This window comes from Pseudomonas sp. VEM90 (genome assembly GCF_054611535.1).
On record NZ_JBTRAR010000017.1, the window covers coordinates 1 to 57671 of the forward strand.

The window sequence follows — 57671 nt, forward strand, 5'->3', positions numbered from 1 at the left end:
CCGAACTCAGTAGTGAAACGATGCATCGCCGATGGTAGTGTGGGGTTTCCCCATGTGAGAGTAGGTCATCGTCAAGATTCATTTCGCAAAACCCCTATCTGCGCATGCAGGTAGGGGTTTTGTCTTTATGGGCCAAAAAATCTGGCCTTGCTCGAATCCCGGGAGCAGGCAGCTTCGTAGGTGGCACCGGCGTTGCCGGTGTTCGCGGGTAAACCCGCTCCTACAAATCATGAAATGTGCGTCATTTATACCTGAAGCAGGACAGCGTAGTGCTACGCTCGCGGAAATACTCAGCACGGATACTTACCATGGAAATGAACTGGCATCAGGCCCTGCAAGAGAGCCTAAGCTGGCTGGCAATTGCCTCGTTCATCACCCTTGTCAGCTTCACTGTAGCGGCGACTCTGGCCGTGCGTTGTACACGCTGGGGCAACCAGTTCTGGCAGCTTGCGGGACCCTATTTCAGTTTCAGGCGCAGTTGGCGGCCGTTGCTGGTGTTCGCCCTGCTGCTGGTCCTGACGCTGTTTTCGGTCCGCCTCAACGTGCTGTTTTCGTTTTGGTACAACGGCTTCTACAGCGCCTTGCAGGGCCTTGACCAGACGGCGTTCTGGTACCTGCTCGGCGTTTTCGCGGTGCTGGCCACCATCCATGTGCTGCGCTCGCTGTTCACCTTCTATGTCAGTCAGGCGTTCAGTATCAAGTGGCGGGTCTGGCTGACCGAGCGCCTGACCCACGACTGGATGCAGGGCGATGCCTATTACCGTGGCCAGTTCCTTGCCGAGCCAGTGGACAACCCTGACCAGCGTATCGAACTGGACGTCAACGCTTTCGTCACCAACTCGGTCACCCTTGCCTTGGGCGCAGTCAGTGCGCTGGTTTCACTGGTGGCGTTCACCGGCATCCTCTGGGGGCTGTCGGCACCGTTGACGATGGCCGGCGTGGAGATCCCTCGGGCGATGGTGTTTGCCGTGTACCTGTATGTCATCGCCGCCACCTGGGTCGCCTTCCGCCTCGGGCGCCCGCTGATCCGGCTTAACTTCCTCAACGAGAAACTCACCGCCAACTTCCGTTACACGTTGATGCGTCTGCGTGAGAACGCCGAGAACATTGCCTTCTACCAAGGTTCGCAAGTCGAGCGGGGCACGTTGCTGGGCCGCTTTGCTTCCTTGATCGTGAATGTCTGGGCATTGGTGTACCGGAACCTGAAGCTCAGTGGCTTCAACCTGGGTGTCAGTCAGGTTGCCGTTGTGTTTCCGTTCATTCTTCAGGCGCCGCGCTTCTTCAGTGGGGCGATCAAGCTGGGCGATGTCATGCAAACTTCCCAGGCCTTTGGGCAGGTGCAGGATTCTCTGTCGTTCTTCCGTGAGTCGTACGATGCGTTTGCGCAGTACCGTGCAACCCTTGACCGTCTCACCGGCTTTCTGGATGCCAACCTGCAGGCAAGTGCGTTGCCGCGCGTCGCTACCGAAGACCAGGCGCATGCGCTGCAGATCGCGGGCTTGCAGGTGCTACGCCCGGATGGGCATGCCCTTATCGCCGACCTGGACCTGAGCCTGCACGCCGGTCAGGCGTTGTTGATCAAAGGGCCGTCAGGCAGTGGTAAAACCACGCTGCTGCGTGCCCTGGCGGGCCTTTGGCCGTATGCCGAAGGCAAGGTCAGGCGGCCTACGGGCCATCAGGCATTGTTCCTGTCGCAACGCCCGTACCTGCCGCTGGGTGACTTGCGTACCGTCATTGCCTACCCGGCAGCCAGCAACCCCAAGGATGAACTGCTCATGCAGCAGGCATTGCGCCAAGTCAACCTGGCCCACCTCGCCGAGCGTCTGGACGTCAGCTGCGACTGGTCACACATCCTCTCGGTGGGCGAGCAGCAGCGCCTGGCGTTCGCCCGGGTGCTGTTCAACCGGCCACAGGTGGTGTTCCTCGACGAGTCCACCTCGGCGATGGATGAAGGGCTCGAGCATGCCTTGTATGCGTTGCTGCGTTCGGAAATGCCGAGTGCATTGCTGGTCAGTGTCGGTCACCGCAGCACGCTGGCGGCGTTCCATACCCACCGGCTTGAGGTGGATGGGCATGGCGGTTGGTCGTTGCTGGAGCAGGAGGCTGCGCTGGCCTAGTTCGGCTTGAGTTCCGGGAGCCCCTCACCAGAGCAGCGCATCTCGTGCCTAGCACTGTCATGTGTGAGGGGGCGGTCGAGCATCACGATGTTTTTCAATAATTCCAGAATCCTGCAACCCAGCGGAACCCTTCACCGTCGACCGCTACCCGCCCTACAGAAGGGAAGGGCAAGTGTGTCGCGACGAACAGCTCGCCACTGGTTGCGGCATCGTGTAGCAGCGCCATCCTCACCCGCACTGATTCCTCAGGATCGTGTTCGAAGCCGTTGTGCCAATCCGGGTGATCAAAGGCTACCGGGAACAATGCGTCGCCGGCGAAGGTCAGCTGCTCTTCGTTCGAGTTGATGTACACCACGCAGTGCCCCGGTGTATGACCGCCGGTAAGGCTGGCGACGACACCGGGGGCCACTTCATGGTGCAGCTCAAAGGTGCGGATCCTGTCGCCGTAGGCTTGCATGAACGCTTTTGCCGTGGACCGCAGTACATCTGGTACCGGTTGAGGCATGTCCGTTTGCGAAAAGTCCGGTGCAGCCCAGAAGTCTACTTCTGTCGCGGTGACATGGATCTTCACGTCCGCACGCAAGCGGTTCTTCACCTCCTCCACCAGCAGGCCGCCGATGTGATCCATGTGCATGTGGGTGATGATGATATCGGTGATCGACTCCAGCGCGATGCCGGCCGCCGCCAGCCGCTTCGGGAACAGTCCGGCCCGCGGGAACCCAGGGAACTGCCCACCCAGCCCGGCATCCACCAGGATGACCTGCTCGCCGCTGCGCACCAGCAATACATTCAGCGCCCAGTCGAAGGTTTCCGGCCCCAGGAACATGCCCTTGAACCAGGCCGCGCGGGCGGCTGGGTCGGCGTTGGTCGACATGGTTTCGGTGGGCAGTGGCAGTACACCGTCACTCACCACCAGCACCTCGATGTCACCGACTTTCACGGCATAGCGCGAGGGCACCAGTTCTTCGGTCTCGGTCGGGACGACATTGTTCATTGGCATTGTCATGGTCGTTCTCCTGCTGGATGGGAAGGTCGTGCGGGGCTCAAGCCACTGGAATCGACGGGTCGGCGGAAGCCAGGGCGGTAGCGCGCTCGGCTGCCGGCGGGTAGATCCACACGGTGTTGATCTGGGTCTTGAGCTCCTTGGCTTCGCCTTTCACCAGTTTCAACTGGCGGTCCCAGCCCTCGCTGTATACGGCGCCCCAGGCGCCTAGGTCCAGGCAGGTCACGTACTTGGGCTGACGGTAAGTCGTGGGTGCCACCCCCAGCAGATCGGCGGCTGCGTTATTGCCGGCATGGCGACCGAGGCTGATGGCATGCTGGCAGGACATCACCGCGAAATTGCCGATCTCGTCAGTGGCTGCATAAGCCACATCGCCTGCAGCAAAGACATGGTCCAGGCCGTGCACCTTGAGGTTGCCGTCCACATGCAGGCGCCCCTGGTGGTCACGGGTACCGGTCAGTTGTTCGGTCAGCGGGCTGGCGCGCATGCCGGCGGTCCAGACCACGGTCTGGCTTTCGATATGTCGGCCATCAGCCAGCGTTACGCCATTGGCATCCACCGCGGTTACGGTGGCCCCGACAATCCATTCGATACCCAGTTCATCCGAGGCTTCAATGATCGAAGGTCTGATACCCTCACCCAGGGCGGCCCCGATGCGCTCGCCACGGTCGACAAGGACCACCCGGATCTCCGCGTCTTCGCCCAGAGCCGCACGCAGGCGTGCAGGCATCTCGGTAGCGGTTTCGATACCGGTGAAGCCGCCGCCGGATACCACCACGGTATTGCGGGCGCTGCTTGCGGGGCGTTTGCCCAGCGCCATCAGGTGCTGCTCCAGGCGCGCTGCTGATTCGATCTGATCCACGTCGAAGCTATATTGGCTCAGGCCAGGCACGGGGGGGCGGGCCAGCAGGCTGCCACTGGCCAGAATCAGGCGGTCGTAGGCCAATTGCGCCAGTTGGCCAGCCTCGTCGCGGTAGCTGACGCGGCGAGCCAGTTCGTCGATGCCTTCGGCGCAGCCCTTGACGAAGCGTACGTCGACAGCATCGAAGAGCGCCTGGAGCGGGGCGAACATGCTATGCACGTCGGCCTCATAGAAACGCGGGCGGATACGCAGTTCAGCCTTTGGCGCCAGCACGGTGATTTGCACGTCTTGCCGACCATGCATATCGAGCAGGCGCGCGGCGCTCAGGGCGCTCCACAATCCGGCGAATCCTGCGCCAATAACCAGAAGTTGCTGTTTCATGATCGTGCTCCTGTCTTGAACGGTTAAGGTTCTTTTCTTCGGCCCTCGCGGGACGCTGTAGGTCGATGTTAAGCAGGGGCAGGGATGCGCACACTTCTCCATGGGTGTGCAGTGGATTACGCATGGGGCGTAAGCAGCTATACGATCGTATCGAAGGGACTGTTCAGTGGTGCAGGGCGGTCTCGATGCAGTCCAGCAGCTGCTGGGCTTCGAATGGTTTTGGCAGACAGCTGACTACGCCTGCCATGCCCGGGGTGATGCGTGAGCGTTGGCCCGGGTGGGCGCTGATGAAGATCACCGGAATGTCGAACCCACGTACCTGTAGTTGCGTCAACAGCTCGACGCCACACATGCCGGGCATCTGGATGTCGGAGATCAGGCAGCCTGCCTGGCTCGGGCCATCAGAGGCAAGGAAATCAATGCCGCTGGCAAAGGTGCGGGTACGGTAGCCGGTGGCGCGCAACAGGCCGTCGAGCGCATCGCGCAGGGACTCGTCGTCGTCGACAACGGCAATCAGAGTTGCGGTGGGCTGCTTCATGCGCGGTCTGCTCCTGGCGGCCTGTGCCATTGTTTCAAGATACCCGGTCGCGCAAGTGGCAGAAGTATACCTAGGTATAGCTGGGCTATACCTGCGTCTGGTATTGCCGGTTTCCGGTGGCCAAATCTGTGAACCTTGCCCAACAATAGGCTAGATTTTTAACCTGCCAACAGCACGCGGCGTCACGGCTGAAGGAGCGCAAATGGCCTTACAGAGCACACACGGCCCGAATGAGCCGGTGGTGTATATCGTTGATGACGACGAGTCCATGCGCCTGGCACTCGACGGGTTGTTCCGTTCGGTGGGCTTGCAGGTGCAAAGCTTTGCTTCCACCCAGGAATTTGTTGCCTTCCCCCGCAAGGCTGTGCCCGGTTGCCTGGTGCTCGATGTGCGTCTGCGTGGCGAAAGTGGCCTGGCGTTCCAGGCACAGATGGAGCAGGGAGGGGTGCACATTCCGGTGGTATTCATCACAGGGCATGGTGATATCGCCATGTCGGTCAAAGCGATGAAGGCTGGCGCGGTAGACTTTCTGACCAAACCGTTCCGTGACCAGGACATGCTCGACGCGGTGGCCAGTGCCCTGGCTCGCGACCGCGAGCGTCTGGCAGGTGAACAGGCCGGCGGGGCATTGCGCAGCGCTTTCCAGACGCTAACGTCCAGGGAGCGGCAGGTGCTGGCCTTCGTTATCGCCGGCCTGATGAACAAGCAGATCGCTGCTGAGTTGAACCTCAGCGAGGTCACCGTGAAAGTGCATCGTGGGCAGATGATGAAGAAACTCGGCGCTCGCTCGGTCGCCGACTTGGTGCGCATGGCCGAGGCGCTGGGTGTCGAGCCGTTGCGTCGCATGGTCTGACACAGCTCGCATTGTTCCAACTTGACGAAGGGGCCCGGACCCATGCCAGGTAGACAGCAAGTCCTTTGGAACGATGGTGATCGCCTGTTTTGCCGGCTACGGCGCCCGGACGGCACCCGCGTGCTGCTGATGCAGCCGGCCAATGAGCAGCCTACGCCCGCCACCGTCGACCGCTTGGCACATGAGTATGGTCTACGCGATGAGCTTGAGGATAGCTGGGCGCTGCAGCCCCAGGCCTTGGAGCGCTTCAATGGCAAGCCGCGCCTGGTGCTGAGCGACCCGGGCGGCCAACCGTTGTCGGCCTTGCTGATGTCACCGCTGGACATCGAAACCTGCCTTGAGCTGGCTGTGGCAATTAGCGTTGCCTTGGGCCGCCTGCACTTGGCCGGGTTGGTGCATAAGGACCTCAAACCCCACCATATTCTGATTGACTGCGACGATGGCAAGGTCCGCCTTACCGGTTTCGGCCTGGCGTCACGTTTGCCCCGCGAGCGGCAAGCCCCCGAACCGCCGGAGACCATCGCCGGTACCTTGGCATACATGGCGCCTGAGCAGACAGGACGGATGAACCGCTCCGTAGACTCACGCAGTGACCTCTACGCGCTGGGGGTGGGCCTGTACCAGATGCTCACTGGTTCGCTGCCCTTCAATGCCACAGAACCTATGGAGTGGGTGCACTGCCACATTGCTCGCAAACCACTGCCACCCAGCGAGCGCGTTGCCACCGTGCCGCCGCTGCTGTCCCGACTGGTGATGAAACTCCTGGCCAAGACCGCTGAAGATCGCTACCAGAGTGCTGCCGGCCTTGAGCAAGACCTGCGCCGGTGCCTTGCCGAGTGGCGACAAAACCGGAGCATCAAGGCCTTCAGCCTGGATGAACAAGGCGCCCCCGACCGCCTGTTGATCCCGGAAAAGCTATACGGTCGCGAACGCGAAGTGCAGATTCTCGAAGATGCCTTCGCTCGCATGGTGCGCAGCAGCGTGCCGGAGCTGGTGCTGGTCTCCGGTTATTCGGGTATCGGCAAATCCTCGGTGGTCAATGAGTTGCACAAGGTACTGGTACCACCGCGAGGACTGTTCGCAAGTGGCAAGTTCGACCAGTACAAGCGCGATATCCCGTATTCCACCCTGGTGCAGGCGTTTCAGGGGCTGGTGCGCACGTTGCTTGGGAAAAGCAGCGAGGTGCTGGCCGGATGGCGTACGGCATTGTTGGCGGCGTGTGGGCCCCACGCACGGCTGATGACCGACCTGATTCCGGAGCTGCGGCTGATCATCGGCGAGCCTGCGCCAGTGCCGGTGCTTGATCCGCAGCAGGCGCAACGGCGGTTTTTGCTGGTATTGCGACGCTTCATCTCGGTGTTTGCCCGCGCCGAGCACCCGCTGGCGCTTTTTCTGGACGACCTGCAGTGGCTGGACGCGGCGACCCTCGACCTGCTCGAAGACCTGCTTACGCACCCGGAACTGCGCTATCTGATGGTGGTGGGCGCCTACCGCGACAACGAGGTGGATGCCCACCACCCATTGACCGCCAGGCTCCAGGCGATTCGCCAGGCAGGCGCCCCTGTGCATGAGGTTCGCCTTGCGCCCCTGGCACGCCCGCATATCGAACAGCTGATCGCCGAGTCACTGCACTGCCCGGCCCCGAGCGTGATGGGCCTGGCCCAGCTGGTGCAGGACAAGACCGCCGGCAACCCGTTTTTTGTCATCCAGTTTCTCCAGGCGCTGGCCGAGGAGTCGCTCCTGGCCTACGACCACGCAGCCCGGCGCTGGCGTTGGGATTCGCAGCGTATCCATGCCAAGGGTTACACGGACAATGTCGTCGACCTGATGGTTGGCAAGCTCGCCCGACTGCCGTTGGCAACCCGTCAGGCACTTCAGCACCTGGCCTGTCTGGGGAACGTGGCGCATACGCAGACGCTTGCCCTGGTGCTCGATCTGCCGATGGAGCGTGTACAGGCGGTTTTATGGGCGGCAATCCGGCTGGAGCTGGTCGCCCACCATGACGGCACCTGCGCGTTCGTTCATGACCGCATCCATGAAGCCGCCTACTCGCTGATCGCCGAACAAGACCGCGCTGCCATGCACCTGCGCATCGGTCGCCTGCTGGCCAACCAAGTGCCGGGCAAGCACCGCGATGAAGCCATTTTCGAGATCGTCGGGCAGCTCAACCGCGGTGCGACGCTGATCAATGCCCCTGGCGAACGCGAGCAGTTGGCCGAACTCAACCTGCTTGCCGGGCGGCGGGCCAAGGCCGCATCGGCCTACGGATCGGCGTTGGCCTACCTGAGCGTGGGCGAGCAATTACTGGAGGGGCCGTGTGCCGCTTATCCGCATGAATTGAGCTTTGCCCTGGCGCTGAACCGGGCTGAATGCGAGTTTCTCACCGGCCAGCTCGGGTGCGCGGACGCGCGCCTGATCGGCCTGGCTCGGCGCGCCAGGACCGCAGCTGAAGGCGTTGCGGTAGCGTGCTTGCATATGGATGTTTGCCTGATGCTCGACCGCAGCGATCGCGCGGTGGCGGTTTGCCTCGCCTGGCTGCGGCAGGTGGGCATCCACTGGGTCGCGCGGCCGAGCGATGACGAGGTACGTGGTGAATATGACCAGATCGCGTTGCGGGTAGGCGCGCGTAGCATCGAGCAGTTGATTGACCTGCCGCTGATGGAGGACGCGACCTCCCTGGCCACCCTGGATGTCTTGTGCAAGCTGTTCGCCCCGGCTGTGCAAACCAATGCCAACCTGGCATGCCTGACCATATGCAAGGCTGTAAGTTTGAGCCTCGAGCATGGCAACTGTGATGCATCGTGCATGCTCTACGCCAATATCGGGCGGGTGTCCCGGCGCTATGGCGACTACCAGACCGGTTACCGATTCGGGCGTCTTGCTTGCGAGCTGGTCGAGCGGCGCGGCCTGCAACGCTTTGAAGCCAGTACTTTCCTGTGTTTCTCGATGTTCGTGGTGCGCTGGACGCGGCCGGTCAGCGAGTGTCGCGAGTTGCTGCGCCGGGCCTTCGTCGCGGCCAACCGGGTTGGTGACCTGCCGTATGCCGCTTATGCAGGCAATGGGCTGATATCCGATCAGTTGTTCACTGGTGAACCGCTGGGCAGCATGCAACCGGAGGCCGAGCAAGGATTGGCCTACGCAGAAAAAGTGCATTTCGGGCTGGTGATCGACTTCATGAACACGCAGCTGGCGCTGATCCGCACGCTGCGCGGGCAAACGCCGGTGTTTGGAAGTCTGAACGACGAGCACTTCAATGAAGCGCGCTTCGAGCAGCACCTGGACGCTGCTCCGGACCTTGCCTTGGCGGCCGGCAAATACTGGGTGCGCAAGCTGCAGGCGCGCTACCTGGCAGGCGACTATGCGGCGGCCGAAGCCTGTGCGGCGCGGGCCAAGGCGCTTAAATGGGTGATCACCTCGTTTTTCGAGGAGGCGGAGTACCACTTCTTTGCCGCACTGACGCTGGCGGCCGGGCAGAGCGTTGATGATGTCACGTTGCAGGCGTTGGCCGAGCACCATCACGAGCTGCAGACCTGGGCCCGGCAGTGCGCAGAAACCTTCGCCAGTCGGCAGGTGCTGCTGGAGGCCGAAATCGCGCGCTTGCAGGGGCACGTGGTCGACGCCGAGCACCTCTATGAGCAGGCCATCCAGCTCGCGCGTGACAGCGGCTTTGTGCATGTCGAGGCGCTTGCAAACGAATTGGCATCGCGCTTCTACGGCAGCCGCGGGCTTGCCCGGATTGCCCGCGTCTACCTTCGAGATGCGCGTTATGGCTACCTGCGCTGGGGTGCCGATGGCAAGGTGCGCCAGTTGGACAGCCGTCATCGCTATCTGCGCAGCATCGAGCCAGAGCCAGGCCCCACGGCTACCATCGCCACCCCGGTCGAGCACCTGGACCTCGCGACGGTGCTCAAGGTGTCCCGCGCCGTGTCGGGCGAAGTCGATCTGCAGAAACTAATCACCCAAGTGCTGCGCACGGCGATCGAGCAAGCCGGTGCCGAGCGGGGCGTGTTGGTCCGCGCCCGAGGGAGCGAGCCGCATATCGTCGCGCAGGCAAGTGTGGGGCAGGGTGAAGTGATGATTTGCAACGAACCGGTGAGCAGTACGCTGCTGGCCGAGTCCGTGCTTTACCAGGTACTGCGCACCGGGGAAAGTCTGTGCCTGGACGACGCCATGGGTGACGCTGCGTTCATGGCTGACGACTACATCCGCCGATGCTCGGCTCGGTCGCTGCTATGCCTGCCGCTTAGCAATCAGGCGCGACTGGTTGGGGCGCTGTACCTGGAGAACAATCTCAGTGCCGGCGTGTTCGACCCCGCGCGTATCGCGGTGTTGCGGCTGGTCGCGTCACAGGCCGCCATCTCGCTTGAGAACGCCAGGCTGTATCACGAGGTAGCGGAACGGGAGGCCAAGAATCGCCAGGTACAGGCCGAACTGGCGCACGCCAACCGTGTCGCTACCATGGGCCAGTTGGCCGCTTCGATCGCCCATGAAGTCAATCAGCCGATCGCTGCCACGGTCACCAATGCCAATGCCGCCATCCGCTGGTTGAGCGCAAAGCCACCGGCGCTGGATGAAGTAGGCCTGGGGCTGGGACGGATCATCAAGGACGCCAACCGCGCGGCGCAGGTGCTGGGCCGTATTCGTGAGTTGATCCGCAAAGCCCCGCCGCAGAAGCAGGCGGTGGGCGTCAACGCAGTGGTGCTGGAGATGGTCGACTTTACCCGTGGCGAGGCCGTGAGGGCGAGGGCACAGGTGCATACCGCCCTTGCCGAGGGCTTGCCGCAGGTGCTGATCGACCGCGTGGAGTTGCAGCAGGTACTGCTGAACCTGATCCTCAACGCGCTGGAGGCGATGCTGGAGGTTGAAGGTGCCCGTGAGCTGCAAATAAGCACGGCCCTCGACCAGGAGGGGGTGCGGGTAACCGTGGCGGACAGCGGGCCCGGATTCGTAGCGGAAAACGTAGAGCAGGTTTTCGAGCCTTTTTACACCACCAAGGCGACCGGCCTGGGCATGGGGCTGTCGATATGCCGCTCGATCATCGACAGCCACGGCGGCCGCTTCTGGGCCAGCCCCAAGCAGAGTCCTGGCGCCCAAGTGCAGTTCTCCCTGCCGGCGCTTCTGGTTGATTCAGGTCAATAGTTATCAAGCTGTCGGTTGCATGTTTCTTATAGTTCGTATCAGCTAGATGGCAAAGAGAGCCTAAGCGTGACGAGCGACTTATCAGCATGCTGATACAGCGACGACCGCTCATGTCCACCTAAGCCCGTTACAGTCGAGCTGTGCGCACAGGGGAGTCTCATTGAAAACGCCAGTGGTCGACGCAGTCGTTGAGCAAACACCAATCCCTGCGCATTCTGTGGCCTGGCACACCCTGCCAGCCGAGCAGGTGACAAACCTGCTTGAGGTCAATGCGCATGTCGGACTGGAGGTTGCCGAGGTTCAAGCCCGTCTTGACCGCGCTGGTTTCAATCGCCTGCCAGAGGCAGCAAGGCGCCCGGCCTGGTTTCGATTCTTGCTGCAATTTCACAACATCCTGATTTACGTGCTTTTAGGATCCGCTGCGATTACCGCGATGCTGCAACATCTGTGGGATACGGTCGTGATCCTGGCGGTGGTGATTGCAAACGCAATCATTGGCTACGTTCAGGAAGGCAAAGCAGAAAAGGCGATGGATGCTATCCGGCAGATGCTGGCACCGCGCGCCGCAGTGATTCGCGCAGGCGAACGCTTGAGTATTGCAGGTGAGGAGCTGGTACCGGGCGATATCGTATTGCTGGAGGCGGGAGACAAAGTCCCTGCTGATTTACGCTTGCTGCACGCGAATAGGCTTCACATTCAGGAGGCCATTCTTACCGGTGAATCCGTACCCGTAGAAAAGCATACCCAATCAGTGCCCCTTGACGCAGCCTTGGGTGATCGTACGTGCATGGCGTTCAGCGGTACGCTCGTGACTTGCGGACAGGCAACAGGCGTTGTAGTGGCTACCGCAGCAGCAGCCGAGATCGGGCGTATCAGCACTCTGCTTGCAGGTGTAGAAACGCTGACCACCCCGCTGGTGCAGCAAATGAACGTGTTTGCCCGCTGGCTGACGATCCTGATTCTGTTAGTCGGCGGCTTATTGCTCGTGTTCGGCCATTATGTCGGGCACTACGCCTTCACCGAAATCTTCATGGTCGTGGTGGGGATGTCGGTAGCGGCGATACCTGAAGGGCTGCCTGCCGTTCTTACCATTACGCTGGCCGTCGGAGTTCGGGCAATGGCCCGACGCAACGCTATCGTGCGCCGTCTGCCTACCATCGAAACACTAGGCTCGGTATCCGTCATCTGCACTGACAAGACCGGCACACTGACCCGCAACGAAATGATGGTGGCAACGGTCGTCACGAACGATCTGGTCTTCACGGTCGATGGCGCGGGTTATCAGCCTGTGGGAAGCATCAGTCTTGCCGATCGGTCAATTGACCTATCGTCTCACCCCGCGCTGTCGGACCTGGGACGAGCAGCAGGTCTTTGCAATGATGCCGTACTGCGTCTGCATGACGATGTATGGACGGTGGAAGGTGATCCGATGGAGGGGGCCTTGCTGGCATTCTCCGGAAAAACCGGAATCGATCGAGATGAAGATCGTCGTGCTTGGCCTCGCACTGATGCCATACCGTTTGACGCTAAACACCGCTTCATGGCGACACTGCATCACAACCATGATGGACAAGCTTTTATCTACGTGAAAGGTGCGCCAGAGCAGCTACTGGCCATGTGCACGCATCAGCTTGCAAGCACTCGCGAGACTGAACCGCTCAATGTGGACTACTGGCACGCAAAGGCGAACGCCATTGCTGCCAAGGGGCAGCGTGTATTGGCGTTTGCAGTAAGGCCGGTTCGGACCGAGCACACCGTGTTGGCGTTCGGGGACGTGCAAGGAAAGTTGACGTTGCTGGGCATGGTCGGTCTGATTGATCCACCTAGACCCGAGACGTTAGAGGCGGTTCAGCAATGCCAAAAAGCGGGCATTGCCGTAAAAATGATCACTGGCGATCATGACGGTACCGCCGCCGCTATCGGTCGCCAGATAGGTCTGCAAAATCCCGACAAGGTGCTGACTGGCGTGGACCTGGACGCCATGAACGATGCCGCCCTCAAGGAGGCGGTAAAGGGCATCAACATTTTTGCTCGCACCAGCCCCGAACATAAGCTCAGGTTGGTAATGCTGCTGCAATCGAATGGCATGACAGTGGCCATGACCGGCGATGGCGTTAACGACGCACCGGCGCTAAAGCGTGCCGACGCCGGTATAGCCATGGGTGGAAAAGGCAGTGAGGCCGCCAAGGAGGCCGCAGACCTGGTGTTGGCCGATGACAACTTCGCCTCCATCGTCGCTGCAGTACGCGAAGGCCGAACAGTCTATGACAACATCAAGAAAGTGTTGAGCTGGACGCTGCCTACCAACGCAGGCGAGACCATGACCATCATTGTCGCGCTGCTCCTCGGCATTACGCTGCCGGTGACGCCGATACAGATTCTGTGGATCAACCTGATAACCGCAGTGACCCTCGGCATCGCGCTCGCGTTCGAGCCCACCGAAGAAAACACCATGCTCAGACTGCCCCGTTCACGTAAGGAACCACTCATAAGCGGAGCCCTGGTCTGGCATATGGTGCTTGTTTCCATTCTTTTCCTCTGTGGTGTTTATGGCATTTTTTCGTATGCACTCGACCGTGGCTACTCTGTTGAGTTGGCCCGCACCCTCGCGGTGAACACGTTAGTCGTGATGGAAATATTCCACCTGTTCTTCATTCGTAACCTCTACAGCACATCGCTTACCTGGAAGGGTATTCGCGGCACCAAGGTCGTGTGGATGACCGTCATGGTGATTACCTTCGCTCAGTTCGCCATCACGTATGCGCCACCGCTGCAAAAGGTATTTGCAACGGAGGCAATCCCCTTCCTTGATGGCCTGCTGATCATCGGGGTTGGCGTTGCGCTATTTGCGGTTATCGAGATAGAAAAACAGATTCGAATTCGCTTGTCCGAGTAGAACGGGTTGAATGCTGACGGCACCCGGAACGACAAGCACCTTCATGACCTGAAAGAGGATTTGGAACATGCACAAAATACTGGTTGCGGTCGATGGTTCCGAGCATTCGGAACGCGCCGTGCGTTACCTTATTGGGCTTATCCAGGAGGGTGGGTTGCTGGGCGGCAATGTTGAGGTACATCTGTTGAATGTACAGCCACTTTTACCCACTCGAATCGCAAATGGCATGAGCGAGGATGAGCGTGATCGCTACTATGGGGATAGAAGTGCCGAGGATTTACGAAAGGCTGAGGTGCTTCTGAAGCAAGAAGGGATTGCATTCGCACTCCATACCCTGCAAGGCGATGCAGCCAGTCAAATTGTGGCGTGTGCGCATTTCCTTGGATGTGACAGCATCATCCTGGGTTCGCATGGCAATGGTTTTTTGGCAGGGATTTTTCTGGGTTCTGTCGCGGCAAAGGTGATTCAGCTCTCGGATTTACCCATCACCTTGGTCAAATAAGAGATCGTGGTGCGCGTTCAGTTGACCGAGCCGGCCATTGCTCACTCCAGGATCCTGGCTTGTCGGCTCGCTGCGCTATTGCTAGTGTCGATCTATGACTGACTATTGCCTCACCTCGACTACCACCACCACGACCGCTGAAAGCGGAGCGTGCGAGGTGTCGTGAGCCAATAGCAAACGAACTTCAAAGGCCCGCCAGCGATGGACAGGGCCTTTTTATGGCTTCCTTGTGTCGCTGGTTCAAACGCAAGGAGATGCACCCATGTACGCCCTGTTGATACTCGATATCCAAGTCGGGCTTGTTCACGGCCCGGAAAAACCATGGCGCTGCGAAGCGTTGTTGGAAACAGTGAATACCCTGATGGACAAGGCACGCAGCGCTGGCGCTCCGATATTTCTCGCGCGCCACATCGGGCCCGCGGGATCTCCAATCGAACCAGACAGCCCGTTGACGATGGTTGCGCAAGAACTGAAGCTTCTGGGTGGAGAGGTGGTATTCGAAAAGCGGCGACCCAACGCCTTCGAAATGACTGGCCTGGCGGACAATTTGCGGTCTCGCGGGGCTACCGGTGTGGTCATCACTGGCATGAAAACTCAATACTGTGTAGACAGCACCTGCCGTGCTGCTCGTGACCTTGGCTTCGATGCGGTACTTGTCGCCGAAGGTCATACCTGTTCAGACACGCCAATGATGAAAGCTAAGGACATCGTTGCCCATCACAATGCAACGCTTGACGGGCCGTTCTGCCGGCTAGTTCGGGCTGAGGAGTGGCACTTCTAGCGGAGCCCGAAACTACAGGAATGCACGTTACTTGCCATCCTGAGCAACTCATCGAACCCAATCGTGGATCTGCCACCTTTACTCGATACGGTGGCAGACCCAAGTCCTAAAGGCCGCTCAATGGGAATGCCGCGGCATCCCACCTTCGCGGGCGATCACACGCATGTGCAGGGTGGCCGGTTCCAGGCAACCACCGGTGGACAACTGCCCGACCAATTGGCGGTAGAGCTCTTGCCACGGTGTCTGAGAGGCTGGAATGTTCGGCTTCCAGGCAGCGCGACGGCGCGCCACTTCGTTATCGTCTACCAGCAGGTCGACGCGACGCTGGTTGAGGTCGACACGCAGCAAGTCATTGGTCTGAAGCAGTGCCAGGCCGCCACCGACCGCCGCTTCCGGCGACATGTTAAGAATCGACGGGCTGGCGGAGGTGCCGCTCTGGCGACCGTCGCCGAGGCACGGCAACGAGTCGATGCCCTTTTTGATCAGCGCCGCCGGTGGCGCCATGTTGACCACCTCAGCACTGCCCGGGTAACCCACGGTGCCGGCGCCACGGATCACCAGGATGCAACGCTCGTCGATGTCCAGTGCTGGGTCGTCGATGCGGGCGTGGTAGTCCTCGGGGCCCTCGAACACGATGGCCCGCGCCTCAAAGCTGTTTTCCTTGCCTGGCTCGGACAGGTAGGTCTTGCGGAAGGCTTCGCCGACTACCGACATCTTCATGATCGCGCTGTCGAAGAAATTGCCGCTGAGAACGATGAAACCAGCGCTGTGCTTGAGCGGCTCGTCGAACGGCAGGATCACGTCGCGGTTGCTGGTGACGGTGTCGCTGACCACCTCGCCGATGGTCTTGCCGCTTACCGTAGCGCAGGCTTCATGCAGGCGACCGGCCTTGCGCAGCTCGTGCATTACCGCCGGTACGCCGCCGGCACGGTGGAAACCTTCACCCAGGTACTTGCCCGCCGGCATGCAGTTGACCAGCAGCGGCACGTCTTCACCGATGCGCTGCCAGTCGTCGAGTGACAACTCGATGCCCATGTGCCGGGCAATGGCGATCAAGTGGGGCGGGCAATTGCTTGAGGCGCCAAGGGCCGAGGCTACTGCGATGGCGTTCTCGAATGCTTCGCGGGTCATGATCGATGAGGGGCGTACGTCTTGCATTACCAGTTCGCAAATGCGTCTGCCGGTGACGTAGGCCATTTGCCCGCGTTCCCGATAGGGCGCGGGGATGCTGGCGCAACCGGGCAGCGACATGCCCAGGGCTTCGGCCAGGGCGTTCATCGACAGCGCCGTGCCCATGGTGTTGCAGTGGCCTACCGACGGTGACGCGGCGGTGGTCATTTCCATGAAACCTTCGTAGTCGATTTCACCGGCAGCCATCAGATTGCGCGCATGCCACAGCACCGTGCCCGAGCCGATCAGTTGGCCCTTGTGATGGCCGTCTAGCATTGGTCCGCCGGACAGCACAATGGCCGGCAGGTCGGTGGTGGCGGCGGCCATCAGGCAGGCTGGAGTGGTCTTGTCGCAGCCGGTGGTCAACACCACACCATCCAGCGGGTAGCCGTGGAGGATCTCCACCAGCCCCAGGTACGCCAGGTTGCGGTCGAGCGCGGCGGTTGGCCGACGACTCTGTTCGGCGATCGGGTGCACCGGGAACTCCATCGGAATGCCGCCCGCATCACGGATACCGGCCTTGACCCGCTGAGCCAGTTCCAGGTGATGGCGGTTGCATGGCGTCAAGTCGCTTCCGGTCTGGGCGATGCCGATGATCGGCCGCCCCGATTGCAGTTCAGCGCGGGTCAGGCCGTAGTTCATGTAACGCTCCACGTACAGCGCGGTCATGTCGGCGTGGCTCGGGTCGTCGAACCATTGCTGACTGCGTAGCGAGCGTTTTGGGGTATCGGTCATATCGATCTCTCTTGTATTTTTTGGCCACTGGTTAGCGTTGCGGCACACCGACGCCTAAATGGCTGTGTTGGGATGAAGCCGCACTTCCCACTGCGTCGTCCAGTGCCGTCAGGTCGCGGCCACGGGTTTCGATGGACAGCCAGGTGCCGATCAAGGTCAGCCCAGTCAGCGCCAGGGTGTATAGCGCCAGCACCCAGTAGGCACCACCGGCCAGACCGACCAGGAATATGCCCAGGAGCGGTGCCACGCCGCCGGACAGCATCGCGCCGATTTCTCGGGACAGAGCCACGCCGGAGTAGCGGTAGCGGTTGCCGAACAGTTCGGTGAAATGCGCACACTGTGCCCCGAGCATGCTATTTGCAGCCAGGGCGAAGCCACCTATCACCGCGATGTACACCAATGTCGAATTGCCGCTGTCGATCATCCACCACGAGGGGAATGCCCATAACGCGCCGAACAAGGCGCCGCCACGGTACACCGCCAGGCGTCCGATACGATCGGACAGAGCGCCGAACAATGGGGTGGTGAATACGCTGAGGATACTGGCGACGAGCACCGCATTGGTACCAATGGTGGCCAGGTTGGCACCTTCCTCGCTGAGATGGCTGCTGGCGAAACCGGTAAGGAAGGCGATGGATACAGTGGCATAGAGGGTCGAGCAGCCCGTTTCGGCCATGCGCATCAACGTAGTCGCTGCCAGTGGCCGACGTGCATTGCGCAACACGGCGCGCATCGGCGATTCGATCACTTGCTGGTTCTGGCTGAGCTGCTGGAACACCGGGCTTTCCTTGAGTTTGAGGCGGATCCAGATGGCCATGAATATCAGCACTACGCTGGCCAGGAAGGGGATCCGCCAGCCCCAGTCGAGCAATTCTTCCTGTGTCAGCGAGCTCTGCATCACGCGGAAAGTGATAGTGGCAAGGGCCAGGCCGCTGAATACCCCAATGAAGGGCAGGGCGGCATAGAACCCTCGTCGCTCCCGCGGAGCCAGTTCGGCCATGAGTGTCGCCGCGCCGGTCTGTTCGGCACCCGCACCGAAACCTTGCAGCAGGCGCAGCAGTACCAGTAGTACAGCACCCGTGGCGCCAGTCGGTAGCAGGCCAATCAGGGTAGTAGCTGTACCCATCAGGGCAATGGTCAGCAACAAGACCAGCTTGCGCCCTTTGCGGTCACCCAGCGAGCCAAAGAAAAGCCCGCCGAACGGTCGCGCCAAGAATCCTGCACCATAGGTGGCGAAACTAGCGAGCAATGCGCCAGTGGTGCCGAGGGTGGGGAAGAATATATGGCCGAAGACAAGCGCCGCGGCTAGCCCATAAATGGCGAAATCGTAGTACTCCAGAGCACTGCCGATTGCGCCGGTATAGATCGCCCGGCGCAGCTGACGGGGGTCGGGCACGACGTCCTTGGCTTGGGTTTGCATGTGTTGCCTCGCTTTTTTGTTGTTATGGACCCGGCGGAAATCCTGAGTGTCGCTACTTCAGGAGTCCTCGAGCGGCTAGGTTGTGCATCATCGCGCCGAGACCGAACGTCCAAGGGCGAGCTTGGTCGCTTGTCGTGACTTGGTTATGCAGTTGGCCCAGGAACGGGCTGGCAATGCGCACGTGGTCGTCGGGTTTGTGCGTGAAGCCGGCACCCGGCTGGTCGCGGTCCTCGGTGGGGGCGAAAAGCGTGCCGAGGAACAGCATGAAGCCGTCTGGGTACTGATGATTTTCGTTGAGGGTCTGCCGCACTAGATCTTCGGGGTCGCGGCTGATCTGGTCCATCGAACTGCTGCCAAGCAGGCGGTAGCCATCGCGACCCTGGACTTCCAGATCGACCACGCAGCGGCGCACAGTGTCCAAGTCGAAGGTCTCATCGAACAGGCGAATGAACGGGCCGACGGCGCAAGAGGCGTTATTGTCCTTGGCCTTGCTCAGCAGCAGTGCGCTGCGGCCCTCGAAGTCGCGCAGGTTGACGTCGTTGCCCAAGGTCGCGCCATGAATCCGGCCGCGGCTGTCGACCGCCAGCACCACCTCCGGTTCGGGGTTGTTCCATGCCGATTTCGGGTGCACGCCGATTGCGCTGCCGCTGCCGACAGCTGCCAACACCGGGGCTTTGGTAAATATTTCCGCATCCGGACCGATCCCGACCTCCAGGTATTGGGACCACATTCCCTTTTCCAGCAGCAGTGCTTTCAACGCCATGGCCTGTTGAGAGCCTGGCCGCACCGCACGCAAGTTGTCACCGATCACCGTGCGCACTGTGGCACGCACCGCTTCGGCTTTGCTGGCGTCGCCGCCGGCTTGCTCCTCGATCACCCGTTCGATCATGCTGGCGGCGAATGTCACGCCTGCGGCCTTGATGACTTGCAGGTCGGCTGGCGCGAGCAGATAGGGCTTGCTGGCATCGAAAGCGGCACCGCTGTTGCTCAGCAGCGCCTCGACGCTACCCAGAAACTGGCCCGGCGTGCTGCGTACTGCCTGTAGCGGATCTTCATGCTCAAGCAACTGACTGAGGGTGGCGAAGCGTTCGGAGAGGTCGAACACACCGTCATTACGCAGCACTATCGGCGAGGGGCCGCCGGGTTCACCGGGCGTCCAGGCACGGCCGACAAGGGTGCCGGCCAGGTTGTCCTCGGGAAGAGTATTAGCGGAAGTGAGCGTTATCGGCATGGCATCTAGGTCTCCTGGATCTGAAAGCTGAACGCTAGGGCAAACCGTGCGATAAACTCCAATGGCATCTTTTCACTATTCGATAACATGTGGTTATTGCCCAAAGGTGGATTCATGTCGGACCTATCTTTTTCTCACGTCTGCAACTGGCTTAAATTCCGCCACCTTCTGCTCATCGACACACTCGGCCGCACACACAACATGCATCTGGCAGCTCAGCAGATGAACCTCAGCCAGCCGGCGATCAGCAAGATGCTCAAGGAGATCGAGAACCTGCTCGGCTTCGCCCTGTTCGAGCGTCTGCCACGCAGCATGCCGCCCACCGCCCTGGGCGAGCAGGTAGTGCGCTATGCCCAGGTCGCACTCAATGATGCACGCACCTTCGTCGACCAGATCGACAGCCTGCGCCAAGGCGGCCACGGGCATCTGAAGGTTGGCGGCATCTTTGCCGCCACCGCCGTGGCGCTGCCAGAAGCCATCGTCGAGATCAAGCAGCGCAAGCCGTTGCTATCGATTGAGGTGGTGGAGCAGACCAGCGACCATCTCATGGCGATGCTGGAGGACAAGAACCTGCACCTGGCGGTAGCACGATTCACCGATGTGGCGCAGCACCAGCGCTTCGACTTTCAGCCGCTGGCGCCGGAGCCGTTCTGCTTCGTGGTCAACGACCAGCATCCTTTGAGCGATGCCGGGCCGGTGACCCTGCCTCAGTTGCTTGAGTGGCCGTGGATCCTCTACCCGAAGGGCACGCCAATTCGTGGTCGTATGGAACGCGCGTTCGCCGAGGCCGGGGTCGCGGTGCCGCGCAACACCATCGACACCATTTCAATGCAGACCTTCCTCAAGGTGCTGTTGGGCGGCCCGATGATCGGCATGCTGCCCCAGGCGATGGTCGAGCCACACATTGACAGCGGGGTACTTATCAACCTCGATACGCCGTTGCACCTGGATCCCCAGGATTACGGCATCTTGACCCGCAAAGGCGAGCCCTTGACCGGAGCGGCGTTGGAGTTTGCCGAGATACTGCTGGCCAACGCACGAAGGGTGCAGTCGGACTGATAACAAGCGGTTATCAAATGATCCCCAAAAGCCATTGGGCAAGAATCGCAGAGCCGCATAGATTAGTGCCCACTGTCTTACGCGACGCGAAGGTACCCTTCATGACTTCATTTGCAGGCCAACAATTCATCGGCGGTAGCCGACGTGCTAACGGGACTGCTTCATTGCATAGCGTGGATGCGCACACCGGGCAGGCGCTACCTGGTGCGTTTTTCCAAGCTACCGAGCAAGAAGTGGATGCGGCTGCTCTAGCCGCTGCCGCTGCCTATCCGATCTACCGGGCGTTTCCCGCTCTGCGCCGGTCCGAATTCCTCGATGCCATTGCCGATGCGCTGGATGCGCTGGGCGATGACTTCATTGATACCGTATGTAGCGAGACCGCCTTGCCAGCAGCAAGAATCTTGGGCGAGCGGGCGCGGACCAGCGGTCAGTTGCGGTTGTTTGCCTCGGTGTTGCGCCGAGGTGATTTCGCCGCTGCGCGTATCGACCGCGCACAGCCCCAGCGCACCCCGCAGCCACGGCTGGACATCCGCCAGTGCCGCATGGGCCTGGGGCCGGTGGCGGTATTTGGCGCCAGTAACTTCCCTCTGGCGTTTTCCACCGCCGGTGGCGATACCGCCGCAGCCCTGGCTGCAGGCTGCCCAGTGGTGTTCAAGGCCCACAGCGGCCACATGGGGACTGCGCAATGGGTGGCCGAGGCGATTGTAGGGGCCGCCGAGCGTTGTGGCATGCCTGCCGGCGTGTTCAACATGATTTTCGGCGGTGGCGTGGGTGAGGCCTTGGTCAAACACCCTGCCATACAGGCGGTTGGTTTCACCGGCTCGCTCAAGGGCGGCCGTGCCCTTTGCGACATGGCCGCGGCGCGGCCACAACCGATCCCGGTTTTCGCCGAAATGAGCAGTATCAACCCGGTGCTGGTGTTGCCCGGCGCGCTGGCGGTTCGCGGCGAGGCCGTGGCCTGCGAGTTGGTCGCCTCGGTGGTACTTGGGTGTGGGCAGTTCTGCACTAATCCCGGTTTGATACTGGGCGTGCGCTCTCCCGAATTCAGCACCTTTGTCGAACACATGCGTGTGCAGGTAGCCGACCAGTCACCGCAACCCATGCTCAACAAAGGCACCTTGGCCAGCTATGCCCACGGTGTGGCCACCCTCAAGGCAATGCCCGGCATTCGCCATCTGGCGGGTGCCGAACAGCAGGGCAACCAGGCCTGGCCGCAACTGTTCGCGGCAGATGCGCGGTTGCTGCTCGAGGGTGAGCCGTTACTGCAAGAAGAAGTCTTTGGCCCGGCCACGGTGGTGGTAGAACTGGCCGACCAGGCCCAGTTGCTTGCTGCACTGCATGCACTGGGTGGGCAACTGACCGCCACGCTGATCGGCGAGCAGAGCGATCTGGCCGCTGCCGCCCCACTGGTAGCGGTACTGGAACAGAAGGCCGGTCGGATCCTCGTCAACGGCTACCCGACCGGTGTCGAGGTCTGCGACGCCATGGTGCACGGCGGCCCGTACCCAGCCACTTCTGACAGCCGTGGCACCTCAGTCGGCACACTGTCGATCGACCGCTTCCTGCGCCCGGTGTGCTACCAGAACTTCCCCGATGCGCTGTTGCCCGAAGCCCTGCGCGACGCCAATCCACTAGGGCTGCTGCGGCTGGTCGATGGTCAGCCCAGCCGCGAACCGATTCGCTGACAGGTACTACCATCGGGCACTCGTGCCCGATGCTCTCTAAATAAGAACAATCAGGCGTGCACGACATGCCAAGAGGTTGGTTATGGCTCATCAAGTTGTCGACCCCATGCGCGATCAGGCTTTCGAAGATCGCACCTATCGCAAGGTAATCATACGAATCCTGCCTGTCCTGTTGCTGTGTTACATGGCGGCCTATCTCGACCGGGTGAACATCGGCTTCGCGAAACTGAGCATGCTGGAGGATCTGCAGTTCAGTAATACGGTCTATGCCTTGGGCGCGAGCGTTTTCTTCTGGGGTTACTTTCTGTTTGAAGTACCGAGCAACTTGCTGCTGCATCGATACGGCGCACGGTTCTGGATCGCCCGCATCATGCTGAGCTGGGCCATCATCTCCATGGCTGTCGCATTTACCCAGCCACTTGCCGCGTTCTTCCATGTCGAGTCCAGTACCATGTTTTACGTGCTGCGCTTCCTGCTCGGGATCTGTGAGGCAGGCTTCTTCCCTGGAGTGATTCTTTACCTCAACTACTGGTTCCCGACCCATCGGCAAAGCCGGGTGATGTCTGGTTTCCTGATGGCAATGCCTGTCAGCCTGACGCTGGGCGGCATTTTGTCTGGTTGGCTCATGACCAGCATGGATGGCTGGCACGGTATGGCGGGTTGGCAGTGGATGCTGCTGGTCGAGGGTGTACCGTCGGTGATCATGGCGGCCATCGTTTATTGCTGCTTGTGCGACAACATCGACAAGGCGGCTTGGTTGTCCCAGCAGGAAAAGGAACTGCTCAAAGCCAACTTGAAGCAAGAGGAGTACGGCAAGGTTTCACGCCTCAAAGATGTCTTCTTCAGCCCACGTGTTTGGCTGCTCGTATTCATCCTGCTCACGTTCAACACAGGTTTTTATGGCCTGGCCTTCTGGATGCCCTCGATCATCAAGAGCGCGGGAGTGACCAGCACCCTGGAAATCGGCTTGCTGACCGCCATCCCCTATGGCGTTGCGGTGATCGCCATGTTCCTCAACGCGCGCCACTCCAACCGCACTGGAGAGCGTCGGCTGCATGCCGCGATCCCGGCGTTCATCGGTGGCTGCGGGTTGATCCTGAGTGCTGTTTTTGCACACAACGTTGTCCTTTCAATCGTGTTCCTGACCGTGGCGGCATCCGGGGTGCTTAGCCTGATGCCTATCTTCTGGACGTTGCCGGGCACGGTGCTCTCAGGTGTCGCAGCGGCGGCAGGCATAGGCATGATCAACGCGTTCGGCAACCTGTCCGGTTTCACCGGTTCGATGATTACAGCAGTGGCGGAGAACCTCACCGGCGACATCAACAACGGCACTTATGTCTTGGGCCTGTGCCTGTTCATCAGTGGAGCATTGATCATGGCGATCCCCGCCGCGATGTTGAAGCGGCCCGACTCGCAGCCCCGCGCGCAGTTGAACCTGGAGGCAGCATGAACATCAATCACGGAGCAAGCCCGCGCCAGGCCCTGCTGATGCTGGCGCCGTTGCTCGACGAGCACGAAAGTCAGCTCGCCAGGCAGTTCGACTTGGTACGCGCTTTTGATTCGCATGCCTTGGCGGCTGTTCTAGCCGACCGGCCGGAACGTTTCCGTGCGCTGGTGACCAACGGAGTAGTGGGGGCGCCAACCCCAGTCATGCGCGCACTGGTCAACCTGTCATTGATCGCTGTCAACGGTGTGGGCGTTGATTGCATTGATCTGGGCCAGGCGAAAGCCCGCGGCATTCAGGTCGAAACGACAGTCGATATCCTCACGGATGCCGTGGCGGACCAAGCAGTAGCTTTGCTCTTGAGCTTGCTGCGCCAGGTTTGCGTGGCTGATCGCTTCGTTCGGGCGGGCCTGTGGCGCGAGGCCGCATTCCCATTGCTAGGCACCACGTTGCGAGGGCTGCGCGTCGGCATCATAGGTCTCGGCCGTATCGGCCAAGCGATTGCCAGTCGCCTATTACCGTTCGGAGCCAAGCTGGCGTATCACAATCGCAATGAACTGCAGGGCTGCAGTTACACCTATTACCCCGACGCTTGCAGCCTGGCCGCGGACAGCGACATTCTTATCCTCGCTGCCGCAGGAGGAAGTGCGACGTCACGCCTGGTCAATGCGCCAGTGCTGGAAGCGCTTGGCGCGAAAGGGATGATTGTAAACGTGGCGCGGGGAAGCGTGATCGACGAAGCGGAGCTGGTTGCTCGATTGCAGGATGGGCGACTTGCAGGGGCGGCCTTGGACGTGTTCGCAAATGAACCGCAGGTGCCTACCAGCTTGTTTGACCTGGATAACGTAGTGCTTCAGCCGCACATGGGCAGCGCTACTCTGCAGGCCAGGAAAGCTATGGGGGACTACGTCGTCAGTGCGATTCGTCGAAGTACACTTTCAAGGAAAGGCAATACGGCAAGCTTGGGCCATTGAGCATGACTGCTTGTTCAAATCGATGTCCAGTTTGGAGCGTATAGCGACGGTCATACCTCGACCGTCGCTATACAATTTCAGACCCCCGTCTGCTCCGCCCTCTCCAATGCGTCATCGACTTCAATCCTCGCTATGGAACCGTCTTAGCGGCTACCAGACTCATTTAAGATTTGAGTGAGCCCTTGACGGTAAGTCGTGACTTTGAAATCGGGAAAACGCTGCTTGTACTTCGAGGAGTCGAACAGGTTGTCGTGCGCGTACCGTGGCAGCAGCTCCCGCAGCTCACGGACTTGCTTGGATATCAGGCCTACTGCTGTCAGGGTCAATTTGCCAAGAATTTTATAAGTAGCGTCCTTGCCAGAGATCTGAGAAGCCAGCGTGACAAGTTGTTTGTAGGTCAGCCGCTCATCGTCACAGGGCAGGTGCCAGGTTTGCCCGAACGCATCTGAAGTGTTCCCCAGCGCTGCCAGTGCCCGGCTTGCATCCGGCGTCCAGATGAGTGTTCGCTGAGTATCGTCTCGCACTGGGACGCGTGGCGTCTTGCCGGCCTTCATGTTGTCGAGGACCAGGGTATTGGTGATGCTCTGAGTCTTGCATGGCCCATAGAACTCGGGCGCTCGCCCTATGACGACAGGAATGTCACCTCGCGCCATCTCCTGCAACACCATCGATGCCATTCGCGCACGGACCTGCCCTTTACGACCGACCGGTTCGAAGGGTGTGTTCTCGGTCAACAGGCGATCATCTTGCGGATACATATAAGTGTTGTCGAAATAGACGAAGCTGGCATCGGATGCGCGAGCCGCATCAAGCGCGTTTCGCAGCATCACTGGGAATTGCGTTTCCCAAAGCTGTGTATCTGGCGGAAGTCCGGCCGTGAAATAAACGATGCTGCTACCCTTTACGGCCTTGGCCGCCTGGCTGGCGTCTAGCAGGTCCGCCGCAATCAGCGTGTCAGAGTCGCTGACTTTGCGCGGATTACGGCTGACCAGCCTGATATCTTCGGTAAATGTCCGGTTCAGTTCCCGTGCCAGCTCTATGGCTATCTGGCCAGTTGCGCCTAAAACGGTTTGCATTTGGTCTCCTGGAAACCTCGGTAGAAGGTTTCTCTCTACTAACTGCGATGATGATGGCCCGTTTACGTATGCCGGGCGCGACGCTGTGGCTGCCGCCCTTGGGCGCGGTACAGCAAAGTCCATGTAGCCCAGGTATTTACCTTAGGCTTAAAGTAAACTTTAAGGTCAAGTCCTTATCGTAAGAGTAGGCGCGGGATGGCGGGTTGGGCCGATTTGATCAGGCCCACGATTGGAGATTCGTAATCGAAGTTGGCTCTCGGGTGCCCGGGGGGTTAAAGTGAGCTTTAAGGTCAGAACTTCTGTGAAGGTGTGGTATGAGGATTGGAGCGCTTGCGAAAATCACGGGTCTTGCCGCTTCGCGCATCCGTTTCTACGAGGCAAGTGGGCTGATTCAATCAGTTGAGCGAAAGGCCAATGGCTACCGCGACTATTCAGATGATGCCGTCTGGATACTGGAGATGATCACCAGCGCACAGGCAGCAGGGTTTACCCTGGAAGAAATCCGGCACCTGTTGCCGATGAGTTCGCAAGGTTGGCGTCATGACGAGCTACTTTCCGGGTTGAAGCGCAAGGTCGAGGAGATCGAGGTGCTGCAGCAACGCTTGGCTCGCAACAAGGAGCAGTTGCTGATGGTGATCGACGGCATTGAAAGCAAGCCAGACGGCATGCCGTGCGTAGACAGCACCCAACGGGTGCTTGGCCGTCTGCGCGAAGACATCGCTTTGAACAAGGTGGGCGCTTCACCTGCCAAGTGAAGCATGCCAGCGTCTGATGCGGAGCAGGGCGCCGGCTCAGGGGCCGGCGCTGATACAGCGTCAGTCACCGCTATTCAGTGCTGCCAGCGGCTTCGGAGCATAGAGGGCGCTCTGGAATTCGGGCACGTATTCGTATTTCACCATCTTGCCCAACTTCAAAGAACGGATGTAGGTCGACAGGCTACCGTCGCCGAGCACCAGGTGAGCCGAGTCAGCGCTCATGCTTGATCCATGACGGGTCTGCCGAGACGTCGCATAGCCATAACTCAGCTGTCCAGCGTGATCGAGGTTGGTGAAGCTGTTAGTCACCAGGCCGGCTTCACTGGATACGTCCTCGAGCTTTCTTGCCTTAAAGACGACGTCAATGTTGCCAGTCTGCGCGTCGACGATGTCATAGGACACGGTCGCGGCGTCCTCTCGGCGGTTGATCTCTGTCAGCCATTTCGGCAGGTTGTAGCCCACTACGCCACGGACACGGGCAAGCTCGGTATTTACCGGCAATTTGAGCACGTAGCCCCAGAAGTCCTTGGACATGGATTGTCCGATCAAGCTGAATGGCCCGAGATTGGACTTGCCTGGTTTGTTGGTGATGATCGACAAGGCAATTTCGTTGTAGCTGTCGTTGTCGCAATAATCGTAGGTGTAAGCCGTGAACGCTACCAGGCCGCGGCCTGGCCATACCTGCAGGGGTTGAACCTGCTTGAGTACTTCGGCAGGCATCAGCTCGCGCAGGCGATCGAGGTCTGCGGTGTAAACGGCTGTAAACCGGCTGTTCTTGTAGTAGAAGTTAGGCGAGTACGACTCGAAGCCCATATCGACCTTGGTCTTTTCCAGGACTTTGAACCAACTGAGGTCCATGCCTGGCGCTTCGGCCTGGATCACCGACAGGGGAGGGTTGGAGCGGTATCGGTCGTACAGACCGCCTTTGACGACGGGTACCTGGTGGCCTGCGATCTCTATCATCGCGGTTTCGGCATGCTTGGGGATGCCGGTCGTGTCCGCCAGGGTGGCATTGCTAATGGGTGTCAGGAGTGCACCTGCCACTGCGGCGACGGTTCCGAGTTTCACTTTTCAGTCTCTCCGGTGAATTGCATCACGCATTGATGAATGCGACCAGGCATCTCGCTTGGCGGCGAACTAGATGGACCTTACACACGCACCTTAACTTTAAACTTAACTTTAATGTCAAGGCGCTGTTGGTGGGCTTTATCCGCCACTGGACCTGCTGTCATGGCCGGGGGCGCAAGGTGTAGGCGAGGGCTAAATCAGCCAGTTTTCCGAAAGGTGGCCGGAGCAGCCTTGGCAAGTTCCAACGACCTTGCACGAACACGCCCTTGGCATGACTCATCGAGCGAAAACCTTCGATACCGTGGTAAGCCCCCATGCCACTGGGACCCACGCCCCCGAACGGCAGGTCGTCCACCGCGACGTGCATCAGGGTGTTGTTGATGCCGACGTTGCCGGAGGTGGTGCACCTGAGCAGCGCTTCGCTGTCGGCCCCCACATTGCCGAAGTAGTAGAGCGCTAGCGGACGTGGCCTGGCATTGATATGGCCGATCGCTTCGTCGAGGGAGCGGTAGGTACGCACCGGTAGCAAAGGCCCGAAGATTTCTTCGCGCATGACCAGTGCATCGTCACCAGCCCCCACGATCAGCACCGGAGCCAGTGTCCGCGGTCGCTCTGCCGCACGCTCCGGGGTCACGCCAGCCTCGATCACCTTGGCACCCCTGGTGCGGGCGTCTTCGACCAGCGACTGCAACCGCGCGTAGTGCCTGTCGCTGACGATGGAGGTGTAGTCCGGGCTGGTCGGGCCTTGCGGATAACTACGGGCGACAGCCGCGCGGTACTGGGAGATGAACTCATCCAGGTCATCCTCATGGACCAGGGCGTAGTCCGGTGCCACGCAGGTCTGGCCGGCATTGGCGAGTTTGCCGAAGACGATGCTGTCGAGGGTGTTGCGTCCGGCATGCCCAGGGGCCACGAACACAGGGCTTTTACCGCCCAGTTCAAGGGTCAGCGGCACCAGGTTGTCACTAGCCGCCCGCATCACCATCCGGCCAACCTGGGTACTGCCGGTGAACAATAGGTGATCGAAGGGGAGAGCGCTGAAGCTTGCGCCTATCTCAGGGCCGCCGAGTATCACCGCCACCTCTTCGACGGTAAAACTGCCCGCCAGAATGCGCTGAATCAGCTCACTGGTGCGTGGCGTCAGTTCGGAGGGTTTGATCATCACCCGATTGCCAGCCGCCAGTGCGGTGGCCAGGGGGATGAAGGTCAACGCTATTGGGTAGTTCCACGGCGCCATGACGCCGATCACGCCTTTGGGCTGGTACTCCACATGCGCGCGGCCATTGCGGTGAAACGCGGCGACGTGACGACGCTCGGGTTTCATGAAACGGCGCAGGTGCCGCAGCAGGTAGTCGATCGACTGGACCACGCCAAGCAGTTCCATGATGTCTGTCTCATGCCTTGAGCGGTTGCCGAAATCGGCGCTGATCGCTTCTTCCACGTCGCGGCGATGGGCAAGCACCGCCGCGCGCAACTTGATCAAGTTGGCTTTGCGTCGCTCAACGCTGGGTGGCCCGTCATTGAGAAACGCACCCCGCTGCTGTTCCAGCATGGTTGCGGCGTCGATATCTGGGATGGATGTTGCGGCGACAGTCATCTTGCACCTCTCAAGGTCATTGCAATGTAGACACTGTAAACTTGATTTCCGCCGATCATAGGAAGACAATGTGTTCACTGTCAACATTAGGGGAGCAGCCGTATGTCATCCGATGAAATTTGCGAAGCAAAGCCCTACCACCATGGCGATTTGCGTCGCACCATCATCGACACTGCTTTGGCCACCCTGAAAGAACAGCGAGGCTGGCAATTCACCCTGCGCGAAATAGCCCGGCGAGCCGAAGTGAGCCACTCGGCTCCATATCGGCATTTTCCGGACAAGGGGGCGCTGCTCCACGAGTTGGCGCTACTGGGCTTCGAGCGATTGAATGCGGCGATGCAAGACGCGATGGGGCCCGCGATGTCAGCACCAGAGCGCTTGCGGGCGATGGCCTACGCCTACCTGGCGTTTGGCGAGGAAAATCCGGATTTGTACCGGTTGATGTTTTCGACACAGGCGGGAGACCCCGCGCAGATCCATGTCGACCCCCGGGCCCAGGCACCGTTCTCCCTGGTGATCGAGGTGCTGGAGCGGGGTCAGGAGGAGGGTACTATTCGCGCCCGTTCTGCCTTGGGACAGGCTACCGCAAGCTGGGCGCACCTTCACGGGTTGACCCTGCTTTCGATCGATAGCCGGTTGGTGCCGGCGAAAGTCGGCGACCATGCCATCGAGGATGCCTTGACGACCTTGCTTGACGGTTTGGTCAGTGATCAGACGGCTCGATGACCTGCGACTCTACAGAGAACTGCTCGCCCGTATGAAGGCGATGCTTGGCCCAACCACCTAGGATCAGGTACTCAGGCATGACCAAACGCATCCTGCACGTCGTTACCAACGTTGCCCATTACAGCGACCCGAGTCATCCCACGGGGTTGTGGTTGAGTGAGCTGACGCATGCCTGGCATGTGTTCGCTGGCAGAGGTTACGAACAGCACTTGGTGAGCCCGCAGGGTGGAAAATCCCCACTCGAGCCGCGTTCGCTCAAGTGGCCATTGCTCGATGGCACGGCCAAAGCCTGGTTGAACGACCCGGCGGCAATGGCACGTCTTGGCAACACCTCAAGTCCGCAAGCGTTAGTGTCATCAGACTTCGACGCCATCTATTTCACCGGTGGCCATGCGGTGATGTGGGACTTCCCTGAAGACGAGGGTTTGCAGCGGCTGACCCGCGAGATCTACGAGCAGGGTGGCGTCGTTTCTTCGGTTTGCCATGGGTATTGCGGGCTGCTCAATACTCGGCTGTCTGATGGCCGTCTCCTGGTAGAGGGGCGTCGTCTGACGGGCTATGCCTGGATCGAAGAAGTGCTGGCGGGCGTTGCGAGCAAGGTCCCATACAATGCCGAGCAAGAGATGAAGCGCCGTGGGGCGCGCTACGAGAAAGCACTCTTGCCATTCACTTCCCATGTGGTTGTCGATGGCCGCTTGGTGACAGGCCAGAACCCACAATCTGCCAAAGCAACTGCCGAGCAGGTAGCTGCACTGCTCCAGCGGAAGGCTGCGTGAGATCCCTCGCTTAACGAGAGGCGCGACGTCTTCGCCATAGAGTGGTACGGCTGACACTTCGGTGATTCGGCACAGGCCGTTGTAGGAGCGGGTTCACCCGCGAAAGGGCCAGGCCTGCCGGCAATTTCCACCAGCCGTTCACTGTTGCCGCCGCCACCCCATGCGGGTAAACCCGCTCCTTGCCGGCGACCGCGCACGCCTTTCAGATGTTGAGCAAGACAGTTGCTCTCACAGCGGGGCGGGTAAGCCTCGCGATGCCAAAGATCACGGTTCAGCAAAGTTCAGTTACAAACATGTAAACTTCGTAAATAAGATTTACTCGCATTTGCGATTCTCTATATTTACCAACCCTGTTGGCCGCCAGACTGAGTGTGCGGGGCCGGTGGGCGAGGGCTCCCGGTTTCCGACAGGGATGTGCCTTTTCGCTCATGAATCGCAGGAGATGTACCCATGCAGTGCAGAACTTCACCCAACAGCCTGGCCCTGGCGTTCGTCGCGCTGGCGTCGCCGTCCATGCTGGCGACCGCGGCAGAGTCCGAGGAGCGACGTGCGGGTGAGGTACTGGAAGTGCCCGTCGCCGACAACGCACTGGTGATCCAGGACACCCTGATCACCGCCGAGCGCGAGGCGCGACAGGCCCTGGGCACGTCGATCATCACCGCCGAAGACATCAAACGCCACCCGCCGGCCAATGACCTTTCCGACATCATCCGCCGCGAGCCCGGGGTTAACCTGACCGGCAACAGTGCCAGTGGCGCACGCGGAAACAACCGCCAGATCGACCTGCGCGGCATGGGCCCGGAAAACACGCTGATCCTCATCGACGGCAAGCCATCCAGCGCGCGCAACGCCGTGCGCTATGGCTGGAACGGTGACCGTGATACTCGGGGTGAAACCAACTGGGTGCCGGCCGAAGCGGTCGAGCGCATCGAGATCTTGCGTGGCCCGGCCGCCGCACGCTACGGCTCCGGCGCCATGGGCGGGGTGGTCAACATCATCACCAAGCGCCCTTCCGACGAGTTGAAAGGCAGCGTCAGCCTGTACACGCAGCTGCCCGAAGACAGCGCAGAAGGCGCCAGCCGCCGAGCCAACTTCAACCTCGGTGGCGGCCTGACCGATAACCTGGGTTTCCGCCTGTACGGTGGCCTGGCCAAGACTGACGCCGACGATCTGGACATCAACGCCGGGCATGCCACCAGCGCCCTGGTAGCGGGGCGGGAGGGGGTGCGCAACAAGGACATCAACGGCCTACTGAGCTGGAAACTGAACGACGAGCACCGCCTGGAAGCCAGTGCCGGCTACAGCCGTCAGGGCAACATTTTTGCCGGTGATACCATGAACAGCAACGGCGGCGGCGACGTCGACTTCGTCTCCAGCCTCTACGGCCACGAAACCAACGTGATGCAGCGCAGTACTTACGACCTGACCCACCTCGGTGATTTCACCTGGGGTACCAGCAAGACCACGCTGGCCTACGAGTACGTGCGCAACTGGCGCCTGAACGAGGGCCTGGCAGGCCGCACCGAAGGTGCCCCCAACGACGAAGGTGGGGCCATGTCACGTTTGCGCAACACACGCCTGAGCAGTGAGGTGAACCTGCCGTTCGCCATGGGCAGCACAGAACATGTGCTTACCGTGGGTGGCGAGTACCTGTACGAAACCCTCAACGATCAAGGTTCGTTGCGCCCGCAAAGCTCCGACCCCACCAACAATGACGGCCTTGTCGGCTTCGATCGCAGCAGCTCGAAGATGACCGCACGCAGCTATGCGCTGTTTGTCGAAGACAACATCATCGTTGGCGACACCACCATTACGCCGGGCCTGCGTTTCGACCACCACGAAACCTTCGGTGACAACTTCAGCCCCAGCCTGAACCTGTCGCACAAGCTGACCGCAGCGCTGTCGGTAAAAGGCGGCATCGCCCGTGCCTACAAGGTTCCGAACCTGTACCAGTCCAACCCCAACTACCTGCTGTACAGCCGCGGTAACGGCTGCAGTGTGCAACAGACCAACAACGGTGGCTGCTACCTGCAGGGCAACGCCGACCTCAAGCCAGAGATCAGCGTCAACAAGGAAATCGGCCTGTTGTACGACCGTGGCACCTGGCGCACCAGTGCCACCTACTTCCGCAACGACTACAAGAACAAGATCATCGGTGATACCGATGTGCTTTACACCATCGGTACCGGCAGCCGCGTGACGCAGTGGGACAACGCCGGCAAAGCGCGGGTGGAAGGTGTCGAAGGCAACTTCTTCATCGAGTTGACTCCGACCCTGGACTGGAACACCAACCTGACCTGGATGCTCGACAACGATAATCGTGAAACGGGTGAGCCGCTCTCGGTGATCCCGGAATACACCGTCAACACCAGCCTCGACTGGCGCGCCACCGAGCAGCTGTCATTCCAGCTGGCAGGTACCTACTTCGGCAAGCAGAAATCACCGACCTACAACTACCGCACCCAGCAGGACTACGACAAGACCGCCCAGCAGGACGTCGAGGCCTATGGCCTGGTGGACGTGAGCGCCGGGTACAGGTTCAATGCCAACTACGATGTGCGTGTAGGTGTGAACAACGTGTTCGACAAGCAGATCCTGCGTGGCGGCAATGCCAGCAGCTCGGGGGCAAACACGTATAACCAGCCGGGCAGGGCGGTGTTTGCTGCGCTGAATATCAGCTTCTGATCCTATGGGCCGCCATGCGGCCCAATCGCCGGTAAATCAGGTCGCGGATGGCAGACGTCATTGTTGCAGCCAAAAGCCTCGCATCGTGCTAAACCATGCACCCCAGCCCGCTGCGAGAAATGCCTGGTGAAAGCCATCCGCCTGACCCTGATCTGTCATGCCCTGACCCAGGCCCAGAAGAACGGGCGCCTGCACCATTCTGACGATGGCATCCTGCCGCTAGAGCAAGAGTCAGGCGCTGACCGTTCAGGTGCGCAGTTGCTGAGTGCGCCAGAGCGACGGGCCTGCGAGACGGCGGCGTGGTTAACGGGGGCGGTACAGATCGAGCCGGGATTGGCCGATTGTGACCTCGGGCGTTGGCAGGGTTTGTCGCTGAAGCAGCTGCAAGCCGAGCAACCGCAGGCGTTGGCAGAATGGCTGCAGGATCCGGCCAGTGCCGTGCATGGTGGCGAGTCGTTCGCTGCGCTATGCCAGCGCCTGGCCGCCTGGCTGGCGGCCTTCGACAGGCCGGGTGACTGGCTGGCGGTGACTCACCCGATGGTCATACGCGCCATGCTGGTAGAGGTGCTCGGGTGTCCGATAATTGCCGGGCAGCGTATCGACGTGCTGCCCTTGTCACGCCTGGAACTGAGCTTTACCGGGCAGTGGCGGTTGCGCCTGGGCTAAGGCTCAGAACGCCAGCTTGTAACCGATCAGCAGCAGCATGGCTGCCAGGCAAGGGCGCAGCACGCGGTCGGAGATTCGCCCGGTGAGGTGGCTACCCAGATAGATGCCTGGCAGCGAGCCCAGCAGCAAGTAGCCCAGCAGCGACCAATCCATGTTGCCCATGCCGGCGTGGCCCAGGCCTGCGACCAAGGTCAGTGGCACGGCGTGGGCAATTTCGGTACCGACCAGGCGACGGGTGACCAGGAACGGGTACAGCAGGAACAGCGCCACCGTACCCAGGGCGCCGGCCCCGATGGAGGTGAGGGTGACCATTACCCCAAGCACAACGCCGGTCAGCACTGTGAGGGTGTTCAGGCTGCGGTCGCTGAGGTGGTAGTGATCACCGGCATGGCGGCTGGCGAAGGCCTGCAGGCGCGATTTGAACAGGATGGCCAGCGCGGTCAGGATCAGCACCACCGCCAGGCCTTGCTTGATGATGGCGTTGAGCGCCGAGGTGTCGGCGTGCAGGGTGCTGAGGAACCACAGGGTCAGCGCCGCTGCGGGCACGCTGCCCATGCTGAGCAGGCCGGTGATCTTCCAGTCGATGTTCTTGTTGCGTGCGTGGACCCAGACGCCACTGGCCTTGGTGATGGCTGCATACAGCAGGTCGGTGCCGACAGCGGTCGCTGGGTGGATGCCGAACCATAACAGGATCGGGGTCATCAGCGAGCCGCCACCGACGCCGGTCATACCGACGATGAAGCCCACGAACAGGCCAGCAATGGTGAAACCGAAAGAACCTACATCCATACGCTACTCGACTGCCCAACTTTGCCCGTTATCGGATGCCAGTCAGCATATAGATTTTTTTATAGCCAAATAGACTTGTTCGTTATTAGGTTATAACCGCGCATGCCTGGCAGGCGCACCCGATCAACGATCGGTCATCACCACCATGACATGGGCATCGCCACCGTCATCGCTTTCCGACAGGTAGATGTGCCCCACCTGGCTGTCGAAATACGCCGTCTCCTGCGGTCCGATGCTTACCGCTTCTCCGGTCTCGAACTCGATGCGCACGCGTCCGCTCAGCACCAGAGCGAACTCTTGCCCGGGGTGGCGGATAAAATCGTCGAACTGGCCGCGCTCGCGGGCAATGATGCGGGCATAGGCCGGTGTCATGCGCCGCCCGGGGAAGTCCCCGGCAATCGGGTAGTAGTCATAGGTGCCGGTCGAATAGCCCGCCGCCGCTGGCAGTGAATCGACCACCACGGTCACCGGCACAGGCGCACTGACCGTTCCACTGGCGCGAAACAGCTGGGCAATATCGACATTCAGCGCCCGCGCAGCAGCGGCGAGTTTTTCATAGCTGACCGACACCTGCGCCAGTTCCATCTTCGACAACGTGGACAGCGGCACGCCACTGGCCTCGGACAATTGCTTGAGGGTCATCTGGCGCGCCTTGCGCACCTGGCGCAGGCGCTGGCCCACTACTGCACGGTCAAGCTGGGGTAGAGCTGAGGGCATTCAGGGATCTCGGCATGCGGCGTTGGTCGGGCATCTTACCTTGGACACTTGCGCATTTCTAAATTCTCATATATTAGAATTCTCATAAATGATAATTGTCTGGCAGGAACGTGCATGACCCCGACCTACGACACCCTGATCATCGGTGCTGGCATTGCCGGCGCCTCACTGGGCTATCGCCTGGCCGTGGCCGGCCAGCAGCGTGTGCTGCTGCTCGAGCGTGAATCGCAGCCTGGCTACCACTCCACCGGGCGTTCGGCGGCCATGTTCATGGAGGCTTACGGCACCCCACAGATCCAGGCGCTGACCCGCGCCAGCCGGGCCTTCTACGAAGCGCCACCGCAGGGCTTCTGCGAGCACCCGCTGCTGGAGCCGCGAGGCTGTCTGTATGTGGCCGGCCTGGAGCAGCGTGAACTGCTTGAGCAAACTTACGCGCAGAACCTGGCCAATGGCACAGAAGTCAGCCTGCTTGACCGGGACGCGGCCTTGGCACAGGTACCCAGCTTGCGTGGCGAAGCCCTGGCCGGCGCGGTGCTTGAACCGGGTGCGATGGACCTTGATGTACATGCCTTGCACCAAGGCTTCTTGCGTGGTTATCGCACTGCTGGCGGTGAACTGCGCTGTAACGCCGAGCTCATCCAGGCCAGGTACCTGGACGGCGTGTGGCAGGTGGAGTTGGCCGATGGCAGCCGGCTGCAGGCCCGCCGCCTGGTCAATGCTGCAGGGGCCTGGGCGGACCGTGTGGCCGAGCAGTGCGGGGTGGCGCGCATCGGCTTGCAACCGTGCCGCCGTAGCGCCTTCACCTTCCCCGGCCCGGCGGAACAGGACTTTACCGGCTGGCCTGCGGTGATTGGCGTCGATGAAAGCTTCTACTTCAAGCCGGATGCCGGCCAACTGTTGGGGTCGCCAGCCAATGCCGACCCGGTTGAACCACAGGATGCCGCGCCCGAGGAGTTGGACGTGGCCTTGGGTATCTACAACATTGAAGCCATGACCACCCTGGCGATCCGCCGACCCAGCCACACCTGGGCCGGGCTGCGTTCGTTCGTTGCCGATGGCGACCTGGTGATCGGTTTCGATGCGCATGTCCCCGCGTTTTTCTGGCTGGCGGCCCAGGGAGGCTATGGCATCCAGTCGGCAGCGGGCGCCTCGCGCCTGGCCGCCGACCTGCTGCTGGGCCAGCCCTTGTGTCCCGACCTTGTCAGCCAGGGAGTGGCGCCCGAGCGCCTGTCCCCGGCCCGTTTCCAGCAACCCTGAAAGGAGCATCCCATGAGCAATGACATTCAGCGTTTCCCCAGTAGCCTGCCGTTCCCGTTTTCCCGCGCGGTAAAGGCCGGTGGCTTTCTGTTCCTCTCCGGGCAGGTGCCGATGAGCACCGACGGCGAAGTGGTGCGCGGTGATATCCAGACCCAGACACGTGCTGCCTGCGAGCGTATCGCCGAAAGCCTGGCGGCCTGTGGTGCGCGTTTCGACCAGGTGGTAAAGGTCACGGTCTGGCTGTCGGACATGCGCCATTTCGCCGGCTTCAACGAGGTGTACAAGGCGTTCTTCGGCGCGGCGCTACCAGTGCGCTCCACCGTGGCTTCGGCGTTGGCCCTGGGCGTGGATGTGGAGATCGAAGTGCAGGCGTTCGTCGGCGACGCCTGACCGGGCAAAGAGCCCGTGTAGAGGCGACCGTGTGTCGTGATGGGCTGCAAGGCCGCCCCTGCGACAGGTATGCGACGGCAATGAAAAAACAACAATAAATCCAGAGGTTCACATGCAAGAGCAGCTGAAGATTGCCGGCGCATTTGTCGGCGTGATCGTGGGGGCGGGGTTCGCTTCAGGGCGGGAACTGTTGTTGTTCTTTGTCGATTTCGGCGTGTGGGGGTTGGCTGGCGCGTTGGTCAGCGCCGCCTTGTTCACCTTCCTCGGCATGGCGTTGGCGGGGCTGGGCAATCGCCAGCAGGCCACCTCGCACAAGGATGTGATCCTGGCCATCTGCGGCCGCCACCTGGGCATGTTCGTCGACTGGTTGATTACCTTTTTCATGTTCGCCGTCACCGTGGTCATGCTGGCCGGTGGTGGTGCATTGCTGGAGCAGCAGTTCGGCATCCCGGCCCTGACCGGCAGCGTGCTGGTGACGCTGGTGGTGGTCGGCATCGTGTGTCTGGACGTGCGCAGGATGATTCTTGCGATCGGCGCCATCACCCCCTTGCTGATCCTGGTGGCGTCGGCGATAGCGCTGTATGCCGTGATCACCCGCGAGCAGAGCTTTGCTGCGCTCGATCAGGTGGCCAGCCAGCAACAGGCCGGCACCCGCCACTGGTTGCTGGGTGCGTTCCTGTATGTGTCGTATAACATCGTCGCGGGCGCGCCGATCCTGGCCATTCTGGGCGGTTCGGCCAAGGGCGAGAAAGCGGCGGTGTGGGGAGGCCTGCTCGGTGGTGCGGCGCTAGGTGGCCTGATGCTGGTGATGAGTGCCGGGCTGCTGTCGCGCCTGGACAGTGTGGCCGACCAGCCGATGCCAATGCTGTCGATTGCCAACGAAGTGTCACCACTGCTGGGGCTGGTGATGTGCCTGATCATCTTCGGCATGATCGTCAACACCGCGGTGGGCACGCTGTTTTCCTTCCTCTCGCGGCTGTTGCCGGCGGGCACGACGACGTTCCGCTGGGGCTCGGTGGTGACCGGGGTGGTGGCGTTCGGCTGTAGCCTGGTGGGGTTCATCAACCTGGTGGGTGAGGTGTACCCGTTCTTCGGTTACCTGGGCTTTGTGCTGATGACGGCGGTATTGCTGGCCTGGGTACGGCGGGGCAGGGCTGCGAAGGCGGTGGCTGCATAAGGGGCTGGTACAGGCGACAACAGGCATAGGCCGTTGCCGCCTGAACCCGGCGTTTAAATCCTGAAGCTGCCCACCAACTGCTTCAAACGCCCGGCCTGCTGGGCCAGCTGATCGCAATGGCGCAGGGTCTCGTTGAGGTTCTCCACCCCCTGCTGGTTCAGGGCGTTGATCTGGGTGATGTCCAGGTTGAGGCTCTCGACCACGGCGGTCTGTTCTTCGGTCGCTGTCGCCACCGACTGGTTCATGCCATCGATTTCGCCAATGCGCTGGGTCACGCTGGCCAGGCGTTCGCCGGCCTGGTTGGCCACCTGCACGGTCTGCTCGCTGGAGACCTGGCTGGTGTTCATGGTATGCACCGCTTCGCGCGAGCCTACCTGCAGGCTGGTGATCATGCGGTGGATTTCTTCCGCCGACTCCTGGGTACGGTGCGCCAGGTTACGCACCTCGTCGGCTACCACGGCAAAGCCACGGCCGGCTTCACCCGCACGGGCCGCTTCAATGGCCGCGTTCAGTGCCAGCAGGTTGGTCTGCTGAGAAATGCCCTTGATCACGTCGAGGATCTTGCCGATTTCGTCGGTGCTGGCGTTGAGCGTTTCGATCTGCGCGCACGACTCGCTGATCCGTTGCGACAGGGCAGTCATGGCGCTGATGGCTTCTTCAACCACTTCACGGCCACCGTGCGCCTGTTCGCTGGCACCGCTGGCATGTTGCGAAGCATCTGCGGCGTTGCGGGCGATTTCCTGGGTGGCGGCGCCCAGTTCGTTGATGGCCGCAGCGACGCTGTTGGTGCGCATGCTCTGTTCTTCAGAGCCGTTGATCGACGCATTGGACGCGCTGACCACTTTCTCCGAAAGGTCATGTACCAGGCGGGTGGCCGAGGACACTTCGCTGATCGAGGCATGGATGCGCTCGACAAAGCGGTTGAACGAGGTAGCCAGTTCGCCGAACTCGTCCTTGTTCTGCACGGCCAGGCGGCGGGTAAGGTCACCTTCGCCTTCGGCGATGTCGCGCATGGCGCGGCCCATGGTGGTCAGCGGGCTCATCAGCACCGGAATCAGCAGGCCGAGCAGGCCGGCAATGGCGGCCACGGCGATCAGCATGGCAATGATCGCCGAGGTGCGAAACTGGCTGAGCGCGGCATAGGCCTTGTCCCTGTCGATCGACAGGCCGATGTACCATTGCGCCGAAGGCAGGCCGGCCACCGGAGCGAACGAGATGATGCGGTCATGGCCGTCGAGGGTGACATCCTGCATGCCGGCGGCGACCCGCAGGTTGCTGCCTGGGTAGATGTCCTTGAGGTTCTTCATCACCTGGTCTTTATTGGGGCTGACGATCACCTGGCCATTGGCGTCGGCCAGGAAAGCGTGACCGATGCCACCGAAGTCGACCGAGTTGATGATCTCGACGAGGGTGTCGAGGGTCACGTCACCGCCGACCACACCGATCAGTTCGCCATTGCTCTTGCTCTTCACCGGCGTGGCGATGGTCACCATCAGGCCACCGACTGCACCCTGGTACGGGGCGGTCAGCACGGTCTGCCCGGCGTTGGCGGCGGCGCCATACCAAGGGCGCTGGCGCGGGTCGTAACCGGCGGGCATCTGGGCATCCGGGCGCTGGGTGAATTCGCCGTTGGCCTGGCCCAGGTAGGTGAACAGGAAATTACGCGTGTAGGACGGCTGCTCGATCAGCCCTGCCAGGGTGTCGCCGGCGCCTTGCTGGCCGATGTCCTGGGCCAGGTTCTCCAGCACCAGAATGCGCCCGCTCATCCAGTTCTGCACGCTGCTGGCGGTCAGCGCACCGGACTGTTGTACCGAGGCTTCGATGTTCTGGCGGATGGTGTTGCGTTGCAGGTAGTCGTTGTAGAGCGTGAACAGGGCAAATGCCAAAACCACGACGCCGCAGGCGCTGAGCAGGATCTTGTGGCGAAATTTCAGGTTCATGTTTCGAGACCTTGAGCCAATGAGGGGAGGGCGCAGCGCGCTCATGACGCGATGCGGGGCCTGTCGACCGAGATATCGGCTCAAGGGGTAAAAGATTGAAGTGCTTAGAGAAAATTCTTACAGACGTTTCGACGGACGGCAGTCACCGGTCAGCCAGCTGTTCGATCAGCAGGCGTGCGGCCTGCTGCAGCGGCTGTTGTTTGCGCCACAGGATATGTACGGGCAGTTGCAACTCGTTGCGCGTATTGCGGAAAGCCAGGCGTACCAGGCGGCCGCTGGCCAACAGCGGCGCGACCCGCGACAACGGTAGATCACCCCAGCCCAGGCCAGCTTCCACCATCTGCAAAGCCAGGTCGAAGCTGTCGCTGGACCAGTGCGTGGCGCCGATCAGCGGGCGAGGGTCAGCCAGCGGCAGGTCGCGGCTGCGCACCAGAATCTGACGCACCTGGGTCAAGTCCTCGAGGTAGTGGATACGCCCCTCACGCAAGGCCGGGTGGCCCGGCGACAAGGTGGCTACCAGCGACTCCATGCCGATGTGCTGAAAGCCGCGGCGGGCATCGACCTGCAGGCCGGCAAAGGCTACGCAGAGGTCGGCACGGCCACTGTCCAGCAAGTGCAGGGCTTCTTCCTGCGGGGCGCTGAGCAGGGCAATGTCCAGCAACGGGTGGCGCTCGCCGAGACTGGTGATGGCCGCCAGCAGCGGACGGTGATCAATGTCAGGTACCACAGCCAGGGTCAGGCTGCTCTCGAGCCCTTGGGACAGCTCCAGGGCATGAACCTGCAGCAGCCCCAGTTGTTCGGCAATCAGTCTGGCGTGTGGCTCCAGGGCCATGGCCTGTGCGGTTGGGCGAACTTCTCGCGGGCCACGTTCGAACAGGTTGTAGCCAAGTTCTGCCTCAAGGTTGCCAATGGCCATGCTTACGGCTGAAGGCACCCGCTTGAGGGCGCGCGCCGCGGAAGAAAACGAGCCGTGGTCGAGCACGGCCAGAAACAGCTGGATGTTGTCGCTGGAAAAGTTCATGGCAGCCTCCTGTCAGCAGATCTGACAGCTGCTGACTTTTGCTGTCAAGTACGTTGAAGCATGATCGCCCCCTTCGCTTTTTGTCTTTGGAGGGAACCCTGGGTGCAGGGATTGAAACGCAAGCTGGTCTACGTGACTTTCTATGAACTGATCGGGCTGTGCATGTCGACCCTCGGGCTGGCCTACCTGTCAGATACGCAGGCGTCGCATACCGGGCCGCTGGCGGTGATGATCACCACCATCGCCATGCTCTGGAACCTGACCTACAACACCCTGTTCGAGTACTGGGAGCGCCGCCAGGCCAAGCGTGGACGCAGCGTGGCGCGGCGTGTGGTGCATGCCATCGGCTTCCAGTTGACCCTGGTGGTGTACTTGATTCCGCTGATTGCCTGGTGGCTGGGCATGACATTGCTGGAGGCGCTGCTGGTGGATATGGCGTTCATCATACTGGTGCCGTGCTACACCTTTGCCTACAACTGGGCGTTTGATCGGGTGTTTGGCTTGCCAAGCTCTGCCCTGGCCACAACTTGACACAGCCTTGCGCGGCGAAGAGGCCGGTACAGGTTGCCACTAAGGTGGCAGGCGAATGATCAAAGGCGCCTGCTGCTCTACCTGCTGCTCCACCGGCCGCGGTGCACTGGCCAGCAAGCTGTCCTCAACCTGTCCCGACAGGTAATAGACCCCGGCCATGGTCCCGCTCTGGCGGTTCTCCATCAACTCCTGCCATTCCTGGTTCAATGCCACGTTGAGGATCACCCGCAGCTGTTCGACCATCTGCGGGTGGTCACGGTCATGGGTCATCATCCCGTAACCGGCCGTAGCAATTGAAATCATCGCCCCTGCCACCTTGCCCACTGCCGATGCCACCGCACTGGCGATACCGCGTGGGGCCAGGCTGGCGCCGAGCTTTTCGCTGGCCTGGGTGGCCACCGAGTTCAGTCCGACATCGGTCCTGCCAGGGCCTTTGCTGGCCTGCTGATGCAAGTGCTGGCGCATCGCTTGCCAAGCCGGTTGCTGGTCCAGTGACTTGGCCCGCAGCAGCTGATACAGGCTGGCATTGCGCGTATCCGGTGGCCCCAGGGCGATGGCGGGGATACGGTTGAGACGCTGGCTGAATTGTTCCGGCGGCGCGTTGTAGCGGCGGATGATGGCCGGCAGTTGCTGGCCGAGCAGTTGCAGGTACAGCTCGCAGGCGCGGTCGCGGATGCCCTCGGGGTTGATCTGCTCGGCCACCGGCTCGATCACCCGCGCGCGATACTGCTCCTGCAGGTACAGGGCCAGGCGTTTTTCTGCCGGTTCCCGACCCTTGCCGCTGTCGAGCTTGTACCAGGCCACCTTGAGGGTGAGCCATTGCTGGGTCCAGTAGCCCGTGAACCAGGGAATGAAGTCGCGCTCGGTGCGTTGTTGCACCTGCTCCTTCCAGACCCGCATGGAGCGACGGGCATAGTCGTTGGCCGAGCCGGCGGCGCCGGCCGAGGCGTCGATCAGTTCCTGATCGATGCGTTGCCAGGCCGCAGGGGTGAGTATTGTGGGCGGCGGCGGGGCAGGGGGGCGCTTGCTGGCACAACCGCCGAGGGCCAGCAGAAGGCATAGCAGCAGGAGGATTCGAGAGCTCACGCGACCGCCTCCCTGGTAGAGGCTGGGCTGGTTCTCGCAGTATAGGGTGGGGTTATCGGGGCTGCTGTGCAGCCCATCGCCCGCCCAGCATCGCTGCAAAGGGTTGCGTGAGCGCGGCCTGGGTGGGAGCGATCGCGTCAGCCTGGTCGGGTTATTCCAGGTCCAGCTTTTCTTCCAGGCGGTCAAGGTGCCTGTGCATCAATCCCAAGGCCGCCTCGGCATCACCTTGCTCCACGGCATCGATGATCGCCGCATGCTCTTCCCACGCACAATGATCGCAGCACGGCGATTCGTAGCGAGCGATGATCAGCGAGGTCATCGGCACCAGCCCATTGAGAAACCGCGCCAGCGGCGCATTGGCCGCCACCTGCGCCAGTTTCAGGTGGAACTCGCCGCCCAGGCGGATCGCCGCGCAGCGTTCGCCACGCTCATGGTGCTGGCGCTCGCGCTCCACCAGTTGCCGTAGCTGGCGTACCTGCACCGGCCGGGCGCGTTGCGCGGCCAGGGTGATCAGCGTGGTTTCGGCCAGACGCCGGGCACTCAGCACCTGGCGTGCCTGGTCTGGGTCAGGCGCGGCCAGATGTGCGGTGTGACTGGGGCGCTGTACCACCACCTGCTGGTCGGACAGGCGCCCGAGCACGCGGCGGATCACCGTGCGGCTGACACCAAATGCATGGCCCAGCGCCTGTTCGGGCAACAGGCTGCCCGGTGGCAGGCGCTGTTCGAGAATGGCGTCGAACAGCCGCGGGTAAATCTGCTCGGCCGACAGACGGGTTTCGCCGGCCGCGAGCAGGGCAGGCAAGTGGGGGACGGCGTTCATGGTCACTCTCCTGAGGTCATGGATGCGGATGTTCGTCCGGGATATTCAGCGCAATGCCCATGCGCAGCCCTTCGGCCACGATGTGCTGACGCATCTGGGCACTGGCCTGGGCGCTGTTGCGTTCGCGAATGGCGCGCACCACCGCTTCGTTCTCCTTCAGTCGCGCGGCCAGGTGCTCTGGCGAGTTGCGCAGCATGTCGGCGCTTTGCTTCAGCGCATTCCCGGTCTGCTGCACCACGCTCTGGAAGATCGGGTTGGTGGTCAGGGCAAACAGCGCTTCATGGAAGGCAATGTAGGCTTTGACCCCGGCTTCGCTGTCATCGGCCTCCAGCGCTTCGCGCATGTCCATCAGGGTCAGGCGCAGCTGACCGATGTCCTGGCTGTTGGCCGACTGCGCCACCAGGCCGACGATGAACGGTTCGAGTGTGTAGCGCAGCTCCAGCACGTCGGCCAGGCTGGCCGCAGCGCTGGTTTCCACACCCGACGCCTGGACATCGGCATCCAGCACCAATACGCCCTTGCCTGGCAACGAGCGCACCAGGCCCAGTGTTTCCAGCACGGTTACCGCTTCGCGCAGGCTGGGGCGGCTGATGCCCAGTTGTTCGGCCAGTTCGCGCTGGCCTGGCAGCATGTCGCCGGTGCGCCATTGGCCGCGGGCCAGGGCCTGGCGGAGCTTTTCGACCACTGAGTTGACGACGGTTGATGAGCTGATCACGTTTCGCTCCTGGAAGGGCCGGCGTCAATGCCGGCCACGTTCGCTCAGAATTCCTGTTGATGGGCGGTGGGTTGCTTGCGGGGTGTGTGGGCAAAGCCAGGCTTGCCGTCGAGCACGTTCTGCGCGCGCTCCAGGTCAATGTCCTTCTCCCAACGGGCAATGGCCACGGTGGCCACGCAGTTGCCGATCAGGTTGGTCAACGCCCGGCCGATACCCATGAACCAGTCCACCGCCAGCACCAGTACCAGGCCTACCACAGGGATCGCCGGTACCGCAGTCAGGGTGGCGGCAAGAATCACCAGTGCCGAGCCTGGGATGCCGTGAGCCCCCTTGGATGTCACCAGCGACACCAGCAGGATGGTCAGCAGGTCGGTCATTTCCAGTGGCGTGCCGGTGGCGTTGGCGATGAACACGATCGCCAGGGTCAGGTAGATGGAGAAACCATCGAGGTTGAACGAGTAACCTGTGGGGATCACCAGGCCGACCGTGGAACTGCCGATGCCCAGGTGCTCAAGCTTGCGCATGATCTGTGGCAGCACGGCGTCGGAAGAGGCAGTGCCCAGGACGATGGTCAGCTCTTCACGCAGATACTTGATCAACGGCAGCAGTTTAAGGCCCGACAAGCGCATGACGGTGCCCAGCACGATCAGCACGAAGCCGGCACAGGTGAGGTAGAACAGCGCCACCAGCCCGCCCAGGTGCTGCAGCGACTCCAGGCCATACTTGCTGGTGGTGAAGGCGATGGCGCCGAACACGCCGATCGGCGCCAGGCGCACGATCATGCCCATGATGCGGAAGATCACATGGCTCAGTTCGTTGATCAGCCGCGAGATGCCGGCGGCCGAGTCACCCACCAGGTTCAGCGCGCTGCCGAACAGCACCGAGAACAGTAGCACCTGAAGAATGTTGTTGTCGGCGAACGCACCGATTACCGAGCTGGGGATCAGGTCCATGAAGAACGCCGTGGCGCCATGGATGTGCTGGCCGCGCTCGGCCAGGCCGTTGGCATCGGCGGCGGAGAGTTGGTCCAGATGAATATTGGCACCGCTGCCAATGCCACTGCTGAAGGCGAACACCAGGCCGATCACCAGCGCCAGGGTTGTCAGCACTTCGAAGTAGATCACCGACTTCAGGCCGATGCGCCCGACCTTTTTCAGATCGCCCGCACCCGAAATGCCGCTGACCACCACGCAGAACACGATCAGGCCGATGAGCATCTTGATCAGCTTGATGAAGCCGTCGCCGAGGGGTTTGAGTTGCAGGGAGAGGTCGGGGAAGCTCAGACCGCAGGCGATGCCGAGGGCAAGGCCGAGTACGACTTGCAGGAAAATCGAACGCGAGCACCATTTGAGCATGGGAGGAGTCTCTGATCGGTGTCCTTGCTTCGGTAGCCGCACGGGGCGAAAGAGCGCAGGACTTAATTATTGTGGTCTTACCGGTTTGTTCAGCGCGAGGCCATAAAAGCGCGAAAAATCCCTGATTGCAAGGATTTTTGGCCTTACCGGTCTGACCAGTTGTGGGGCAATCCGGCCTGCCATGCTCTAGTTCGGTGCGTGCCGTGAAGGCGGGCGCGTGAAATAGCTCAGGGCTTGGCCAGTGCCTGGTCCACTGCTGCAATCAACTTGCCAAGATCTTTGGGTGGGGCGTTGTGGATGACGCCGAACAGGTAGGCGCGCTGCTCCTCTTCGTCGTCCGGTTCAGCGAAGAAGTCCTTGGTCTTGACGCCCAGCACCTGGGCAAACGCCATGATTGCATCAATGCTGGGGGTGTAGGTGCTGGTTTCGAAACGGCTGATGGTCTTGGGGTCGAAGCCGGTCCGTTCGGCCAGTTGTGCCTGGGTCAGGCCCGCCAGCTTGCGGTAGCGGCGCAGGGCGATACCCAAAGCTGATCTCGTCATCGCTTAATTCCCATTTAGAATCAAGAACTTAACGATATCTATCCATGTGGCGCAACGCCATGATCGATCACCTTTGTTTTATTTATGTGATGAATTTCGTAGAATTCATGGCTTGACCGGTCAGTCATCGTCATCTTCCTTGTACCGTTCGGCCTCGTGCTGCAACGGCAGGAAGCGCTTTTGCCCATTGGAGCGGATCGCCATGAATCGGTTCCGATGGCCGTCGATGAACTGGGTGCCGGCTTGTCATTGAATGGAGTCTCATCGTGCGCCTCAACTTGCCGGTAACCCCGGTCGAGCAACGTTTCCCCCCCCATCAGCGGCTGATTTCTGCTACCGATACCGCCAGCCTGATCACCTACTGCAACCCAGAGTTTGCCGCCATCAGTGGCTACAGCGAGGCCGAACTGATCGGCAGCCCGCATAATCTGGTGCGCCACCCGGATATGCCGCCGGCGGTGTACGAGTTGATGTGGCGCTACCTGAAAGCCGGCAAAAGCTGGATGGGTATCGTCAAGAACCGCTGCCGTAACGGCGACTATTACTGGGTCAATGCTTACGTCACGCCCATCCTCGAAGGTGGGCGGGTTGTGGGTTACGAGTCGGTGCGCGTATGCCCTACGCGCGAGCAAGTAGCCCGTGCAGAAGCCCTGTATGCGCGGCTGCGCAACGGCCAGGCGGCATTGCCTGCGTCGCGCCGGCTGAGCTTGCTGATGCAGGCCTTGGCCTTGCCACTGGCTGGCGGGCTGCTGGCGGTGGGTGCCAACCAGTTGTGGCCCGGCCTGGTGGGGCAGGGGCTGACCCTGGGGCTGTTCGTGGGCTGTGGCCTGTGGGCGCGCAACGCCCTTGGGCGGCAGCTACAGCAAATTGTACAGGGCGCCGAAGGTGCCTTCGCCGACCCGGTTGCAGCCTTGACCTACAGCGACCTGACGGGGGCTGCCGGGCAGTTGCAACTGATGCTGATCAGCGAAGAGGCGCGCCTGAAAACTGCCTTGACGCGGCTAAGCGACCTGGCCGGGCAAATGGCCGTGGCTGCTCGCGATGCCGGGCAGTTGTCGCGCAGCACCGAGGCGGCATTGCTGGAGCAACGTGCCGAGACCGACCTGAGCGCCACTGCAATGAATCAGATGGCCGCCTCCATCGGCGAAGTGGCCAACCACGTGCAGTTGACCGCCGCCGAGGCACACACGGCGCATCTGCTGGCCGAGCAAGGTAGCCAGGTGGCCGATGCCAGTGGTGCGGCCATTCGGACCTTGGCCAGTACTGTGAGGCAGATCAATCAGGCAGTCAGCCACCTGGCTGGCCAGACCGGCGCCATTGCCGAGGCCGCCGGGATGATCCGCGGCATTGCCGAGCAGACCAACCTGCTGGCCCTCAACGCCGCCATCGAGGCTGCCCGTGCGGGCGAGCAAGGCCGCGGCTTTGCCGTGGTCGCCGACGAGGTGCGTGCACTGGCCGACAAGACCCGCCAGTCCACCCTGCACATCCAGGCCATCATCGATACCCTGCGCAGTGGCGCCGAGGAAGCCGTGGCGATCGCCAGTCAAGGCATCGACGGTGCCGAGCAGGGCGTTGCCCAAGTGCAGGAAGCCCGGCAGGCGCTGCATGGCATTCGTGACGCGGTTCAGCGCATCAGCGACATGAGCCAGCAGATGGCCACCGCTTCGCAGCAGCAGTCGGCGGTGGCAGAAGACGTTTCGCGGCAGATCAACGGCGTAGCCGGTATTGCCCAGCACAGCGCCCACAGCGCCAACGCCGCCGCCTCGCGCGGTACCGAACTGGAACATGTATGCGCCGGATTGCGCGCCCTGGTGGAGCGCTTCAACCGCTAAGGCAGGATGCTTTATGGATGATAACTATCGCGCGGCCGTGGACGCGGCCGCGATCTTTTCGGAAACCGACCTGCGTGGGAACATTACCTACGTCAATCAGCAGTTCTGCAGCATCTCGGGCTACAGCCGCGAGGAACTGCTGGGGGCCAATCACCGCATCCTCAATTCCGGCCTGCATGAGCCGACGTTCTTTGTCGGCATGTGGCGGGCTTTGGTCGCCGGGCGAGTGTGGAAGGGTGAAATCTGCAACCGCTCCAAGGACGGTTCGTTGTATTGGGTCGACAGCACCATGGTGCCACTGGTCGATCCGCTTTCAGGCCAGGTGCGCAAGTATGTGTCGATCCGCTTTGACGTCACCGAGAAGCGCCAGCTGCTGCATACCTTGCAGTGGCGGGTGGGCCACGATGTGCTCACCGGCCTGCCCAACCGCGCCTATCTGTCCGACCTGCTGAATCAGGCCCTGGCCTACTCGCGTCGTGAAGGTATCTCGCTGGCGGTGTGCATGCTCGACCTGGATGGTTTCAAGGCGGTCAACGACGGCTACGGGCATGCCGTGGGTGACCTGCTGCTGGTGGAAGTGGCGCAGCGCTTGAAGAGCATCCTGCGCGGTGGTGATGCCGTGGCCCGGCTGTCGGGCGACGAGTTCGTGCTGATCCTGCGCGACGTCGACGATGAGTGTCAGCTGCATGCAGCCCTGCAGCGGGTACTGCGGGCATTGGCGGCGCCTTGTGTGGTGCGTGAGCATACGCTGTCGCTCAGTGCCAGTATCGGCGTGACCCTGTACCCGCAGGATGATGAAGATGCCGACACCCTGGTGCGCCACGCCGATCAGGCCATGTATGTGGCCAAGCAGCGCGGGCGCAACCGTTACCATCTGTTCGATGTGTCGCAGGAGCAGGAGCTCAAGGCCACCCACCAGACTGTGGCGCGCGTGCGCCGGGCGCTGCGCAACCGTGAGCTGTGTCTTTATTACCAACCCAAGGTCAACCTGCGCAGTGGCAAGGTACTGGGCTTCGAGGGCTTATTGCGCTGGCAACGGCCTGGCCGTGGCGTGGTGCCGCCCGGCGATTTCCTGCCTTGGGTAGAGCAGACCGACCTGATCGTCGAAATCGGCGAGTGGGTGATCGGGCAGGCGTTGAGCCAGTTGCAGGTCTGGCAGCTGCAAGGGCGGCCTTGGTCGTTGAGCGTGAATATCGCCGCGCGGCATTTGCAGCGCAGTGACTTTGCCGAGCGCTTGCAGCAGCTGCTGGCAGCGTACCCGGCGGTGGACCCGGCGCTGCTGGATCTGGAAATCGTCGAGTCAGTGGCCATCGACAACCTGCAGCACGTCAGCCGCTGCCTGGATGCCTGCCGTGCGCTGGGTGTGCGTTTCTCGCTGGACGATTTCGGCACTGGTTATTCGTCGTTGAGTTACCTGAAGCGCTTGCCGACCCAGACAATCAAGATCGACCAGTCATTCGTGCGGGACATCCTTCATGACCAGGACGACCTGGCGCTGACGGAGGCGGTGATCGGCCTGGCCCGGGCGTTTGGCCGCGAGGTGATTGCCGAGGGGCTGGAGAGTGTCGAGCACGGGCGGGTACTGATGGGCCTGGGCTGTGAGCTGGCGCAGGGTTACTGCATTGCCCGGCCGATGCCAGCCAGTGAAGTGCAAGCTTGGGCGCAGGCCTACCGGCAGCCAGTGGAGTGGCGTGACCCTTGAAGGCCATCAGCGGGCGGTGGTCTTGACCCGCACCATCAATCACGGGCAAAAAAACGGCACCTGCAAGAGGTGCCGTTTTTGCATCACGCGGTATTACTTGTGCAGTTCTTCTGCTGCATACAGCGTGTTCTCCAGCAGGCACGCCCGGGTCATCGGCCCGACGCCGCCCGGCACCGGTGTGATCCAGCCGGCGCGTGGCAAGGCAGTCTCGTAGACCACGTCGCCGACCAGCTTGCCGTCTTCCTGGCGGTTGATGCCCACGTCGATGACGATGGCGCCTTCCTTGACCCACTCACCCTTGACCAGGCCCGGCTTGCCGGCAGCCACGACCACCAGGTCGGCACGCCCGACATGGCCGGCCAGGTCCTTGGTGAAGCGGTGGCAGACGGTCACGGTGCAGCCGGCCAGCAGCAGCTCCATGGCCATCGGGCGGCCAACGATGTTGGACGCGCCGACGATCACCGCGTTCATGCCGTACAGGTCCTGGCCGGTGCTTTCCAGCAGGGTCATGATGCCTTTCGGTGTGCACGGGCGCAGCAGCGGAATACGCTGGGCCAGGCGGCCGATGTTGTACGGATGGAAGCCGTCCACATCCTTGTCCGGGCGAATGCGCTCGAGCAGCAGCGAGGCGTCCAGGTGCGCCGGCAGCGGCAGTTGCAGCAGGATGCCGTCGACGGCCGGATCGTCATTGAGACGGTCGATCAGCTCGGTCAGGGCTTGTTGCGTGGTCTCGCTGGGCAGGTCGAACGCCTGCGAAATGAAGCCGACCTCTTCGCAGTCCTTGCGCTTGTGCGAGACATAGACTTGGGAGGCGGGGTCGGTGCCGACCAGGATCACTGCCAGGCCCGGCGTGCGCAGGCCTTGCTGGCGACGCTCCACGACACGTTGAGCGATCTGCTGGCGCAGGCTGGCGGCGATAGCCTTGCCATCGATTAGGTGTGCAGTCATAGACGCGTGATTAACCATCGAGAAGGAACAATAAAGAGCGCGCATTCTCGCACGACATGGGCCAAGGGCAAAGGCGGGTGGTCGGGCAAATCCCCTAAGCCCTTAAATAATTTAAATTTTTTCGAAAAAGGTGTTGACGACTTTCGGGGTCGACTATAAGATTCGCCGCACTTGTCGGGCACAGCCTAGCACTGGTTGGCTAAGTCGGGCAGAATGAGTGGTTTAACAGTTCCTTGTTAGCGTCTCGTTCGGTTAGGCTTCAAGCTTAAGCGCCCGTAGCTCAGCTGGATAGAGCATCCGCCTTCTAAGCGGATGGTCGCAGGTTCGAGTCCTGCCGGGTGCGCCATTAGGCAGCTTTGGCAAGCAAGTAGGCTGTAATGCAATATGGTGGGCGTAGCTCAGTTGGTAGAGCGCTGGATTGTGATTCCAGTTGTCGTGGGTTCGATTCCCATCGTCCACCCCATATTCTTCAAGGGCGCCTCGATAGCATCTGGCGCCTTTGTTTTAAGCGTTACGCGGACGTGGTGAAATTGGTAGACACACTGGATTTAGGTTCCAGCGGCGCAAGCTGTAAGAGTTCGAGTCTCTTCGTCCGCACCATGCTTCTGTAAAGTTGTACCGCAAGACCGCAATATGGTGGGCGTAGCTCAGTTGGTAGAGCGCTGGATTGTGATTCCAGTTGTCGTGGGTTCGATTCCCATCGTCCACCCCATATTCCTGAAAGGCGCCTTGATCGTGAGATCGGGCGCCTTTTTGTTTTGGGTCTGCGTGGCGGTGGTGAGTCGCGTCCCGACCAAAACACCTCCTGCCCCCTTGTAATCCTCTGGTGGCACCCCAATAAAAGCTGTTAGATTTCAGCCGGTTGAAACACCGGCCCGTTTGGCCGGCAAAGGACACCACCATGATTGCGAAAGAAGCCCGTCAGGCCCTGGCGCTGCAGCGCTTTGCCGAAGCCAGTCCGCAGTTGCTCGAGGAGATCCGCGAGCTGGATGCGCGCGAGCAGGCTCAGCAGATCGAATGGGCGTTCGAGGATGCAGCCGCGGAGCAGGGTATCGAGCCTTGGGAGCTGGCGCTGCAATTGATTGCCGAGTCCCCGGAGCAGCTGCAGGCCATGCGCCTGGAAACGCACCGTGAAGTGGCCGAGGCGCTGGGGCTGGAATGGGAGGAATACTGCCAGTTCAACGAAATCGATCCTGAATAAAGGAAGCGAATGCGTTGCTGGTAGTTGTTTGACAAGGTATTTCGGCTGCAGGCCGCCCCGGGCGTCGTGCAGCCCCGATTGGAAGCAGGCTCGGCGGTGCGCCGTGCGGGCCTTTAAGTTAATCGACCGGCGTTGTTTCCCGTCGTCCCGTGTGGGGTGACTTCTGCTGCGTGACTCACTAGAATGTTTGCCCTTGATTCTGGAGTCGGGCTAACGCCGGCTAACGTCTGTGCAACGAGGAATATCCATGCAAGTTTCTGTTGAAAACACTTCCGCTCTCGAGCGCCGCATGACCATCGCCGTTCCGGCCGAGCGCGTCGAGAACGAAGTCAACAAGCGTCTGCAGCAGACTGCCAAGCGCGCCAAGATCGCGGGCTTCCGTCCTGGTAAGGTACCGATGACCGTGATCCGTCAGCGTTTCGAGGCGGACGCCCGTCAAGAGGCTTTCGGTGACCTGGTGCAGGCCTCCTTCTACGAAGCCATCGTCGAGCAGAAGCTGAACCCGGCTGGTTCCCCGGCCGTAGAGCCGAAGTCCTTCGAAAAGGGCAAGGATCTGGAATTCGTCGCCATCTTCGAAGTGTTCCCCGAGTTCACGGTTGCAGGCCTGGAGTCGATCAAGGTCGAGCGCCTGAGCGCCGAAGTGGCTGACAGCGACCTGGACAACATGCTGGAAGTGCTGCGCAAGCAGAACACCCGCTTCGAGGCCGTCGAGCGCGCTGCGCAGAACGACGACCAGGTCAACATCGACTTCGTCGGCAAGGTCGACGGTGAAGTGTTTGCCGGTGGTTCGGCCAAGGGCACCCTGCTGGTGCTGGGTTCCGGCCGCATGATCCCAGGCTTCGAAGAAGGTCTGGTTGGCGCCAAGGCTGGCGAAGAGCGCGTTGTCAACGTGACCTTCCCAGAGGACTACCAGAACCTGGACCTGGCTGGCAAAGCCGCTGAGTTCACCATCACCGTCAACAGCGTTTCGGCACCTGTACTGCCAGAACTGAACGAAGAGTTCTTCGCCCAGTTCGGCATCAAGGAATCGACGCTGGAAGGCTTCCGCGCCGAAGTTCGCAAGAACATGGAGCGTGAGCTGCGTCAGGCGATCAAGACCAAGGTCAAGAACCAGGTCATGGACGGTCTGCTGGCCGCCAACCCGATCGAAGTGCCAAAAGCCCTGCTGGAAAACGAAGTCAACCGTCTGCGCGTGCAGGCTGTTCAGCAGTTCGGTGGCAACATCAAACCTGAGCAGTTGCCAGTCGAGCTGTTCGAAGAGCAAGCCAAGCGCCGCGTTGTGCTGGGCCTGATCGTGGCCGAAGTGGTCAAGCAGTTCGAGCTGAAGCCAGACGACGCCAAGGTTCGCGAGATGATCGAAGAAATGGCTTCGGCTTATCAGGAGCCTGAGCAGGTCATCGCCTGGTACTACAAGAACGACCAGCAACTGAACGAAGTGCGTTCGGTTGTGCTGGAAGAACAAGTTGTAGATACTGTTCTGCAGAAAGCGACTGTGACCGACAAGTCGGTCTCGTACGAAGAAGCCGTTAAACCAGCCGAGGCTCCTGCCGCTGCTGAGTAACAGGCTTCTCTCGTAGGAAACCTCCACAAGCCAGCCTTCGAGCTGGCTTGTGCGTATTCAAGCCATGACTATTTGGGAGTGAGCGCAGGACATGTCCCGCAATTCTTATATTCAGCAGAGCTCTGACATCCAGGCCGCAGGCGGCCTGGTCCCGATGGTTATCGAGCAGTCCGCCCGTGGCGAACGCGCTTACGACATCTACTCGCGCCTGTTGAAGGAGCGTGTGATCTTCCTGGTTGGCCCGGTAGAGGACTACATGGCCAATCTCGTCGTTGCGCAACTGCTGTTCCTTGAGGCGGAAAACCCGGACAAGGATATCCATCTGTACATCAACTCGCCGGGCGGTTCCGTCACTGCCGGCATGTCGATCTACGACACCATGCAGTTCATCAAGCCGGACGTTTCGACCATCTGCATCGGCCAGGCCTGCAGCATGGGCGCCTTCCTGCTGGCGGCAGGTGCCAAGGGCAAGCGTCATTGCCTGCCGAACTCGCGCGTGATGATCCACCAGCCGCTGGGCGGCTTCCAGGGTCAGGCCACCGATATCGAGATCCACGCCCAGGAAATCCTCAATATCAAGGCCCGTCTGAACGAGCTGCTGGCCTATCACACCGGCCAGGACCTCGAGACCATCAAGCGTGACACCGAACGTGACAACTTCATGAGCGCCTCGCGCGCAGCCGAGTACGGCCTGATCGACTCGGTCTATGACAAGCGGCAACTGGCCTCCTGAACCGGGGGGTCAGAGCAGGTGGGCGTCGAAAGCGCCTACCTGCGGACTTGAAAAAGCCCGCAATTGCCTTCATCTTGTGTTGCAAGCCTACCGGATTGGATCGATCGAATGACTGACACCCGTAACGGCGAGGACAGCGGCAAATTGCTTTATTGCTCCTTCTGCGGCAAAAGCCAGCACGAAGTGCGCAAACTGATTGCCGGGCCCTCGGTATTTATCTGCGACGAGTGCGTCGACCTGTGCAACGACATCATCCGTGAGGAGGTGCAGGAAGCCCAGGCCGAGAGCAGCGCGCACAAATTGCCTTCGCCGAAAGAAATCAGCGGCATCCTGGACCAGTACGTCATTGGTCAGGAGCGCGCAAAGAAGGTGCTGGCCGTAGCGGTGTACAACCACTACAAGCGCCTGAACCAGCGTGACAAGAAGGGTGACGAAGTCGAACTGGGCAAGAGCAACATCCTGCTCATCGGGCCGACTGGCTCGGGCAAGACCCTGCTCGCCGAAACCCTGGCACGTCTGTTGAACGTACCGTTCACTATTGCTGACGCCACCACCCTGACCGAGGCCGGTTATGTGGGTGAGGACGTCGAGAACATCATCCAGAAGCTGTTGCAGAAGTGCGACTACGACGTTGAGAAGGCCCAGATGGGCATTGTCTACATCGACGAAATCGACAAGATCTCGCGCAAGTCGGACAACCCGTCCATCACCCGTGATGTTTCCGGTGAGGGCGTGCAGCAGGCACTGCTGAAACTGATCGAGGGCACCGTGGCCTCGGTTCCGCCGCAGGGTGGCCGTAAGCACCCGCAACAGGAGTTCCTGCAGGTTGATACCCGCAACATCCTGTTCATCTGTGGTGGTGCGTTCTCGGGCCTGGAAAAGGTCATCCAGAACCGTTCCACCAAGGGTGGCATCGGTTTTGGAGCTGAAGTGCGCAGCAAGGAAGAGGGCAAGAAGGTTGGCGAATCCCTGCGTGAGGTCGAGCCGGACGATCTGGTCAAGTTTGGCCTGATTCCGGAATTCGTCGGCCGTCTGCCGGTACTGGCTACCCTTGACGAGCTGGATGAGGCTGCGTTGATGCAGATTCTCACTGAGCCGAAGAATGCCTTGACCAAGCAGTATGCCAAGCTGTTCGAGATGGAAAGCGTTGACCTCGAGTTCCGTAGCGATGCGCTCAAGGCCGTTGCACGCAAGGCCCTGGAGCGCAAGACTGGCGCTCGTGGCCTGCGTTCGATCCTCGAAGGCGTGCTGCTCGATACCATGTACGAGATTCCTTCGAAAAAGGATGTCAGCAAGGTAGTTATCGACGAGAGCGTCATTGAGGGCACCTCGCAGCCGCTGATGATTTACGAAAACAGCGAACCGCAAGCCAAGGCCGCGCCAGACGCCTGATTCAGGCAAAGGCCGGTTCTCGGTTGCAAGCAAGAGGGGGGCCTACGGGCCCCTTTCTGCTTTTCCTGTGCAAGCGCTTGTAATTTCCCAAGCGTGCCCCCACATTAGGTCCAAGCATCATTTCCACCGGTTTCCGGCCATAAGGCCGCTGTAGAGGCGAAATCATGAAGACCACCCTCGACTTGCCTCTTTTGCCATTGCGCGATGTCGTTGTTTACCCGCACATGGTTATCCCGCTGTTCGTGGGGCGTGAAAAGTCCATCGAAGCCCTCGAGGCGGCGATGACGGGCGAAAAGCAGATCCTTCTGCTGGCCCAGAAGAATCCAGCCGACGACGACCCGGGTGAGGACGCCCTGTACCGCGTCGGTACCGTTGCCACCGTGCTGCAACTGCTGAAGCTGCCTGATGGCACCGTCAAGGTGCTGGTCGAAGGCGAGCAGCGTGGTGCGGTCGAGCGCTTCTCCGAAGTTGAAGGGCACATCCGTGCCGAAGTCTCCCTCATCGACGAAACCGACACTGCCGAACGCGAGTCGGAAGTCTTCGTGCGCACGCTGCTGTCGCAGTTCGAGCAGTATGTTCAGCTGGGCAAGAAAGTGCCTGCCGAAGTGCTGTCTTCGCTGAACAGCATCGAAGAGCCAGGGCGCCTGGTCGACACCATGGCCGCGCACATGGCCCTGAAGATCGAGCAGAAGCAGGAAATTCTTGAAATCGTCGACTTGACTACCCGTGTCGAGCACGTACTGGCACTGCTGGATGCCGAAATCGACCTGCTGCAGGTCGAAAAGCGCATTCGCGGCCGGGTCAAGAAGCAGATGGAGCGCAGCCAGCGCGAGTACTACCTGAATGAGCAGATGAAGGCCATTCAGAAAGAGCTTGGCGATGGTGACGAAGGCCACAATGAAGTCGAAGAGCTGAAAAAGCGCATCGAAGCCGCAGGTCTACCTAAAGATGCCCTGGCCAAGGCCCAGGCGGAGCTGAACAAGCTCAAGCAAATGTCTCCGATGTCGGCCGAAGCTACCGTGGTGCGCTCGTACCTCGACTGGCTGGTGCAGGTGCCGTGGAAGGCACAGAGCAAGGTGCGTCTGGACCTGACCAAGGCCGAGGAAATCCTCGATGCCGACCATTATGGCCTGGAAGAGGTCAAGGAACGCATCCTCGAGTACCTTGCCGTGCAGAAGCGCGTCAGGAAAATCCGCGGCCCGGTGCTGTGCCTGGTCGGCCCACCCGGCGTCGGCAAGACCTCGCTGGCCGAGTCGATCGCTGCCGCCACCAACCGCAAGTTCGTGCGCATGGCCCTGGGTGGCGTGCGTGACGAGGCCGAGATCCGTGGCCACCGCCGTACCTATATCGGTTCCATGCCGGGTCGCCTGATCCAGAAGATGACCAAGGTGGGCGTGCGCAACCCGTTGTTCCTGCTCGACGAGATCGACAAGATGGGCAGCGACATGCGCGGTGACCCGGCCTCGGCGCTGCTGGAAGTGCTCGACCCTGAGCAGAACCACAACTTCAACGACCACTACCTGGAGGTCGACTATGACCTCTCGGACGTGATGTTCCTGTGCACCTCGAACTCGATGAACATCCCGCCGGCGCTGCTGGACCGGATGGAAATCATCCGCCTGCCTGGTTACACCGAGGACGAGAAGATCAACATCGCGGTCAAGTACCTGGTGCCCAAGCAGGTCAAGGCCAACGGCTTGAAGAAGGAAGAGCTGGAAGTCGACGTCTCGGCGATTCGCGACATCATCCGCTACTACACCCGTGAAGCCGGTGTACGGGGCCTGGAGCGGCAAATTGCCAAGGTCTGCCGCAAGGTGGTCAAG

45 protein-coding genes, 4 tRNA genes, 1 rRNA gene and 2 pseudogenes (1 of these 52 running past the window's edge) are annotated in these 57671 nt (G+C 61.1%); 32 read left to right on the forward strand and 20 right to left on the reverse strand.

The window, feature by feature from the left end:
- Together rrf and ACYCCG_RS16875 are read left to right on the forward strand one after the other, a co-directional pair.
- Positions 1–77, forward strand: a 5S ribosomal RNA gene (gene rrf, locus ACYCCG_RS16870); the annotation flags it as partial.
- Positions 78–308: 231 nt separating this feature from the next.
- Positions 309–2117, forward strand: a complete 1809-nt coding sequence (locus ACYCCG_RS16875) for an ABC transporter ATP-binding protein/permease (RefSeq protein ID WP_459671230.1) — start codon at positions 309–311, stop codon at positions 2115–2117.
- A gap of 94 nt (positions 2118–2211) precedes the next feature.
- Here the strand turns inward: ACYCCG_RS16875 and ACYCCG_RS16880 are convergent, their stop codons facing one another.
- The 3 genes from ACYCCG_RS16880 to ACYCCG_RS16890 form a co-directional block, all read right to left on the reverse strand.
- Positions 2212–3123: an MBL fold metallo-hydrolase gene (locus ACYCCG_RS16880; RefSeq protein ID WP_339535271.1), complete on the reverse strand. Its 912-nt coding sequence runs from the start codon at positions 3121–3123 to the stop codon at positions 2212–2214.
- A 37-nt stretch (positions 3124–3160) separates the two neighbouring features.
- On the reverse strand, positions 3161–4363 hold the full coding sequence (locus tag ACYCCG_RS16885) for an NAD(P)/FAD-dependent oxidoreductase (RefSeq protein ID WP_339535269.1): 1203 nt from the start codon (positions 4361–4363) through the stop codon (positions 3161–3163).
- A gap of 163 nt (positions 4364–4526) precedes the next feature.
- A complete protein-coding gene (locus ACYCCG_RS16890; protein WP_209964820.1) occupies positions 4527–4901 on the reverse strand; it encodes a response regulator transcription factor in 375 nt (124 codons plus the stop codon).
- Positions 4902–5103: 202 nt separating this feature from the next.
- Between ACYCCG_RS16890 and ACYCCG_RS16895 the strand changes: the two genes are divergently transcribed.
- From ACYCCG_RS16895 to ACYCCG_RS16915, 5 genes are all read left to right on the forward strand, one after another.
- On the forward strand, positions 5104–5754 hold the full coding sequence (locus ACYCCG_RS16895) for a response regulator transcription factor (RefSeq protein WP_176683979.1): 651 nt from the start codon (positions 5104–5106) through the stop codon (positions 5752–5754).
- 42 nt (positions 5755–5796) lie between these two features.
- The gene (locus tag ACYCCG_RS16900; RefSeq protein WP_459671234.1) at positions 5797–10893 is read left to right on the forward strand and encodes a trifunctional serine/threonine-protein kinase/ATP-binding protein/sensor histidine kinase; all 5097 of its coding nucleotides are present in this window, start codon (positions 5797–5799) and stop codon (positions 10891–10893) included.
- A 160-nt stretch (positions 10894–11053) separates the two neighbouring features.
- Positions 11054–13789, forward strand: a complete 2736-nt coding sequence (locus ACYCCG_RS16905; protein ID WP_459671236.1) for a cation-transporting P-type ATPase — start codon at positions 11054–11056, stop codon at positions 13787–13789.
- Between the two features lie 67 nt (positions 13790–13856).
- Complete coding sequence (locus ACYCCG_RS16910; RefSeq protein ID WP_176683977.1) at positions 13857–14291, forward strand: universal stress protein; 435 nt, start codon at positions 13857–13859, stop codon at positions 14289–14291.
- A gap of 262 nt (positions 14292–14553) precedes the next feature.
- A complete protein-coding gene (locus tag ACYCCG_RS16915) occupies positions 14554–15072 on the forward strand; it encodes an isochorismatase family protein (protein ID WP_209964824.1) in 519 nt (172 codons plus the stop codon).
- 117 nt (positions 15073–15189) lie between these two features.
- Here ACYCCG_RS16915 and ACYCCG_RS16920 read toward each other — a convergent pair whose 3' ends face one another.
- From ACYCCG_RS16920 to ACYCCG_RS16930, 3 genes are read right to left on the reverse strand one after another with little or no spacing between them, the layout of a single operon-like run.
- Positions 15190–16977 (reverse strand): IlvD/Edd family dehydratase, encoded by a 1788-nt coding sequence (locus tag ACYCCG_RS16920; RefSeq protein WP_103469250.1) that lies wholly within the window; start codon positions 16975–16977, stop codon positions 15190–15192.
- Between the two features lie 31 nt (positions 16978–17008).
- The gene (locus ACYCCG_RS16925) at positions 17009–18397 is read right to left on the reverse strand and encodes an MFS transporter (RefSeq protein ID WP_209964826.1); all 1389 of its coding nucleotides are present in this window, start codon (positions 18395–18397) and stop codon (positions 17009–17011) included.
- Between the two features lie 52 nt (positions 18398–18449).
- Complete coding sequence (locus tag ACYCCG_RS16930) at positions 18450–19628, reverse strand: fumarylacetoacetate hydrolase family protein (RefSeq protein WP_209964828.1); 1179 nt, start codon at positions 19626–19628, stop codon at positions 18450–18452.
- Between the two features lie 114 nt (positions 19629–19742).
- Here ACYCCG_RS16930 and ACYCCG_RS16935 point away from each other — a divergent pair, with 114 nt between their 5' ends.
- The 4 genes from ACYCCG_RS16935 to ACYCCG_RS16950 all read left to right on the forward strand — a co-directional run bounded on the left by ACYCCG_RS16935 (position 19743) and on the right by ACYCCG_RS16950 (position 24790).
- Positions 19743–20687 (forward strand): LysR family transcriptional regulator, encoded by a 945-nt coding sequence (locus tag ACYCCG_RS16935; protein WP_209964830.1) that lies wholly within the window; start codon positions 19743–19745, stop codon positions 20685–20687.
- 101 nt (positions 20688–20788) lie between these two features.
- Positions 20789–22372: an aldehyde dehydrogenase (NADP(+)) gene (locus ACYCCG_RS16940; protein WP_339535265.1), complete on the forward strand. Its 1584-nt coding sequence runs from the start codon at positions 20789–20791 to the stop codon at positions 22370–22372.
- An 82-nt stretch (positions 22373–22454) separates the two neighbouring features.
- The gene (locus tag ACYCCG_RS16945) at positions 22455–23822 is read left to right on the forward strand and encodes an MFS transporter (protein ID WP_209964835.1); all 1368 of its coding nucleotides are present in this window, start codon (positions 22455–22457) and stop codon (positions 23820–23822) included.
- The gene (locus ACYCCG_RS16950) at positions 23819–24790 is read left to right on the forward strand and encodes a 2-hydroxyacid dehydrogenase (RefSeq protein ID WP_339443612.1); all 972 of its coding nucleotides are present in this window, start codon (positions 23819–23821) and stop codon (positions 24788–24790) included. Before ACYCCG_RS16945 ends, ACYCCG_RS16950 begins: the two co-directional genes overlap by 4 nt.
- A 143-nt stretch (positions 24791–24933) precedes the next feature.
- Here the strand turns inward: ACYCCG_RS16950 and ACYCCG_RS16955 are convergent, their stop codons facing one another.
- A complete protein-coding gene (locus tag ACYCCG_RS16955; RefSeq protein ID WP_459671241.1) occupies positions 24934–25866 on the reverse strand; it encodes an NAD-dependent epimerase/dehydratase family protein in 933 nt (310 codons plus the stop codon).
- A 314-nt stretch (positions 25867–26180) separates the two neighbouring features.
- On the opposite strand from ACYCCG_RS16955, the gene ACYCCG_RS16960 reads away from it, so the two are divergent.
- The gene (locus ACYCCG_RS16960; protein ID WP_339443610.1) at positions 26181–26621 is read left to right on the forward strand and encodes a MerR family transcriptional regulator; all 441 of its coding nucleotides are present in this window, start codon (positions 26181–26183) and stop codon (positions 26619–26621) included.
- Positions 26622–26681: 60 nt separating this feature from the next.
- On the opposite strand, the gene ACYCCG_RS16965 is transcribed toward ACYCCG_RS16960, so the two are convergent.
- Both ACYCCG_RS16965 and ACYCCG_RS16970 read right to left on the reverse strand, forming a co-directional pair.
- Complete coding sequence (locus ACYCCG_RS16965) at positions 26682–27584, reverse strand: acetoacetate decarboxylase (ADC) (RefSeq protein ID WP_339535275.1); 903 nt, start codon at positions 27582–27584, stop codon at positions 26682–26684.
- A gap of 265 nt (positions 27585–27849) precedes the next feature.
- Positions 27850–29286, reverse strand: a complete 1437-nt coding sequence (locus ACYCCG_RS16970) for a coniferyl aldehyde dehydrogenase (protein WP_459671243.1) — start codon at positions 29284–29286, stop codon at positions 27850–27852.
- A 102-nt stretch (positions 29287–29388) separates the two neighbouring features.
- Between ACYCCG_RS16970 and ACYCCG_RS16975 the strand changes: the two genes are divergently transcribed.
- From ACYCCG_RS16975 to ACYCCG_RS16990, 4 genes are all read left to right on the forward strand, one after another.
- A complete protein-coding gene (locus ACYCCG_RS16975) occupies positions 29389–30012 on the forward strand; it encodes a TetR/AcrR family transcriptional regulator (protein ID WP_252458504.1) in 624 nt (207 codons plus the stop codon).
- Positions 30013–30089: 77 nt separating this feature from the next.
- Positions 30090–30788, forward strand: a complete 699-nt coding sequence (locus ACYCCG_RS16980; protein ID WP_176683972.1) for a type 1 glutamine amidotransferase domain-containing protein — start codon at positions 30090–30092, stop codon at positions 30786–30788.
- A gap of 450 nt (positions 30789–31238) precedes the next feature.
- The gene (locus tag ACYCCG_RS16985) at positions 31239–33473 is read left to right on the forward strand and encodes a TonB-dependent siderophore receptor (RefSeq protein ID WP_459671245.1); all 2235 of its coding nucleotides are present in this window, start codon (positions 31239–31241) and stop codon (positions 33471–33473) included.
- 126 nt (positions 33474–33599) lie between these two features.
- On the forward strand, positions 33600–34139 hold the full coding sequence (locus tag ACYCCG_RS16990; protein ID WP_339535256.1) for a histidine phosphatase family protein: 540 nt from the start codon (positions 33600–33602) through the stop codon (positions 34137–34139).
- A 3-nt stretch (positions 34140–34142) separates the two neighbouring features.
- On the opposite strand, the gene ACYCCG_RS16995 is transcribed toward ACYCCG_RS16990, so the two are convergent.
- Complete coding sequence (locus ACYCCG_RS16995; protein ID WP_176683969.1) at positions 34143–34928, reverse strand: sulfite exporter TauE/SafE family protein; 786 nt, start codon at positions 34926–34928, stop codon at positions 34143–34145.
- A gap of 123 nt (positions 34929–35051) precedes the next feature.
- Entirely contained in the window at positions 35052–35645 is a 594-nt protein-coding gene (locus ACYCCG_RS17000) for a helix-turn-helix domain-containing protein (protein ID WP_176683968.1), read from the reverse strand.
- Positions 35646–35759: 114 nt separating this feature from the next.
- On the opposite strand from ACYCCG_RS17000, the gene ACYCCG_RS17005 reads away from it, so the two are divergent.
- From ACYCCG_RS17005 to ACYCCG_RS17015, 3 genes are all read left to right on the forward strand, one after another.
- On the forward strand, positions 35760–36902 hold the full coding sequence (locus ACYCCG_RS17005) for an NAD(P)/FAD-dependent oxidoreductase (protein WP_176683967.1): 1143 nt from the start codon (positions 35760–35762) through the stop codon (positions 36900–36902).
- 12 nt (positions 36903–36914) lie between these two features.
- A complete protein-coding gene (locus ACYCCG_RS17010) occupies positions 36915–37292 on the forward strand; it encodes a RidA family protein (protein WP_176683966.1) in 378 nt (125 codons plus the stop codon).
- A 112-nt stretch (positions 37293–37404) separates the two neighbouring features.
- Positions 37405–38469, forward strand: a complete 1065-nt coding sequence (locus tag ACYCCG_RS17015) for a YkvI family membrane protein (protein WP_176683965.1) — start codon at positions 37405–37407, stop codon at positions 38467–38469.
- Positions 38470–38522: 53 nt separating this feature from the next.
- Here the strand turns inward: ACYCCG_RS17015 and ACYCCG_RS17020 are convergent, their stop codons facing one another.
- The 3 genes and pseudogenes from ACYCCG_RS17020 to ACYCCG_RS17030 form a co-directional block, all read right to left on the reverse strand.
- The gene (locus tag ACYCCG_RS17020; RefSeq protein ID WP_370290711.1) at positions 38523–39263 is read right to left on the reverse strand and encodes a methyl-accepting chemotaxis protein; all 741 of its coding nucleotides are present in this window, start codon (positions 39261–39263) and stop codon (positions 38523–38525) included.
- Between the two features lie 114 nt (positions 39264–39377).
- Positions 39378–40454: pseudogene (mcpA, locus tag ACYCCG_RS17025) on the reverse strand (methyl-accepting chemotaxis protein McpA); the annotation flags it as partial.
- Between the two features lie 97 nt (positions 40455–40551).
- Positions 40552–41430, reverse strand: a complete 879-nt coding sequence (locus tag ACYCCG_RS17030; protein ID WP_459671249.1) for a LysR family transcriptional regulator — start codon at positions 41428–41430, stop codon at positions 40552–40554.
- Positions 41431–41532: 102 nt separating this feature from the next.
- On the opposite strand from ACYCCG_RS17030, the gene ACYCCG_RS17035 reads away from it, so the two are divergent.
- Positions 41533–41961: a PACE efflux transporter gene (locus tag ACYCCG_RS17035; RefSeq protein ID WP_459671251.1), complete on the forward strand. Its 429-nt coding sequence runs from the start codon at positions 41533–41535 to the stop codon at positions 41959–41961.
- A gap of 39 nt (positions 41962–42000) precedes the next feature.
- Here ACYCCG_RS17035 and ACYCCG_RS17040 read toward each other — a convergent pair whose 3' ends face one another.
- From ACYCCG_RS17040 to ACYCCG_RS17060, 5 genes are all read right to left on the reverse strand, one after another.
- A complete protein-coding gene (locus ACYCCG_RS17040) occupies positions 42001–43047 on the reverse strand; it encodes a hypothetical protein (RefSeq protein WP_176683961.1) in 1047 nt (348 codons plus the stop codon).
- A 151-nt stretch (positions 43048–43198) separates the two neighbouring features.
- The gene (locus ACYCCG_RS17045; protein WP_176683960.1) at positions 43199–43867 is read right to left on the reverse strand and encodes a GntR family transcriptional regulator; all 669 of its coding nucleotides are present in this window, start codon (positions 43865–43867) and stop codon (positions 43199–43201) included.
- Positions 43868–43883: 16 nt separating this feature from the next.
- Positions 43884–44582, reverse strand: a complete 699-nt coding sequence (locus tag ACYCCG_RS17050; protein WP_176683959.1) for a FadR/GntR family transcriptional regulator — start codon at positions 44580–44582, stop codon at positions 43884–43886.
- Between the two features lie 44 nt (positions 44583–44626).
- Positions 44627–45937, reverse strand: a complete 1311-nt coding sequence (locus ACYCCG_RS17055; RefSeq protein WP_176683958.1) for a C4-dicarboxylate transporter DctA — start codon at positions 45935–45937, stop codon at positions 44627–44629.
- A 227-nt stretch (positions 45938–46164) separates the two neighbouring features.
- Positions 46165–46479: a helix-turn-helix domain-containing protein gene (locus ACYCCG_RS17060; RefSeq protein WP_010953232.1), complete on the reverse strand. Its 315-nt coding sequence runs from the start codon at positions 46477–46479 to the stop codon at positions 46165–46167.
- 266 nt (positions 46480–46745) lie between these two features.
- Here ACYCCG_RS17060 and ACYCCG_RS17065 point away from each other — a divergent pair.
- The 3 genes and pseudogenes from ACYCCG_RS17065 to ACYCCG_RS17075 all read left to right on the forward strand — a co-directional run.
- A pseudogene (locus ACYCCG_RS17065) lies at positions 46746–47075 on the forward strand (PAS domain-containing protein); the annotation flags it as partial.
- A gap of 117 nt (positions 47076–47192) precedes the next feature.
- The gene (locus ACYCCG_RS17070) at positions 47193–48311 is read left to right on the forward strand and encodes a methyl-accepting chemotaxis protein (protein ID WP_370844330.1); all 1119 of its coding nucleotides are present in this window, start codon (positions 47193–47195) and stop codon (positions 48309–48311) included.
- A 13-nt stretch (positions 48312–48324) separates the two neighbouring features.
- Complete coding sequence (locus ACYCCG_RS17075; RefSeq protein ID WP_176683956.1) at positions 48325–50013, forward strand: putative bifunctional diguanylate cyclase/phosphodiesterase; 1689 nt, start codon at positions 48325–48327, stop codon at positions 50011–50013.
- Positions 50014–50106: 93 nt separating this feature from the next.
- On the opposite strand, the gene folD is transcribed toward ACYCCG_RS17075, so the two are convergent.
- Positions 50107–50961, reverse strand: coding sequence for a bifunctional methylenetetrahydrofolate dehydrogenase/methenyltetrahydrofolate cyclohydrolase FolD (gene folD, locus ACYCCG_RS17080; protein WP_003250234.1), 855 nt, complete (start codon positions 50959–50961; stop codon positions 50107–50109).
- A gap of 269 nt (positions 50962–51230) precedes the next feature.
- Here folD and ACYCCG_RS17085 point away from each other — a divergent pair.
- The 9 genes from ACYCCG_RS17085 to lon form a co-directional block, all read left to right on the forward strand.
- Positions 51231–51307, forward strand: a tRNA-Arg gene (locus ACYCCG_RS17085).
- Between the two features lie 41 nt (positions 51308–51348).
- Positions 51349–51424, forward strand: a tRNA-His gene (locus tag ACYCCG_RS17090).
- Between the two features lie 52 nt (positions 51425–51476).
- Positions 51477–51561, forward strand: a tRNA-Leu gene (locus ACYCCG_RS17095).
- A gap of 36 nt (positions 51562–51597) precedes the next feature.
- Positions 51598–51673: transfer RNA gene (locus ACYCCG_RS17100), tRNA-His, on the forward strand.
- A 189-nt stretch (positions 51674–51862) separates the two neighbouring features.
- A complete protein-coding gene (locus tag ACYCCG_RS17105) occupies positions 51863–52162 on the forward strand; it encodes a DUF6388 family protein (RefSeq protein WP_176683955.1) in 300 nt (99 codons plus the stop codon).
- 247 nt (positions 52163–52409) lie between these two features.
- Positions 52410–53723, forward strand: coding sequence for a trigger factor (gene tig, locus ACYCCG_RS17110; RefSeq protein ID WP_103444061.1), 1314 nt, complete (start codon positions 52410–52412; stop codon positions 53721–53723).
- A 91-nt stretch (positions 53724–53814) separates the two neighbouring features.
- Positions 53815–54456, forward strand: coding sequence for an ATP-dependent Clp endopeptidase proteolytic subunit ClpP (gene clpP, locus ACYCCG_RS17115; RefSeq protein ID WP_003259400.1), 642 nt, complete (start codon positions 53815–53817; stop codon positions 54454–54456).
- A gap of 108 nt (positions 54457–54564) precedes the next feature.
- Positions 54565–55848 carry an ATP-dependent Clp protease ATP-binding subunit ClpX gene (gene clpX, locus ACYCCG_RS17120; protein ID WP_003250242.1) on the forward strand — a complete coding sequence of 428 codons (1284 nt, stop codon included), beginning with the start codon at positions 54565–54567 and terminating at the stop codon, positions 55846–55848.
- A 164-nt stretch (positions 55849–56012) separates the two neighbouring features.
- Positions 56013–57671, forward strand: the 5' portion of a protein-coding gene (lon, locus tag ACYCCG_RS17125; protein ID WP_209964868.1) for an endopeptidase La. Its footprint extends 738 nt past the window's final position; 1659 of the gene's 2397 nt are visible here — the first part of the coding sequence; the start codon lies at positions 56013–56015; its stop codon lies off the right edge, out of view.

Coding starts and splice junctions, on each gene's coding strand:
- ACYCCG_RS16885 (WP_339535269.1), bottom strand. CDS start 4,363: ATGAAACAGCAACTTCTGGTTATTGGCGCAGGATTCGCCGGATTGTGG.
- ACYCCG_RS16950 (WP_339443612.1), top strand. CDS start 23,819: ATGAACATCAATCACGGAGCAAGCCCGCGCCAGGCCCTGCTGATGCTG.
- ACYCCG_RS16955 (WP_459671241.1), bottom strand. CDS start 25,866: ATGCAAACCGTTTTAGGCGCAACTGGCCAGATAGCCATAGAGCTGGCA.
- ACYCCG_RS16910 (WP_176683977.1), top strand. CDS start 13,857: ATGCACAAAATACTGGTTGCGGTCGATGGTTCCGAGCATTCGGAACGC.
- ACYCCG_RS16940 (WP_339535265.1), top strand. CDS start 20,789: ATGACTTCATTTGCAGGCCAACAATTCATCGGCGGTAGCCGACGTGCT.
- clpP (WP_003259400.1), top strand. CDS start 53,815: ATGTCCCGCAATTCTTATATTCAGCAGAGCTCTGACATCCAGGCCGCA.
- ACYCCG_RS16920 (WP_103469250.1), bottom strand. CDS start 16,977: ATGACCGATACCCCAAAACGCTCGCTACGCAGTCAGCAATGGTTCGAC.
- ACYCCG_RS16960 (WP_339443610.1), top strand. CDS start 26,181: ATGAGGATTGGAGCGCTTGCGAAAATCACGGGTCTTGCCGCTTCGCGC.
- ACYCCG_RS17055 (WP_176683958.1), bottom strand. CDS start 45,937: ATGCTCAAATGGTGCTCGCGTTCGATTTTCCTGCAAGTCGTACTCGGC.
- tig (WP_103444061.1), top strand. CDS start 52,410: ATGCAAGTTTCTGTTGAAAACACTTCCGCTCTCGAGCGCCGCATGACC.
- ACYCCG_RS17070 (WP_370844330.1), top strand. CDS start 47,193: ATGCAGGCCTTGGCCTTGCCACTGGCTGGCGGGCTGCTGGCGGTGGGT.
- ACYCCG_RS17010 (WP_176683966.1), top strand. CDS start 36,915: ATGAGCAATGACATTCAGCGTTTCCCCAGTAGCCTGCCGTTCCCGTTT.
- ACYCCG_RS16975 (WP_252458504.1), top strand. CDS start 29,389: ATGTCATCCGATGAAATTTGCGAAGCAAAGCCCTACCACCATGGCGAT.
- ACYCCG_RS16915 (WP_209964824.1), top strand. CDS start 14,554: ATGTACGCCCTGTTGATACTCGATATCCAAGTCGGGCTTGTTCACGGC.
- ACYCCG_RS16930 (WP_209964828.1), bottom strand. CDS start 19,628: ATGCCGATAACGCTCACTTCCGCTAATACTCTTCCCGAGGACAACCTG.
- ACYCCG_RS16965 (WP_339535275.1), bottom strand. CDS start 27,584: ATGATAGAGATCGCAGGCCACCAGGTACCCGTCGTCAAAGGCGGTCTG.
- ACYCCG_RS17060 (WP_010953232.1), bottom strand. CDS start 46,479: ATGACGAGATCAGCTTTGGGTATCGCCCTGCGCCGCTACCGCAAGCTG.
- ACYCCG_RS17075 (WP_176683956.1), top strand. CDS start 48,325: ATGGATGATAACTATCGCGCGGCCGTGGACGCGGCCGCGATCTTTTCG.
- ACYCCG_RS16900 (WP_459671234.1), top strand. CDS start 5,797: ATGCCAGGTAGACAGCAAGTCCTTTGGAACGATGGTGATCGCCTGTTT.
- ACYCCG_RS16890 (WP_209964820.1), bottom strand. CDS start 4,901: ATGAAGCAGCCCACCGCAACTCTGATTGCCGTTGTCGACGACGACGAG.
- ACYCCG_RS16945 (WP_209964835.1), top strand. CDS start 22,455: ATGGCTCATCAAGTTGTCGACCCCATGCGCGATCAGGCTTTCGAAGAT.
- ACYCCG_RS17020 (WP_370290711.1), bottom strand. CDS start 39,263: ATGCGCACCAACAGCGTCGCTGCGGCCATCAACGAACTGGGCGCCGCC.
- ACYCCG_RS17015 (WP_176683965.1), top strand. CDS start 37,405: ATGCAAGAGCAGCTGAAGATTGCCGGCGCATTTGTCGGCGTGATCGTG.
- ACYCCG_RS17030 (WP_459671249.1), bottom strand. CDS start 41,430: ATGAACTTTTCCAGCGACAACATCCAGCTGTTTCTGGCCGTGCTCGAC.
- clpX (WP_003250242.1), top strand. CDS start 54,565: ATGACTGACACCCGTAACGGCGAGGACAGCGGCAAATTGCTTTATTGC.
- ACYCCG_RS16880 (WP_339535271.1), bottom strand. CDS start 3,123: ATGACAATGCCAATGAACAATGTCGTCCCGACCGAGACCGAAGAACTG.
- ACYCCG_RS17045 (WP_176683960.1), bottom strand. CDS start 43,867: ATGAACGCCGTCCCCCACTTGCCTGCCCTGCTCGCGGCCGGCGAAACC.
- ACYCCG_RS16970 (WP_459671243.1), bottom strand. CDS start 29,286: ATGACTGTCGCCGCAACATCCATCCCAGATATCGACGCCGCAACCATG.
- ACYCCG_RS17000 (WP_176683968.1), bottom strand. CDS start 35,645: ATGCCCTCAGCTCTACCCCAGCTTGACCGTGCAGTAGTGGGCCAGCGC.
- ACYCCG_RS16875 (WP_459671230.1), top strand. CDS start 309: ATGGAAATGAACTGGCATCAGGCCCTGCAAGAGAGCCTAAGCTGGCTG.
- ACYCCG_RS16935 (WP_209964830.1), top strand. CDS start 19,743: ATGTCGGACCTATCTTTTTCTCACGTCTGCAACTGGCTTAAATTCCGC.
- ACYCCG_RS17005 (WP_176683967.1), top strand. CDS start 35,760: ATGACCCCGACCTACGACACCCTGATCATCGGTGCTGGCATTGCCGGC.
- ACYCCG_RS16995 (WP_176683969.1), bottom strand. CDS start 34,928: ATGGATGTAGGTTCTTTCGGTTTCACCATTGCTGGCCTGTTCGTGGGC.
- ACYCCG_RS16895 (WP_176683979.1), top strand. CDS start 5,104: ATGGCCTTACAGAGCACACACGGCCCGAATGAGCCGGTGGTGTATATC.
- folD (WP_003250234.1), bottom strand. CDS start 50,961: ATGACTGCACACCTAATCGATGGCAAGGCTATCGCCGCCAGCCTGCGC.
- ACYCCG_RS16925 (WP_209964826.1), bottom strand. CDS start 18,397: ATGCAAACCCAAGCCAAGGACGTCGTGCCCGACCCCCGTCAGCTGCGC.
- ACYCCG_RS16985 (WP_459671245.1), top strand. CDS start 31,239: ATGCAGTGCAGAACTTCACCCAACAGCCTGGCCCTGGCGTTCGTCGCG.
- ACYCCG_RS17105 (WP_176683955.1), top strand. CDS start 51,863: ATGATTGCGAAAGAAGCCCGTCAGGCCCTGGCGCTGCAGCGCTTTGCC.
- ACYCCG_RS16980 (WP_176683972.1), top strand. CDS start 30,090: ATGACCAAACGCATCCTGCACGTCGTTACCAACGTTGCCCATTACAGC.